General features: G+C 68.8%; 56 protein-coding genes and 1 pseudogene (2 of these 57 running past the window's edge). 12 read left to right on the forward strand and 45 right to left on the reverse strand.

What is annotated here, in order from left to right; translation table 11 throughout:
• Nucleotides 1-372 carry the 5' portion of an alpha/beta hydrolase gene (locus tag RQG77_RS17865; protein WP_311245940.1) on the reverse strand. Its footprint begins 360 nt before the window's first position, so only the first 372 of its 732 coding nucleotides appear in the window; the start codon lies at nt 370-372; the stop codon falls past the left edge of the window.
• Between the two features lie 71 nt (nt 373-443).
• On the opposite strand from RQG77_RS17865, the gene RQG77_RS17870 reads away from it, so the two are divergent.
• A complete protein-coding gene (locus tag RQG77_RS17870) occupies nt 444-1,067 on the forward strand; it encodes an HD domain-containing protein (RefSeq protein WP_311245941.1) in 624 nt (207 codons plus the stop codon).
• Nucleotides 1,068-1,095: 28 nt separating this feature from the next.
• Here the strand turns inward: RQG77_RS17870 and RQG77_RS17875 are convergent, their stop codons facing one another.
• A complete protein-coding gene (locus tag RQG77_RS17875; protein ID WP_311245942.1) occupies nt 1,096-1,926 on the reverse strand; it encodes a methyltransferase domain-containing protein in 831 nt (276 codons plus the stop codon).
• 81 nt (nt 1,927-2,007) lie between these two features.
• On the opposite strand from RQG77_RS17875, the gene RQG77_RS17880 reads away from it, so the two are divergent.
• Complete coding sequence (locus tag RQG77_RS17880) at nt 2,008-2,727, forward strand: helix-turn-helix domain-containing protein (RefSeq protein ID WP_311245943.1); 720 nt, start codon at nt 2,008-2,010, stop codon at nt 2,725-2,727.
• A 16-nt stretch (nt 2,728-2,743) separates the two neighbouring features.
• Here RQG77_RS17880 and RQG77_RS17885 read toward each other — a convergent pair whose 3' ends face one another.
• The 8 genes from RQG77_RS17885 to RQG77_RS17920 all read right to left on the reverse strand — a co-directional run bounded on the left by RQG77_RS17885 (nt 2,744) and on the right by RQG77_RS17920 (nt 6,507).
• Nucleotides 2,744-3,595, reverse strand: coding sequence for a hypothetical protein (locus RQG77_RS17885; RefSeq protein WP_311245944.1), 852 nt, complete (start codon nt 3,593-3,595; stop codon nt 2,744-2,746).
• A gap of 87 nt (nt 3,596-3,682) precedes the next feature.
• The gene (locus tag RQG77_RS17890) at nt 3,683-3,856 is read right to left on the reverse strand and encodes a CsbD family protein (protein ID WP_053098095.1); all 174 of its coding nucleotides are present in this window, start codon (nt 3,854-3,856) and stop codon (nt 3,683-3,685) included.
• Between the two features lie 100 nt (nt 3,857-3,956).
• Nucleotides 3,957-4,169, reverse strand: coding sequence for a hypothetical protein (locus tag RQG77_RS17895; RefSeq protein ID WP_311245945.1), 213 nt, complete (start codon nt 4,167-4,169; stop codon nt 3,957-3,959).
• A 44-nt stretch (nt 4,170-4,213) separates the two neighbouring features.
• Nucleotides 4,214-4,828, reverse strand: coding sequence for a hypothetical protein (locus RQG77_RS17900; RefSeq protein WP_311245946.1), 615 nt, complete (start codon nt 4,826-4,828; stop codon nt 4,214-4,216).
• Entirely contained in the window at nt 4,825-5,409 is a 585-nt protein-coding gene (locus tag RQG77_RS17905; protein WP_311245947.1) for a DUF6286 domain-containing protein, read from the reverse strand. The genes RQG77_RS17900 and RQG77_RS17905 overlap by 4 nt, the downstream gene beginning before the upstream one ends.
• Entirely contained in the window at nt 5,406-5,798 is a 393-nt protein-coding gene (locus RQG77_RS17910; RefSeq protein ID WP_311245948.1) for a hypothetical protein, read from the reverse strand. The genes RQG77_RS17905 and RQG77_RS17910 overlap by 4 nt, the downstream gene beginning before the upstream one ends.
• Entirely contained in the window at nt 5,798-5,986 is a 189-nt protein-coding gene (locus RQG77_RS17915) for a DUF2273 domain-containing protein (protein ID WP_056512003.1), read from the reverse strand. Before RQG77_RS17915 ends, RQG77_RS17910 begins: the two co-directional genes overlap by 1 nt.
• Nucleotides 5,983-6,507, reverse strand: a complete 525-nt coding sequence (locus RQG77_RS17920) for an Asp23/Gls24 family envelope stress response protein (RefSeq protein WP_311245949.1) — start codon at nt 6,505-6,507, stop codon at nt 5,983-5,985. Before RQG77_RS17920 ends, RQG77_RS17915 begins: the two co-directional genes overlap by 4 nt.
• Before the next feature lie 163 nt (nt 6,508-6,670).
• Here RQG77_RS17920 and RQG77_RS17925 point away from each other — a divergent pair, with 163 nt between their 5' ends.
• On the forward strand, nt 6,671-7,576 hold the full coding sequence (locus RQG77_RS17925) for an SDR family NAD(P)-dependent oxidoreductase (protein WP_311245950.1): 906 nt from the start codon (nt 6,671-6,673) through the stop codon (nt 7,574-7,576).
• A gap of 23 nt (nt 7,577-7,599) precedes the next feature.
• Here the strand turns inward: RQG77_RS17925 and RQG77_RS17930 are convergent, their stop codons facing one another.
• The 4 genes and pseudogenes from RQG77_RS17930 to RQG77_RS17945 all read right to left on the reverse strand — a co-directional run bounded on the left by RQG77_RS17930 (nt 7,600) and on the right by RQG77_RS17945 (nt 13,074).
• On the reverse strand, nt 7,600-8,415 hold the full coding sequence (locus tag RQG77_RS17930; protein WP_311245951.1) for a suppressor of fused domain protein: 816 nt from the start codon (nt 8,413-8,415) through the stop codon (nt 7,600-7,602).
• A gap of 108 nt (nt 8,416-8,523) precedes the next feature.
• Nucleotides 8,524-10,797 (reverse strand): beta-galactosidase, encoded by a 2,274-nt coding sequence (locus RQG77_RS17935; RefSeq protein ID WP_311245952.1) that lies wholly within the window; start codon nt 10,795-10,797, stop codon nt 8,524-8,526.
• A 1,181-nt stretch (nt 10,798-11,978) separates the two neighbouring features.
• A pseudogene (locus RQG77_RS19390) lies at nt 11,979-12,140 on the reverse strand (DapH/DapD/GlmU-related protein); the annotation flags it as partial.
• Between the two features lie 562 nt (nt 12,141-12,702).
• A complete protein-coding gene (locus RQG77_RS17945) occupies nt 12,703-13,074 on the reverse strand; it encodes a DUF4406 domain-containing protein (RefSeq protein ID WP_311245954.1) in 372 nt (123 codons plus the stop codon).
• A gap of 70 nt (nt 13,075-13,144) precedes the next feature.
• Between RQG77_RS17945 and RQG77_RS17950 the strand changes: the two genes are divergently transcribed.
• Entirely contained in the window at nt 13,145-13,894 is a 750-nt protein-coding gene (locus RQG77_RS17950; protein WP_311245955.1) for a DeoR/GlpR family DNA-binding transcription regulator, read from the forward strand.
• 125 nt (nt 13,895-14,019) lie between these two features.
• On the opposite strand, the gene RQG77_RS17955 is transcribed toward RQG77_RS17950, so the two are convergent.
• Both RQG77_RS17955 and RQG77_RS17960 read right to left on the reverse strand, forming a co-directional pair.
• Complete coding sequence (locus tag RQG77_RS17955) at nt 14,020-14,691, reverse strand: GPP34 family phosphoprotein (RefSeq protein ID WP_311245956.1); 672 nt, start codon at nt 14,689-14,691, stop codon at nt 14,020-14,022.
• Between the two features lie 303 nt (nt 14,692-14,994).
• A complete protein-coding gene (locus RQG77_RS17960; RefSeq protein WP_311245957.1) occupies nt 14,995-15,639 on the reverse strand; it encodes an aquaporin in 645 nt (214 codons plus the stop codon).
• Nucleotides 15,640-15,849: 210 nt separating this feature from the next.
• Between RQG77_RS17960 and RQG77_RS17965 the strand changes: the two genes are divergently transcribed.
• The gene (locus tag RQG77_RS17965) at nt 15,850-17,256 is read left to right on the forward strand and encodes an APC family permease (RefSeq protein ID WP_311245958.1); all 1,407 of its coding nucleotides are present in this window, start codon (nt 15,850-15,852) and stop codon (nt 17,254-17,256) included.
• Nucleotides 17,243-17,485 carry a multidrug transporter gene (locus RQG77_RS17970; protein WP_311245959.1) on the forward strand — a complete coding sequence of 81 codons (243 nt, stop codon included), beginning with the start codon at nt 17,243-17,245 and terminating at the stop codon, nt 17,483-17,485. Before RQG77_RS17965 ends, RQG77_RS17970 begins: the two co-directional genes overlap by 14 nt.
• Before the next feature lie 43 nt (nt 17,486-17,528).
• Here RQG77_RS17970 and corA read toward each other — a convergent pair whose 3' ends face one another.
• Both corA and RQG77_RS17980 read right to left on the reverse strand, forming a co-directional pair.
• The gene (gene corA / locus RQG77_RS17975; protein WP_311245960.1) at nt 17,529-18,545 is read right to left on the reverse strand and encodes a magnesium/cobalt transporter CorA; all 1,017 of its coding nucleotides are present in this window, start codon (nt 18,543-18,545) and stop codon (nt 17,529-17,531) included.
• 44 nt (nt 18,546-18,589) lie between these two features.
• On the reverse strand, nt 18,590-19,867 hold the full coding sequence (locus RQG77_RS17980) for a serine hydrolase domain-containing protein (protein ID WP_311245961.1): 1,278 nt from the start codon (nt 19,865-19,867) through the stop codon (nt 18,590-18,592).
• An 89-nt stretch (nt 19,868-19,956) separates the two neighbouring features.
• Here RQG77_RS17980 and RQG77_RS17985 point away from each other — a divergent pair, with 89 nt between their 5' ends.
• Together RQG77_RS17985 and RQG77_RS17990 are read left to right on the forward strand one after the other, a co-directional pair.
• Nucleotides 19,957-20,271 (forward strand): DUF2470 domain-containing protein, encoded by a 315-nt coding sequence (locus RQG77_RS17985; RefSeq protein ID WP_311245962.1) that lies wholly within the window; start codon nt 19,957-19,959, stop codon nt 20,269-20,271.
• Between the two features lie 54 nt (nt 20,272-20,325).
• Nucleotides 20,326-20,973 (forward strand): biliverdin-producing heme oxygenase, encoded by a 648-nt coding sequence (locus RQG77_RS17990; protein ID WP_311245963.1) that lies wholly within the window; start codon nt 20,326-20,328, stop codon nt 20,971-20,973.
• Nucleotides 20,974-20,987: 14 nt separating this feature from the next.
• On the opposite strand, the gene RQG77_RS17995 is transcribed toward RQG77_RS17990, so the two are convergent.
• The gene (locus RQG77_RS17995) at nt 20,988-22,382 is read right to left on the reverse strand and encodes an AAA family ATPase (RefSeq protein ID WP_311245964.1); all 1,395 of its coding nucleotides are present in this window, start codon (nt 22,380-22,382) and stop codon (nt 20,988-20,990) included.
• A 163-nt stretch (nt 22,383-22,545) separates the two neighbouring features.
• Here RQG77_RS17995 and RQG77_RS18000 point away from each other — a divergent pair, with 163 nt between their 5' ends.
• On the forward strand, nt 22,546-23,616 hold the full coding sequence (locus RQG77_RS18000) for a hypothetical protein (protein ID WP_311245965.1): 1,071 nt from the start codon (nt 22,546-22,548) through the stop codon (nt 23,614-23,616).
• 42 nt (nt 23,617-23,658) lie between these two features.
• Here RQG77_RS18000 and RQG77_RS18005 read toward each other — a convergent pair whose 3' ends face one another.
• From RQG77_RS18005 to RQG77_RS18020, 4 genes are all read right to left on the reverse strand, one after another.
• Nucleotides 23,659-25,668, reverse strand: coding sequence for a cytochrome c oxidase assembly protein (locus RQG77_RS18005; RefSeq protein ID WP_311245966.1), 2,010 nt, complete (start codon nt 25,666-25,668; stop codon nt 23,659-23,661).
• Nucleotides 25,669-25,753: 85 nt separating this feature from the next.
• Nucleotides 25,754-26,041 (reverse strand): HU family DNA-binding protein, encoded by a 288-nt coding sequence (locus RQG77_RS18010; RefSeq protein WP_042541574.1) that lies wholly within the window; start codon nt 26,039-26,041, stop codon nt 25,754-25,756.
• A 247-nt stretch (nt 26,042-26,288) separates the two neighbouring features.
• Nucleotides 26,289-26,840 (reverse strand): helix-turn-helix transcriptional regulator, encoded by a 552-nt coding sequence (locus tag RQG77_RS18015; RefSeq protein WP_311245967.1) that lies wholly within the window; start codon nt 26,838-26,840, stop codon nt 26,289-26,291.
• Between the two features lie 146 nt (nt 26,841-26,986).
• Nucleotides 26,987-27,607 carry a helix-turn-helix domain-containing protein gene (locus RQG77_RS18020; RefSeq protein WP_311245968.1) on the reverse strand — a complete coding sequence of 207 codons (621 nt, stop codon included), beginning with the start codon at nt 27,605-27,607 and terminating at the stop codon, nt 26,987-26,989.
• Nucleotides 27,608-27,711: 104 nt separating this feature from the next.
• Here RQG77_RS18020 and RQG77_RS18025 point away from each other — a divergent pair, with 104 nt between their 5' ends.
• Nucleotides 27,712-28,317 carry an alpha/beta fold hydrolase gene (locus tag RQG77_RS18025; protein ID WP_396653430.1) on the forward strand — a complete coding sequence of 202 codons (606 nt, stop codon included), beginning with the start codon at nt 27,712-27,714 and terminating at the stop codon, nt 28,315-28,317.
• 123 nt (nt 28,318-28,440) lie between these two features.
• On the opposite strand, the gene RQG77_RS18030 is transcribed toward RQG77_RS18025, so the two are convergent.
• The 10 genes from RQG77_RS18030 to RQG77_RS18075 form a co-directional block, all read right to left on the reverse strand.
• Entirely contained in the window at nt 28,441-29,265 is an 825-nt protein-coding gene (locus RQG77_RS18030; RefSeq protein WP_311245969.1) for a DUF559 domain-containing protein, read from the reverse strand.
• 402 nt (nt 29,266-29,667) lie between these two features.
• Nucleotides 29,668-31,281: an Ig-like domain-containing protein gene (locus RQG77_RS18035; protein WP_311245970.1), complete on the reverse strand. Its 1,614-nt coding sequence runs from the start codon at nt 31,279-31,281 to the stop codon at nt 29,668-29,670.
• Nucleotides 31,282-31,532: 251 nt separating this feature from the next.
• Nucleotides 31,533-31,838: a 30S ribosomal protein S14 gene (gene rpsN / locus RQG77_RS18040; protein ID WP_017829734.1), complete on the reverse strand. Its 306-nt coding sequence runs from the start codon at nt 31,836-31,838 to the stop codon at nt 31,533-31,535.
• Nucleotides 31,839-31,841: 3 nt separating this feature from the next.
• Nucleotides 31,842-32,012, reverse strand: a complete 171-nt coding sequence (rpmG, locus tag RQG77_RS18045) for a 50S ribosomal protein L33 (protein WP_017203558.1) — start codon at nt 32,010-32,012, stop codon at nt 31,842-31,844.
• On the reverse strand, nt 32,012-32,248 hold the full coding sequence (gene rpmB, locus RQG77_RS18050; protein ID WP_042540533.1) for a 50S ribosomal protein L28: 237 nt from the start codon (nt 32,246-32,248) through the stop codon (nt 32,012-32,014). Before rpmB ends, rpmG begins: the two co-directional genes overlap by 1 nt.
• A gap of 215 nt (nt 32,249-32,463) precedes the next feature.
• A complete protein-coding gene (locus RQG77_RS18055; protein WP_311245971.1) occupies nt 32,464-34,584 on the reverse strand; it encodes an alpha-galactosidase in 2,121 nt (706 codons plus the stop codon).
• Between the two features lie 61 nt (nt 34,585-34,645).
• Entirely contained in the window at nt 34,646-35,980 is a 1,335-nt protein-coding gene (locus RQG77_RS18060; protein ID WP_311245972.1) for an extracellular solute-binding protein, read from the reverse strand.
• A gap of 110 nt (nt 35,981-36,090) precedes the next feature.
• Nucleotides 36,091-36,996: a carbohydrate ABC transporter permease gene (locus tag RQG77_RS18065; RefSeq protein ID WP_396653429.1), complete on the reverse strand. Its 906-nt coding sequence runs from the start codon at nt 36,994-36,996 to the stop codon at nt 36,091-36,093.
• Nucleotides 36,993-37,922: a sugar ABC transporter permease gene (locus RQG77_RS18070; RefSeq protein WP_311245973.1), complete on the reverse strand. Its 930-nt coding sequence runs from the start codon at nt 37,920-37,922 to the stop codon at nt 36,993-36,995. Before RQG77_RS18070 ends, RQG77_RS18065 begins: the two co-directional genes overlap by 4 nt.
• Complete coding sequence (locus RQG77_RS18075) at nt 37,919-39,928, reverse strand: beta-galactosidase (RefSeq protein WP_311245974.1); 2,010 nt, start codon at nt 39,926-39,928, stop codon at nt 37,919-37,921. The genes RQG77_RS18070 and RQG77_RS18075 overlap by 4 nt, the downstream gene beginning before the upstream one ends.
• A gap of 140 nt (nt 39,929-40,068) precedes the next feature.
• Here RQG77_RS18075 and RQG77_RS18080 point away from each other — a divergent pair, with 140 nt between their 5' ends.
• Nucleotides 40,069-41,079 carry a LacI family DNA-binding transcriptional regulator gene (locus RQG77_RS18080; protein ID WP_311245975.1) on the forward strand — a complete coding sequence of 337 codons (1,011 nt, stop codon included), beginning with the start codon at nt 40,069-40,071 and terminating at the stop codon, nt 41,077-41,079.
• A gap of 7 nt (nt 41,080-41,086) precedes the next feature.
• On the opposite strand, the gene RQG77_RS18085 is transcribed toward RQG77_RS18080, so the two are convergent.
• The 12 genes from RQG77_RS18085 to RQG77_RS18140 all read right to left on the reverse strand — a co-directional run bounded on the left by RQG77_RS18085 (nt 41,087) and on the right by RQG77_RS18140 (nt 53,986).
• A complete protein-coding gene (locus RQG77_RS18085; RefSeq protein ID WP_311245976.1) occupies nt 41,087-41,782 on the reverse strand; it encodes a DNA-3-methyladenine glycosylase in 696 nt (231 codons plus the stop codon).
• 5 nt (nt 41,783-41,787) lie between these two features.
• The gene (locus RQG77_RS18090) at nt 41,788-43,725 is read right to left on the reverse strand and encodes a hypothetical protein (protein ID WP_311245977.1); all 1,938 of its coding nucleotides are present in this window, start codon (nt 43,723-43,725) and stop codon (nt 41,788-41,790) included.
• Nucleotides 43,715-44,518, reverse strand: a complete 804-nt coding sequence (locus tag RQG77_RS18095; RefSeq protein ID WP_311245978.1) for a TIGR03943 family putative permease subunit — start codon at nt 44,516-44,518, stop codon at nt 43,715-43,717. Before RQG77_RS18095 ends, RQG77_RS18090 begins: the two co-directional genes overlap by 11 nt.
• Nucleotides 44,511-45,518 (reverse strand): permease, encoded by a 1,008-nt coding sequence (locus RQG77_RS18100; RefSeq protein WP_311246000.1) that lies wholly within the window; start codon nt 45,516-45,518, stop codon nt 44,511-44,513. The genes RQG77_RS18095 and RQG77_RS18100 overlap by 8 nt, the downstream gene beginning before the upstream one ends.
• Nucleotides 45,519-45,541: 23 nt before the next feature.
• Nucleotides 45,542-45,958, reverse strand: a complete 417-nt coding sequence (locus RQG77_RS18105; RefSeq protein WP_042540517.1) for a Fur family transcriptional regulator — start codon at nt 45,956-45,958, stop codon at nt 45,542-45,544.
• A gap of 123 nt (nt 45,959-46,081) precedes the next feature.
• Nucleotides 46,082-46,951 (reverse strand): metal ABC transporter permease, encoded by an 870-nt coding sequence (locus tag RQG77_RS18110; protein WP_311246001.1) that lies wholly within the window; start codon nt 46,949-46,951, stop codon nt 46,082-46,084.
• A 5-nt stretch (nt 46,952-46,956) separates the two neighbouring features.
• Nucleotides 46,957-47,811: a metal ABC transporter ATP-binding protein gene (locus RQG77_RS18115; protein ID WP_311245979.1), complete on the reverse strand. Its 855-nt coding sequence runs from the start codon at nt 47,809-47,811 to the stop codon at nt 46,957-46,959.
• Nucleotides 47,808-48,809, reverse strand: a complete 1,002-nt coding sequence (locus tag RQG77_RS18120; protein ID WP_311245980.1) for a metal ABC transporter solute-binding protein, Zn/Mn family — start codon at nt 48,807-48,809, stop codon at nt 47,808-47,810. The genes RQG77_RS18115 and RQG77_RS18120 overlap by 4 nt, the downstream gene beginning before the upstream one ends.
• Before the next feature lie 137 nt (nt 48,810-48,946).
• Complete coding sequence (locus tag RQG77_RS18125; RefSeq protein ID WP_311245981.1) at nt 48,947-50,626, reverse strand: glycoside hydrolase family 13 protein; 1,680 nt, start codon at nt 50,624-50,626, stop codon at nt 48,947-48,949.
• Nucleotides 50,627-50,784: 158 nt separating this feature from the next.
• Nucleotides 50,785-51,663, reverse strand: coding sequence for a carbohydrate ABC transporter permease (locus RQG77_RS18130; RefSeq protein WP_056511920.1), 879 nt, complete (start codon nt 51,661-51,663; stop codon nt 50,785-50,787).
• Entirely contained in the window at nt 51,663-52,646 is a 984-nt protein-coding gene (locus tag RQG77_RS18135; RefSeq protein ID WP_311245982.1) for a sugar ABC transporter permease, read from the reverse strand. Before RQG77_RS18135 ends, RQG77_RS18130 begins: the two co-directional genes overlap by 1 nt.
• The gene (locus RQG77_RS18140) at nt 52,643-53,986 is read right to left on the reverse strand and encodes an ABC transporter substrate-binding protein (RefSeq protein WP_311245983.1); all 1,344 of its coding nucleotides are present in this window, start codon (nt 53,984-53,986) and stop codon (nt 52,643-52,645) included. The genes RQG77_RS18135 and RQG77_RS18140 overlap by 4 nt, the downstream gene beginning before the upstream one ends.
• A 101-nt stretch (nt 53,987-54,087) precedes the next feature.
• Between RQG77_RS18140 and RQG77_RS18145 the strand changes: the two genes are divergently transcribed.
• Nucleotides 54,088-55,264: the 5' portion of an ROK family protein gene (locus tag RQG77_RS18145; protein WP_311245984.1), read on the forward strand. Its footprint extends 44 nt past the window's final position; only the first 1,177 of its 1,221 coding nucleotides appear in the window; its start codon is at nt 54,088-54,090; its stop codon lies beyond the right edge, outside the window.

A 55,264-nucleotide genomic window follows, 5' to 3' on the forward strand; every position in this document is an offset into this window, starting at 1 on the left:
CCAGAAGGCGCGGCCGGCGAGGCCAGCGGTGGGAAGCGCGAGGCCGAACCCGGGGTCGAGGTAGATCGCACGCGCAGGGCGGAGCCGTTCGACCGCACGGACGAGCACCGCACCACCCAGCGAGTGTCCGACGACGCTGTGCAGCCCCTGCGGCAGCGACTCCACGACGTCGTCGGCGAATTCGCCCAGCGTGTACGACGACGCGCGGTCGCTGCGCCCGTGCCCCCGGAGATCGACCGTCGTCACGGTGTATCGCCCCGTGGCGAGCATCAGATCGATCAACGGCTGCCACGTCGTGCCGTCGGCGCCGAGCCCGTGGATCAGACCGACATGGTGCTCGCCTGAGCCGGAGGTCGCCGTGTGCAGCCGCATTCCGTCATTCTGTCATCCGAGTGTCATCCGCCGTTCTCGTCGTGAGCGGCCTCAGCGATACGCTGACCGGCATGAGTGAGAACGCGACGCCCGCCCACCTGACACTCGCCTCGTTCGCGCAGCCGGACACGGCCGCCGCCCGCGCCGCTCTGTCTCTCGCGACGCAGTATCACTCGCCGAGCATGCTGAATCACGTGCTGCGGTCGTGGCTGTGGGCCGAGGCGTTCGCGGTCGTCGAGGATCGGACGGACATCGACCACGAACTCCTGTACGTCGCCGCCGTGCTGCACGACATCGGCCTGGCGCCCGAGTTCGACAACGTCTTCCGCTCGTATGAGGAGTCCGGAGGGCACGTGGCTGTCGCGCTCACCCGCGGTGCGGGATGGGACCAGCGTCGGGGTCAGCGGGCGCTCGAGGTGATCGTGCGCCACAACTGGCCGGCCGTCGATCCCGACCTCGACATCGAGGGATACCTGCTCGAGATCGCGACCGGTCTCGACATCTCCGGCGCTCGACCCGACGCTCTTCCCGATGCCTTCATCCGCGAGGTGCTCGACGTGTACCCGCGTCTCGACCTCGCTCAGGAGTTCGGCACAGGCGTCGTCGACCAGGCCGCACGCAAGCCGCACACCGCGGCGCACCGGCTGGTCGAGGGCGGCGTCGTCCGCAAGCTGGCGGACAACCCGCTCGGCTGACGCACTCGGCGCGCCCCCCGTGCGGCGCTCACTTCACGGTCGCGGTCACCAGCAGGTACTCCCAGTCCATCGCGCCGCCGTCGAGGTGGCGGTCGCCGAGCGCGGCCAGAGCGTCATCCAACTCGCCGCGCCGTTCATCGTCGTCGCCGATCCCGCGGTAGGCCGCCGCCGTGGGTCCGTAGAAGTCCCGGAAGAAGTCCCGGAACGCAGCGCCGGACCCGAATCTGTCGACCGACAGCCGCCGACGCTCCATCGTCAGATCGGTCACGCGGTCTCCGAGCAGCTCGCGCACGTGGTCCTCGCTGCCCCAGAGCGGTGGCGGCTGCACTCCTGCGGGAGGTGCGGGGACGAACTGCTTCAGCGTGGCGAACAGCTGACCGACGAAACCCTCGGGGGTCCAGTTGATCAGTGCCAGACGGCCACCCGGGCGCACGACCCGGGTCAGTTCGCCGGCCGCGACCTCGTGGTGCGGTGCGAACATGACGCCGACGCACGAGAGCACCGCGTCGAACGAGTCGTCGGCGTAGGGCAGCGCCTCGGCATCCGCCTCTTCGAAGGTGAGCTCTACGCCCTGACGCGCGGCATCGGCGCGTCCGATCTCGAGCAGCTCGGGCGTGAGGTCGCTGGCGACCACGGATGCTCCCGTACGCGCGGCCGCGATCGACGCGTTGCCCGTGCCGGCGGCCACATCGAGCACCCGTTCACCGGGCCTGACGCCGCTTTCGGCGACGAGAACCCTGCCGAGTTCGGGGATCACCTCACGCGCGACGGCGGCATAGTCGCCGAGCGCCCAGACGATCCTATGCTTCGCCTTCAACGCGCGATCCGCATCGGTCTGAAGGTCTGTCGTGCTGTTCATGATGGGCTCCTCTGCCTTGTGCCCCTCACGCTACGAAGCCCCCGCAGACCGCTCTAGTATCGGATCTGTACCGGGTCTATCGTGAGCCTCGTGGGCGCCCCGTATTACCAGTTCTGCCCCGTCGCCAAGGCGATGGAGCTGCTGGACGAGCGGTGGACGATGCTCCTGCTGCGAGAGCTGCTGCTCGGCACCGAGCACTTCAACGACCTTCGCCGGGGCCTCCCCCGCATGTCACCCACGCTGCTGTCTCATCGGCTCGACCAGCTGCAGCGCGCGGGACTGATCGAGCGCATCGCCCAGGGCACCGACGTGCGATACGTGCTCACACCGGCGGGCGCCGAGCTGCGGCCCGTCGTCGAGCAGCTCTCGGCCTGGGGCGTTCGGTGGATCGGCGAACTCGGCGACGCCGATCTCGACCCCAAGCTGCTGCTCTGGGACATGCACCGCAACATCGACCACGAGTCCGTTCCCGATGCACGCACGGTGATCGCCCTGCACTTCACGGACGCGAGTCCGGCGCGGCGTCGGTGGTGGCTGGTCATCCACGACGGGGATGCCGACGTGTGCGACGCCGACCCCGGTTACGAAGTCGCGATCGAGGTGCGCTGCTCACTGCGCTCCCTGACCCGGTTCTGGCGCGGCGACATCGAGTGGACGACGCTGCTGCTCGCGGACGACGCCACGACGACGGGCCCGAGTCACCTGCGGCGAGCGCTGCCGTCGTGGTTCATCCGCCCTGGGTATGCCGGGGTGCCGCGCGTGGGTGCTGCGGTGGGGGCCGTGGTGGGGGCGCACCGCTGAGGCGCGGCCGACCCCGCTACCCCTCATCGCTGTCGAGGAAGACGCCGACACGGTCGCCGTCGAGCACGAACTGGAGCGCGACGCCCGAGGGATAGCGCTCGATCAGCTGTGCCGGCATCTCCGCGTCGATCAGCACCTCGACCTCAGCCGGGAACGCACCGATGCTGCATGCCGCGTACATCGGCCCGCTCGAGTACGACGATCCGTCGTTCGAGCCCTCGTCCGGCACATCGACCGTCCTGACGACCGAGATGCAGCGGTTCTCCGACGACCGGTCGCCCGATTCCGAGACCCACCCCGGGCTCTCGAAGACGGTCAGGCCGAAGAACTCGGCGGCGGCGACGTCGGTCTCCGCCCCGAACCACCCCGGGGGCACGGCTCCGGTGCGCGACAGTTCGAGGGTCTCGATCTGCGGCGCGTCTGCCGATGACGAGACCGACGGGATCGACGTCAGCGCGAACGTCACGGCGGCGGCCACGGCAGCGGCTGCCACGACCGATGCCACCCACAACGGCGTCCGCCAGCTCGCGAGACGTGACCGCCAGTCGGCGTCCTCTGACGGCTCATCGTGCGCGACGGGGTCGCCCCAGAGCGAATCGTCACCCAGTCGATCGAGCAGCTCGTCGCTCGCGCGGGACTCATCGGCAGCAGGGATCACGAGACGCAACTCGGCGGCGGCATCGGGGGCGTCGAGAGCGATCGCCCCTCCCTCTCTGAGTCGGGCGGGCGACGCAGCACGCGACGACTCGAGCTCCTGCAGCCGGCGGAGGGCAGCCGGGTCCGTCGCGATGTCGGCGTGAGGGCCGTACGCGCGAGCCCGAAGCTCCCGCAGTTCCTCCTCCGCAGCGGCATCCTTCCCGGCATCCATCCCGGCATCGTCTCACGCCGACTACCGCGCGCACAGCAACGGGCGGGTGGAGGTGTGAATCACCCTCCACCCGCCCGCGCCGGAGTGTTACTTCTTGAAAGCGTCCTTGACGTTCTCGCCGGCCTTCTTCGCGTCGGCCTTGACCTGGTCGGCCTTGCCTTCGGCGGCGAGCTTGTCGTTGTCGGTCGCGTTGCCGATCGCTTCCTTCGCCTTGCCGGCGATGTCCTGAGCGGCGTTCTTGATCTTGTCGTCGAGTCCCATGAGGAGCTCCTTTCGTGAGGGTGATCGTTGACTTCGGGAGGATTCCCGACGTCTTATCGCCGTTGCTCTTCGCGACCGACGATAAGTGTGTGGACGGGTGTCAGCGGCGCACCCGATCGAGCGCCTTCTCCGCAGCCTTGGCCGCCTTCTTGGCGGTCTTGGCGCGTTCCTTCTTCGCCTTGGGGTCGTTCCACATCCGTACGAGCTGATGCCGGACCGACTCGCCCTTGTTCACCTGCACGGTCGCCGACCGGCTGCCCAGGATGTAGGCGACGAAAGCCACGGCGCCGATGAAGAGGATCTTGTTTCGCATGATGCTGGTTCCTGCTTCCTGAGAGTGAGGGCGACGGCCGGTGTTCACGACAGTCGACGCTGGTCGTGGGCGAGACGCGCACGGAGTCCGGTGTGGATCGAGACGTAGGTCTCGGTGTCACGGCCGGTCAGCGTGGCGAGGTTGGTGAGCAGCCGGTCGACGTGATCGACGAGCTCGCGCGGGTCGGTGTTCTGCCGCGGCGTGACCGCCACGTGCAGCACGGGAGTGTTTCGGATGTCGTTCGCCGTGACCTGCGCCGAGAGGATCTCGTCCCGCGTCGCGAGCGAGTTCTTCACGGCATCCGACACGAAGGACTCGGTGACGGTGACCCGACCGAGCGGGTTCTGCGCACCCGTCGAGCGGAACGCCGTCTTCGAACGACGCCCGGCGATGCTGGTGAGCGCGAGGATCAGAAGCACGACGACCACGAGGATCGCCGCGACGGCGCCGATTCCGATCCATGAGAGGCCGCCGCCCGCGATGGCGGTGGCGGCGATCGCCTGGTCGAGCCACGAGCGGGCGTTCTCACCGGCCGACGTCCAGATGTCCGTCGCGGTGGGCCAGCTCATGATCGCGATGCCGACTGCGCCGAGGCCCAGGAACAGCAGTCCGATGATCAGCAGCAGTGTGCGGTTCAGTGCACGGTTGGTGTTGTTCACAGCTCGTCCTCCTGCTCGGTGGGGCGCTCGATGCGCACCCGGGTGCGGACGCTTCTGGTGAGTCGGTACGTCTGCAGCTCGGCTTCGGCGGCGGACTGCACCGCATTCTTGTCGAGCGGGATCCCGGCGCCCGGGCGCACGGTGACGTCGACTCCGCGGTGGCCGACACCCACGGTGATGTTGTCGCGGGCGAGGCCCGTCTCCTCCGAGAGGTGCTGGGCGAGAGCGCTGGCGATCACGCCGTTGTCGACGACGACGGCCCGGTCACCCGCTTCGAGGGTGTGCTTCGACAGGCGCCCAGGCGTCAGGGCGAGTACGAGGAAGACGATCCCGATCAGGGCGAGCACGACGCTGCCGGCGATCACGAGTCCGGCCGGCTGCGCGGTGGGCAGACCCACGATCCATCCGCCGGCCGCGGCGGGACCGAGCAGGAGCGCGGGCTGGGCCGCGAGGCTCAGCACGATCTCGAGCCCGATGTAGGCCAGGGCGAGGATGAGGAGGATGACCGCCACGAACATCGCGACGGTACGCGGTGAATGCGTCTCGCGTCGGACGACGCGACGAAGAACAGGGGTGCTCATCGCACTCGTCTCCTCTCGGGGATGGTCGCACCGGTGATGGTGAGGGTGATGCGGGTGACGTCGCGTCCGAGGACGTCGGTCAGGTTCCGCTGCAGCTGCTCCTGCAGCTGGCGGGCCCGATCGAGCACGGGGACGCTCTGGGAGATCGCGACGTTGTCGTCGAGATCGGGAACGGGAAGCGGTGTGGCGATGCGCACCGCGATCCCGCCGGGGTGTTCGGTCACGTCGACCTTCACGTCACCGCGCGGGACACCGATCAGGGTTGCGGACGCCTGTTCGGTGACCGTGCGGTAGACGCGCTCTTTCACGTCGACGCGACCAGGGACGGTGGCCTCGGTGGCGGCCCCGACGGGGCCGCCACCGGCGGCGAAGTGCTGGTCGGCGCGCATCAGGAGGTGCGCCGCCCGGTGAAGGCGTCCGCGAGACCGCGGACGTCGAGCTTGCCGGACGCGATCCGACCGATGAGCGCCCCGATGCCGGCGAACAGAGCCATGAGCAGGAAGCCCCAGAATCCGAACATCAGCGCCGCGAGGGCGAGGAGGGCGCCGATCAGGGCACCCGTGGTGGTGGGGGTCATGAGACGCGCGACTCCTCGTTCTCGTTGCTGTCGTCGCCGGGCACGTGCACGTCGTTGACCTCGACGTTGACCTCGACGACCTCGAGGCCGACCAGGCGGCTGATCGCTCCGGCGACGGCGGCGCGGACGTTGTTCGCGACCTCTTGGATGGGCGCGGGGTACTCGACGACGATGGTCAGGTCTGCGGCGGCCTGCGTCTCGCCGACCTCGACCTTGACGCCCTGCGAGAGGTCGGTGGCGTTGATCACGTCGCGGATAGCGCCGAAGGCGCGTGCTCCACCGCCACCGAGCGCGTACACGCCGGCGACCTCACGGGCGGCGATGCCGGCGACCTTGGCCACGACGCCGTCGGCGATGGTGGTCTTGCCCGCGGCATCCGAGTCGGCGGGGATCCGCGACGTCGAGAAGCTGGAGGAGCGGTCCACGCGCGAGGTGGACGCTGCCGGCTTCGGTGCGGCGGAAGTCTGGGCCAGTTCCTTCTCGGCGGGGCTGGCGGAGGTGTTCTGATCCTGAGTTGCCATGACGGTTCCTTCGTCTCACGGGGTTCCGGTTGCGAGACCTGATGGCCTCACCGGGAGCGTGTGTTGGTCGCTCATGGATAGGACGTGCGGCGGCACGGATTCGTCACAGATCCGTCGGAGAATTCTGTCGAGGCCCCCTTTAACGCCACATAGGTTGGAGGACATGACCTCCTCCGCGACGGGAATCCCCGACCCCCACGGCCGCACGATCCTCGTCACCGGGGCGAACGCCGGCATCGGCTACTGGTGCGCCGAGATCCTCGCCGCGCACGGTGCACGGGTGCTGCTCGGATGCCGGTCGACCGAGCGCGCAGAGGTCGCCGCCTCATCGATCCGCGCTCATGCGCCGGGCGCGGACCTCGGCGTCCTCTCGGTCGATCTCGGCTCTCTCACGAGCATCCGAGCAGCAGCCGCCTCGCTCGTTGAGCGCGTCGACGCGGTGATCTGCAACGCGGGGGTCAAGGCGGCGGATCGCGACGCGCGCACCACCGACGGACTGGATCTGATGGTGGGCACGAACTTCGTCGGGCACTTCGCCCTGCTCGCACAGCTCGGGCACGTGCTCGCCGACGATGCCCGGGTCGTGGCGGTCGGCTCGCTCGCTCACCGCTTCGCGGAGATCGATCCCGCGACGCTCTCACAGCCGTGGACCGGAGCCTCCCTGCGTCAGTACGGCCGCTCGAAAGCAGCGCTCATGGCCTTCGCCTTCGAGCTCAACCGCCGCTGGCGGGGCACGGCGCGCTCGGCGCTGTGCGCGCACCCCGGCTACGCCGTGGACCCGCTCACTCCGCATCGCGACGGACTCGCCGACGTCTCCGGTGCGACGCGGGCGTTCGCCTCGCTGAGTCGCGCGCTCGTGCAGGGAAAGGATGCCGGAGCCGCACCGATCGTGCATGCGGCCGTCGCGGCAGACGCCACCGGCGGCGACTACTGGGGCCCCGGAGGTCTGCTCGAGTTCCGCGGAGCGCCCAAGCGGGTCACCGCGAGCGAGCAGGTGCGCTCGGTCGACGTGGGGGCCGAGCTGTGGTCCGCCGCAGAGCACATGGCCGGCGTCCGCTTCTCGATCTGACCGCGTGACGCGCGGAGACGCGGCTAGTCGTCTTCGAGGACGTATGCCCCGGAGGCGTCGGTGAACAGCCCGGTCTGGCCGGACTTCGCCTCGCGCACGAAGGTCGCGACCCACGGGAAGCGGGCGACGAGCGAGTCGACCGACCATATCTCGTGATTCGCGGAGTCGTTCATGTACTCCTCGGACTCGAGCCCCGTGACCGACTGCAGGTCGCTGCCCGTGAACGTGATCCAGCGGGGCGGATGCTCGGCATGCAGCTTCGACAGGAAGACGGGGGCATTGCCCGCGATCCCCGGAGACGAGGCGGCGTCGTCGCGCGTGACGTCCAGCAGAGCATCCACCGACCCCGCCTCCGCGACCAGGGCGTCCCACCCCTTCGCCGAGGCGAAGCCGGCCTCGGCATCCGTGAGCATCCGGAGCGTGCGGACATGCCCGACCACCGTTCCGTCATCGGCGCGGACCTCGTCGAACGACGCGCCCCAGCGCGAGGGCGTCACCATGATCGCCGAGATCCGAGTGCCGGTGAGGAACGGCTCGCTGTTGCGCCACGGGGCACCGACCGGGGGCACCCGCCGGTTCGTCGCCATGTCGTCGCACACGATCCCGAGCGCCACGCGCGCGGCACCCTGCTGGCCGTCGAGCACCTCGACCGCCAGCTCGACGCGCTCGCCCGAGTCGGTGGGCATCAGCGAGGCGCCCGAGGTCATGATCGTGATCGGGCCCCCGGCCGGCCGCTTCTCGACCACCCGGATCGCACCGCCGATGCGGTCTTCCCACGCGATGGGATCCGCGCCGAGCGCATCGAAGACATGGCGGGGGAACTCGAGTCCGTCGGTCATCGCCCCAGTCTCACAGGGAGTCGCAGGGCGTGGCAACGGGCCCGGCCCTCCCCGGCCCGCGCGGCACTGCGCCTTCTCGGCTGGGCGCATGACCCTGTCGTCGTGGAGTCAGCGCTCTGACGTCCAGCGCGACGACACGACTCGATCGATGCGGACGACAGCCCCGAGGCGCCCCGCCGCATCGACGCGCTCGCGCACGGATGCGTCGAGATCGATGACGCTGTGGGCCGCGATCGGCGCGATGTGCAGGGTGAGATCCGCACCGGGAGCGAGTTCGGTGACGTCGATGCGCCAGGTCAGGCCGTCCCAGAAGCGATCCCCGATCACGACGCCGTCCGCACGAAGCTGCGCGACATCGCCCTCCCAGTCGACGACGAGCTCGACGAGATCTCCCGCCGACCGGTCGTGCGGCGCGGGCGGCACGATCCGCCAGACACCGGCGACGTCGTCGAACTGCGCGCTGTCGGGCGCTGCCGACCTGCCCATCGATTCGCCGTAGCGCGCCGGGGCATCGCCCACGGGGCGCAGCTCCTCGACCATCACTCGGGTCGATCCCGGCCGCGCGTGGGTGCGCAGGACCAGCGGGGTGAACTCCTCGCCACTCCAGATGAGGGCCGTCGGCTCGCGGTCCGCACGCACCACGAGGTCACCGGCTTGTCGCCAGACGGCATCCGTCGAGTCGATCAGGTCGGCGCCGAGGTACCAGAGCCGCTCGGCTCGCTCCTCGTCGACCACGAGGATGCGCAGGGCACCGTCGATCACCAGGACATCACCCGGGTCGAGATCGAGCGGCGCCGCTGCATCCACCTCGACCCCCTGAAGGCGGGCGCGGGTTCCCGCCGCCAGCTGCATCCTGGCGGGGAGGCCGTCGTGCGCACGGAGTACCAGCGTCGGCACCTCGCCGTCGACCATTCCGGCGACGGATGCCGTCGCCCACTCGACGCGGACACCCGCGACGTCGATCCGCAGCGGCCAGCGACCGATCACCCCGCTCGGGACGTCGATCGGGCGGTCGGGGACCACCAGGTCGCCATCGGCGAAGGGGATGCGGAACTGCACACCGGTCGAGCCCGACAGCGGCTCGTGCGGCTGGTGGGTGTTGACGAACAGGAAACCGCTCGCTCCATCGCCGCGCACCGCCCACCGCAGCGAGTCGAGGTCGTGCACGTCGACGGGGGCATCGTCGGGAAGAGAGCTGAACGTGTCAGCGAGGTACGGGCCGAAGGCCGAGAGGAACGCGTTGTGATCGCGCAGCACGCCCAGGCTCGGGCCGGGACGACCCGTGGCGCCGAGCGCCGCCTGGAAGTCGTAGTCGAAGCGCGGCAGGTCGTTCGGGTACCCCGTGGCCAGGCTCTCCTGCAGCCCGTCCCCGGGGTTCACGCCTCCCGCGTACATGTAGAAGCCCTGCCACGCCGACCCGTTGCCGATCTTCACATTGGCGAGGGCGGCGATGTCCCGCCCTCGCGCGATCGGCCGCCGGTGATACGCGGTCGCCATGCCTCCACCGAGCTCGCACGTCGCCGGAGGGAACTCGGGATCGATCGGACGCACGACGATCTCGGCACCCTCCTCGCGGAAGTCGCCACCCACACCCGGGTCGTCCCAGACGTGCGTGAACCGGAAGTGATCGCGGAAGCTGTCGTCCCAGGTCGAGCCCTGACCCGCCCAGAAGCCGTCGGCATACCCGCTGTAGAGCGGAAAGACGTCGTGGGGCGGCAGCATCGCACCGCCCCACCCCGTCGCCGTCCACAACGGGGCCGAGAGACCGACCTGCTGCGCGACGACCTTCAGAGCGGCGATGTGATCGGGCTGGTCGTGGAGCTCGTTCTCGAGCTGGATGCCGACCACCGGCCGATCCGGGCCGCAGAACGGCCGCACCTGTTCGGCGATGCGTTCGTACCAGTCGCGCACCAGCGCGAGGTATTCGGGATCGTTCGTCCGTGCGCGACCGCCGAGGGCTGAGACCACCCAGTCCGGATGACCGCCGTTTCGGACCTCTCCGTGGCACCACGGGCCGATGCGAAGGATCACGTCGATGCCCACCCGCTCCGCCGTCTCGACGAAGGCCGCGACGTCGAGGTCGCCGTCGAACCGCACCTGACCGCGTTCGCGCTCATGGTGGATCCAGAACACGTATGTCGAGACCGAGGTGAGTCCGGAGGCGACGAGAAGCCGCAGCTGCTCCTCCCACCGCCGGCGCGGGATCCGACTGAAGTGCATCTCGCCGGTCACCGGCACCGTCGGTGACCCATCGACCTCGATCCACCGACTCGTCAGACGCAGCCGCTCGTGCGGGTCCTCGGTGTTGCTCATGGCCGGCTCGATGAGCGGGGGCCGGTCATCGAGGAGCCGGATGGTCCGAAGCGACGATGTCACGGTCATGGTCTTCCTTCGAGGGGCGTCTCTTGTGCCGGGAATGCCGCCTCATCGAGAGGGATCCCCCGCGCCGGCTCCGGGCGATGGATGCCGCGCGGCCGGTACTCGAGGGCATCGGACTCGCCGAGCAGGTCGGCGAGAATCCAGACGATCGAGAGCCACATCTCGGTGCCCTGAAGCCCCGGTGCCGAGGGGCCGGTGAGTCCGCTCGTCGACGACGGGGCCTGGAAGCCGAATCCCTCACCGTCGACCCAGTTGCCGAGCGCTGCGTCGAGAAGGTTCGAGGCGAGCGTGCGGATCTCGTCGGATCGATAGGTGCCGGTCTGCGGGCGCAGCAGCCAGAGCGGATGCGCGACATCGAGGACGTTGCAGGCGTTGAGGCTCTCCGGCTCGAAGAACCGCGCGTCCCGTGTGTGCGCGAGCACGGTGTCGACAGCACGCTCGGCGCAGGGCAGCGGAACCCCGAACTGGGCGAAGCTGCCCCGTGTCAGCCGGTAGTAGCCGTTCACGATCTGCAGCAGACCGTCCTCCACCCGAGGGTGACCCCACATTCCGGTCGCCGGATCGACGTGGGTGAACAGCCAGCCGAAGTACGCCTCGAACGCGCCCCGCTCGCCGTGGTCGAGGTTCCATAGCAGCGCGGTCCCGAGCGCATCCACGTCGTGACCCGCGCCCCACGCCCGGGTGCGCCATGAGCGGCTCCCGAGGAAGTCGACCACGTCGTCGCCCGACATCTCGGCGACGGAGCGGATGGCGTGCGGGAATCGTGCGCCGAGGAGGTCGAGCGCATATCCGACGCACTCGACGTGATACGCCGCCTCGCCGTCGTTCAGGTCGATCCCCGGAGCGGGCGTCTCGATCACGCCGTCCACACCGAGGCTCGGGACGAGACCGGTCTCAGGATCCTGATACGACTGCAGCCGGGCGATCTGTGCCTCGACAGGGAGCTGATCCGGCGCTCGTCCGAGCAGCAACGCACTGATCTCGATCGCGTCGCACTGCGCGCGGACGGTCGGTGCGGCATCCGGCCTGTCGACGAAGAGCCCGTCGGCGACCTGCGGGTTCCAGGAGCGGGCGAGGATGGCGGGGGCCTGCACTCTGGCGGTGCTTGCGAAGCGCGCGAGGCGGCCGGGGAGGGATTCGGGCTTCGTCTGCACCGGTTGCGGCGTCTGCTGTGCTGTCGGCGCGAAGCGCGAGCGGATGACCCGCGCCGGATTCCCGCCGACGATCGCCCCGGGCGGCACGTCCTTCGTGACGACCGCACCCGCGGCGAGGATCGACTTCTCGCCGACGGTGATCCCGTCGAGCACGGTCACGTGCGAGCCGATCCACACGTCGTCTCCGATCACGATGCCCTTGGTGGTGAGCGGCTGCCGGAAGATCTCGATCTCGGTGTCTGCGAAACCGTGGTTGAAGCCGATGATCGACGCGAAGGCACCGATGCGCACGGCGTCGCCCATGCGGATGTCTCCCCTGACGATCGCCGACGGGTTGATCGTGCAGTCCCTGCCGGTGCGCACCTTTCCGGTGACGTATGCGTTCGCGGCGATGTACGTGCGATCTCCGAGCTCGAGGCTGTCGGTCTGCACCGCCGCGAACGCCGAGACGAAGGTTCGCTCGCCGAGGACGTGATCCGGTCTGGCGCCGACGAGGGCGTGCTGCAGCGCGAGCTGGCCCTTCTTCTGCTCGTCGGACGCATCGGTCCAGAACGACCACGGCGAGTAGTCGAAATGAGTGCGATCGAACGGGAGGCCGGCCTCGGATCCGGTGGTCATGTCTGCCTCTCGGGTCGTGATCCGGCTTCACCCACATCGGGAAAGCGTTTACTGGGCAATCTACGCCACCTGCGGGAAGCGGGCAATGCGCGAGCGGAGGCGGGCACTCCCCACCTCCGCTCCGACGTGGTTCACGCTACGCAGCCACGTCCTCCCGCATCGGGATCTCGTCGATCGAGTGATACACCGGCAGCCCGCGCTCGAGGGCGATCTTGACGTCCTTGTCGGCGCCGGCGGATTCGCCGGGCAGCCGCAGCACGGCGTCGCAGTGCTGCAGCAGTCGGTGGGCGGTCTCGTACATGACGTCGCCGTCGGCGGCATCCGTCTCGTCCATCCCGCGGAGGATCGGCAGGGCGACCCATTCGCCGATCATCGGCACGTGGCCCCGGCGGTGGATGGGGGCCGCAGCCTCTTCGAGGCGCTCGAGGTTGCGGGCGATCAGAGTGGGGTCCCCGCCGGTTCCCGAACGGTAGGGGCCGGCGATGAGAATCAGGAGTGGAGTTGTCATGGAGAAGACTGTAACGTTAACCGTGCAAGAACGTGCAACTTCGTGAATGAGCGAGTAGAGAGGGAGTCGGATGCTGGGCGCACAGCGCAAGGACCATCTGCGGGAGATCCTCCGCAGAGACGGCCGCGTGGTCGCGAAGGACGTCGCCCTCGACCTCGGCGTCTCGGAGGACTCGATCCGACGTGACCTGCGAGAACTCGCCGACGCCGGCGAGATGGTGCGCGTCTACGGCGGAGCCCTGCCGGTGCCGCCCGCTGACCGACCCGTCGATCAGCGCGCCTCGCTCGCGACGGAGAGCAAGGAGCGGGTCGCCCGTCGCGCGGTCGACCTGGTCGCCCCGGGCTCGACGATCGTCCTGGATGCCGGCACGACGACCCTGGCGATGGCCCGGGGGCTCCCTCGCGGCGCCGACCTCACGGTCATCACGCCGAGCCCCGCGATCGCCCTGGCCGTGGCCGAGCACTCCGACGCCCGCATCGTGATGATCGGCGGCGAAATCGCGCGCTTCTCGATGGTCGCGAGCGGCCCGCTCGCGATGGAAGCCGTGCAGTACCTCGCCGCCGACCTGTTCTTCCTGGGCGTGACGGGCATCGACCCGGCGCGCGGCCTGACCACCGGCCACCTCGACGACGCGGTCACCAAGCGGGCGATCGCCGCACGCTGCGCGCAGACGTTCGTGCTCGGCAGCGAGGAGAAGATCGGTGCGACCTCGCAGTATCCGGTCCTCGACCTCGACGCCGTCGCGGGCGTCGTCGTCGACCCCCGCGATGCGAATCCCGTTATCGAGGAGCTCGCGGGGCGGGTGTCGGTGCTGCGCTGACGGGCTCCTCAGCGCAGGGCGCATCCGGGCACGGATTCGGACGGATGCCGCCGACACGCCGTCGCGAGCCTCCTCGCCTCGGCGCGGTGTCGGCGAGCTCCGAAGCTGTGCCCGCCCCGAGCGGGTCAGGTGATCGTCGCCGCCACGATCGTCGGGGTCATGATGGCCACCATCGCGGCGGTGATCGCATCATTGACGGCCTTCGCGACGGCATCCCCTGCGGCCGAGCCTGCCGTGAGGTCCTCGATCCTCCGCTTGAGGTCGCGCGCGGACATCCCTTCGCACTGGTCGCGAAGAATCGCGTGGGCGGAGTTCAGATTCTGCAGGATCGAGAGCAGCGCCAGATCGGCCTGGGTCGGCGCACCCGTGCCGGCGATCACGGCGGCGAGCCTCGCACGCAGCACCTGCTCTGGCGTGGAGTCGGATTCAGGCGTGCGGGCGGAACCCCAGCCGAAGAAGCCGCGTTCTCCGCGGATGAGCACCCCCTGCACGACCAGCGACTCCACGACGACCTCGAGCGGATCGAGCTTCGGACGCGTCACGAGCGACTGCAGGCGCTTGCCGTTCAGCGGCACGAGACGCGCGAGAGTCGCATCGAGGATCGGATTGCCCGTCGGCTCGGTCGACACGATCTCGACGGTCGGGTTCTTGCCCTCCGAGACGACGACGCGTCCGTGCAGGGCGAGGTCGACGATGACCGCGGCGATCTCGCCATAGAGGCGGTTCACGCTCACGGCACTCTCGACGCGACCATCAGGCCGGAGAAGCAGCATGTGGAGTTCTTCGACGATCAGCATGCATCCACGCTATGACGGCGCTTCGCGACTCGGCATCCCCCGGACGGATGACTTCGGATGCCGCCGCCGGCCCCTCCCGTCGCAGTTCGCGCCGCCCCTCGGCGCTCCCGTCGCAGTTCGTGCCGCCCACGCGCCAGTTGCGCGGCACGAAGTGCGACCGGAACAGCACGGCATGGCACGAAGTGCGACCGGAACAGCACACGAACGCACGAACGCACAAACGCACGAACGCACGAACGCACGAACGCACGAACGCACGAACGCCGCGCCCTCCGGGGAGGACGCGGCGTTCGATGAAGAGGGTTACGCGCCGATCTTCTTCGCGTCGTCCGTGTTGAGCAGACGGAAGAGCAGGGCCGCGATGACTGCACCGACGACGGGAGCCGCGATGTAGAGCCACAGCGAAGCCCAGTCGAAGTAGCCGCCGACCGAGAGTCCCAGCGCCACGGCCGGGTTGAAGCCGCCGCCCGAGATCGAGCCGACTGTGGCCGCACCGATGAACACGGTGGCACCGATCGCGAGGCCGTAGAACGAGTTGCCTTCGGTGTCCTTCGAGGTCGCGGTGTTGAGCACGACCCAGACGAGGATCAGCGTGAAGAGCGCCTCGACGAAGAACGCCGGGCCGACCTCGACGACCATGGCCTCACCGCCGCTGGGCCACACGGCGAGGCTGGCCAGGGCGGCGAGTGCGCCACCGACGAACTGCGCCACGAGGTAGGCGATGAGGTCGACGACGCTCAGGCCGCCGCGCAGGAAGACACCGACCGAGACGGCAGGGTTCAGGTGGGCGCCTGAGATGTGACCCGTCGAGTAGACGAGCACCATCAGGGTGAAGCCGATCGCGAGCGGCGTCAGCGGGCTCTCGCTGTTCACCGCGGCGATGATGCTGAGGACGAAGAGGAAGGTCGCGAGCGCTTCGGCGAGCGCCTTGCGAGGAGTACCGGTCATGTGTGTGCCCTTTTCTGAGAGTTGGCGAAAGGCGACCCCCGCCCGCCACCGCACTCCAGCCGACGCACCTTCCGGTTTCGCGACCGAATCTAGCGACGGCGCACACCCCGCAGACGCGCGCCGCGCGGACTTTCTGTGAAATTCCTGTACACGCTCTGCGCGGCTGTCAACCCCGTCGCCACCGAGTCAGGGCCTTTCTAGAGTTCGGGGATGACCTCCGACACCGCTCAGACGCACGAGGAGCCGACCCGGCTGCGTCGCGCCATCACCGGCCCGCTGCTGTTCGCGTTCATCCTGGGCGACGTCCTCGGGGCGGGAATCTACGCGCTGATGGGGGTGCTGTCCGAGAAGGTCGGCGGGATGCTGTGGGCCCCGCTGCTGCTCGCGCTTCTCCTCGCCCTGCTCACCGCCGGCTCGTATGCGGAACTCGTCACGAAGTACCCCCGTGCAGGCGGGGCGTCGGTGTTCGCCGAGCGCGCGTTCCACAGCCCTGTCGTATCGTTCCTCGTCGGATTCAGCATGCTGGCCGCCGGCGTCACGAGCGCGGCCGGTCTCGCGATCGCCTTCGCCGGCGACTACCTCGGCACGTTCTTCGACCTGCCGACGATCCCGGTCGCCATCGCGTTCCTCGCCGTCGTCGCCGCACTCAACGCCCGCGGCATCCGCGAGTCGCTCGGTGCGAACCTCGTGATGACGGCGATCGAGCTCAGCGGTCTGGTGATCGTGATCGTGGTGGTCGGCATCTTCGTGGCCGGAGGCGGCGGTGACGCCTCGCGACTGACCCAGACGCCCGAGGGCACACCGGTCGCCCTGGCAGTCCTCGGCGGAGCGGTGATCGCATACTACTCGTTCGTCGGCTTCGAGACCTCCGCCAACATGATCGAAGAGGTCAAGGATCCGCGACGCACCTACCCCCGAGCACTCTTCGGTGCACTGTTCACAGCCGGCGCGGTCTACGTGCTGGTGGGCGTCGCGAGCTCGATCGCCCTGCCGGCATCGGAGCTTCAGGAGTCGAGCGGTCCGCTGCTCTCGGTCGTCGAGGCGGCGGGCGCGAGCATCCCCTCCTGGCTGTTCAGCCTGATCGCGCTCCTGGCCGTCGCGAACGGAGCGCTGCTGACGATGATCATGGTGAGCCGTCTGACCTACGGCATGGCGGAGCAGAACCTGCTGCCGTCGGTGCTCGGTCGAGTGCTCCCGAACCGCAAGACGCCGTGGGTCGCGATCCTCACCACCACCCTCGTCGCGATGGGGCTGACCCTGGTCGGCGATCTCGCGACGCTCGCCGAGACGGTCGTGCTGCTGCTCCTGTTCGTGTTCCTCAGCGTCAACGTGTCGGTGCTCGTGCTGCGGCGCGACAGGGTCGAGCACGATCACTTCCGCATCTGGACCGTCATCCCCGTGCTCGGCATCGGCTCATGCCTCCTGCTCCTGACGCAGCAGCGCCCCGTGGTCTGGCTGTTCGGCGCCATCCTGCTCGCGGTCGGCGGAGTCCTCTACCTGCTCGCCCGCTGGGGCCGCAAACGCTCCGCGTCACGCGACCACTCGTCCGCCACCACCGAAATCCCCGAAGCCACTCACACCCCTGACACCCCCGAGGAGAACCATGAGCACGCCTGACCAGACCCCCGACGAGGCCATGACGAGCGAAGAGAAGCGTCATGACCAGCTGACCGCGGCACCGGATGCCACCGAAGCCGACGCCGCACCTCGCATCGAGGTGTCGGAGCACGACGGCAACACGCGCATCGACATCGCTCCGGATGCCGCGGTGCGCCCGGGCCCCGGCCCCGGCGTCGAGACCGAAGACGAGCCGGAAAACGAGACCGAGACCGAGCCTCGGGACTAGATCCTCAACCCTGGCGACGTTCGGCGCGCCCGGAATCGAGTGGTTACAGCCAGCCCTTGCGCTTGAAGACCCAGTACAGGCCGAAGCCCATCCCCACCATCAGCGCGATCGCCATGGGGTATCCGAACGCCCAGTGCAGCTCGGGCATGTGGTCGAAGTTCATGCCGTAGACGGTGCCGACGAGGGTCGGTGCGAACAGGATCGCCGCCCAGCCCGAGATCTTCTTGACCTCGTCGTTCTGACGGATGCTCAGCTCCGTCATCCGGGTCATCTCCTCGTTCTGACGCCGTGCCACGATCGTGGACTCGACGGTCAGCGCGTTGTCGAGCACGGTGCGGAACGTGTTCGCTCGCTCGGAGACGCGCAGGGTGTGGTCGAGCACGTCGCGCAGGTAGCGCTGCAGCTCCTCGTCGACCTGGTATTTCGCAGAGCCGCGCAGCAGCGCATCGAGCATGCCCGCCAACGGCTGCACCGCCCGCTGGAAGTCGATGACCTCTCGCCCCAGCTCGTAGATGCGCTGCGTCGCGTCGACGCCGTCTTCGAAGAGCTGGCTCTCGATCTCGTCGATGTCGTTCTCGAGGCCTGCGAGCACCGGCGCGTACTCGTCGACGACCTCGTCGAGGATCGCGTAGAGCACGGCCTCGGGGCCGAGTTTCAGCAGGGCGGGGTCACCCTCCAGGCGACGACGGACGCGTCCGAGGTCGGGGGACTCCGCATGCCGGATGGTGACGACGAAGTCTTTGCCGACGAGCACATGGATCTCGCCGAACTCGACCTCTTCTGAGGCATCGAGATAGCGAGCCGAGCGGAGCACCATGAACAGCACGTCGCCATAGCGCTCGAGCTTCGACCGCTGATGACCCGACAGGGCGTCCTCGACGACCAGAGCGTGGATGCCGAACTCGTCGGCGACCTCGCGGATCTCGGCCTCACTCGGACGGTACAGCCCGATCCAGCTCAGTCCGCCGCGCTCCCGCATCGCCTCGAAGGTCTCGCTGAGGCTCCGCGGGTTGTCGGTGCGGACACCGTCGACGTAGATCGCGTTGTCGATGATCGCCATCGGCTTCCCTTCCGTCCGGTCGGGCCGCGGCTCGACGCCCGGTCTCAGCCCTCAGCGGGTGCGACGCAGGGGATCGCCGATGCGGTGATCGCTTCGTGGTACTGCTCGGCGGTGAACGGCAGCCCGAACTCAGGTGCGGTCTGGCCCTCGGCCGCCGGCGCCTTGGAGGCGATGGCCGCGAGCTCCCACGCGAGGTACGCGGCGGTCGTGCCACCGGTGGTCGAGTCGTTCAGTGACACCGCGACCGTGAATCCGGTCGCAGGATCGGAGTAGGCGGCGGTCTGGTACCCGGGGGTCCAGCCGTACTGACCGACCATCGAGCCGACGAGGACCGCTCCGCCGGTGGCCTGCAGCCACGACGGCGCGTCTGCAGCGACCGGGAGCGGGCTCGCGAAGCGGTCAGGCGTCTGCTCGGTGCGTAGCGTCGCTTCTGCCTGTGCGTAGCGGCCGAGGTCCTCGATCGTCGATACCACTCCGGAGTCGGTGAATCCGGTGCTCGACGAGAGCGTCGTGATGTCGACGGGCGCAGCGCAGTTGTAGCCGCCCTCGACCGGCGAGAGGTAGTGCCCGTTCATGACGGGCCCTGTGGAGGGGGCCGCTGCCGCGGCGGCCGGCAGTGACGTGTTCGCGAGACCGAGCGGTTCGGCGACGTACTCGGCGATCAGCTCGGAGGCCGACATGCCGGAGGCGCGCTCGAGAGCAAGACCGAGCAGCAAGTAGGCGGTGTCGGAGTTCGAGTACGTGGTGTGGGCGGCACCTCGCGCGGCACCGAGGCCATATGAGGCGAGCTCGAGCGGAGCCCACACACGCTCGGGGGTGTTCATCCACGCCGACCTGGCGGTGGCCTCGGACGAGCCCAGTCCGGACGTGCCGTTGCACAGGTCGAGCAGGGTGAGATCCTGCAGGTTCGGAACGCCCGAGACGTAGTCCGGCACGGGGTCGTCGAGGTCGACGACCCCGTCATCGACCAGGCCGTAGAGCACGTCGCACGTCATGAGGCGCGTCACGTCGGCGACGCGGAAGGCCATGTCCGTGCTGATCTCGTCACCCTCACCCGGTTTCTGCGTGCCGACTCCTGTGACCCAGCTGCCGCTCCACGGAACCCAGACGCCGACGACGGCGCCGGAGGCACCCGAGGCGGTCAGCGCGTTGGCGACGGCCGCGTCCATGGCGGCGACGGTGTCGTCGGGCAGGGCGCCGTCGACCTGAGCCGGCGGCTCATAGCTGAATTCCGGATCGGATGTGCATCCGGTGAGGAAGAGCCCGAGCACGGCTGCGCCGGCCGCTGCTGCGCGGAACCTGCGCGACGAGAGAAGCTGCATGAAAGGGGACCCCCGGAAGACGTGTCTCCCGAGTCTAGAACGCCGTTCCTGAAAGATCGCATCGTCGGGGCCCGTTTAGGGTGATCATCATGCCCCACACCTTCGATGCCGACGTCGTCTCCGCGATCCTGCGCCACATGAACGGCGACCACACCGACGACAACATGCTGATCGCGCGCGCCTTCGCGCCTGCCGACGGCGGCGAGATCACGGATGCCGTGATGACGGGGCTCAACGGCGACGGCGGTGTCTGGGAGGTCACCCGCACCGGGGTCTCCTCGGAGCTGCGCGTCGCGTGGCCCTCCGCCCCCATCAGCGATCGGCCCGCCGTGCGCCGAGAGGTCGTCGCCCTCTACGAGCTCGCCTGCGAGAAGCTCGGCGTGGAGCCGCGCCCGCACGCGTGACGCTCTGAGATCTCGGGGTTTCGCCAGAGGTAAGGCAACCCTTACACTGGGCACATGTCCGAGATCCTGTCCTTCTCCGCCGCCCTTCGCGAGCGCTCCTCCGGCTCGCACTCGCGCAGCGAGGGCGCAGGCTTCATGTCCGACCTGCTCAAGGGCGAGGGCTCGCGCGAGGACTACATCGCGCTCGTCGCACAGCACTACTTCATCTACGAGGCTCTCGAGTCGGCGGGTGACCGCATGCGTCAGGATGCGGTGGCATCCGTCTTCATCAGCGACAAGCTGACCCGCCTGCCGGCGCTCGAGGCCGACCTCGAGTTCCTGCTCGGCGCCGACTGGCGCGACGAGATCACAGCCCTCCCGACCACGCAGCGCTATGTCGAGCGCATCCGCCAGGTCGGCGCGACCTGGGCCGGCGGCTTCGTCGCGCACCACTACACGCGCTACCTCGGCGACCTCTCGGGCGGCATCTTCATCGGACGCGTGATGGCACGCCGCTTCGGCTTCGAGACCAACGGCATCGGGTTCTACCTGTTCGACGACATCGCCGACCCGTCCGCGTTCAAGGACGTCTACCGCGAGCAGCTCGACGCCGCTCCGTGGGACGACGCTGAGCGCGAGCGCGTGATCGACGAGGTCCTCCTCGCCTACCGCTTCAACACCGAGCTGTTCGAAGACCTCGACCGCGCCCGCGTCGCGGCCTGAGAGAGGTTCCTGCCTCAGCCCTTGCCGACCTCGGGGGTGGATGCCGCGAGCCACGCGTCGCGCATGAAGCGGCGCACGTCCTCGTCGACCCGGATGTCGCTCGGTCGCAGCGCCCTCGACAGGTAGAGCCCGTCGAGGGAGGTGAGACGGGAGAGCGCGACGTACGTCTGCCCCGGCGCGAAAGCACCCGAGCCCAGATCGATGATCGCGCGGTCGTAGGTCTTGCCCTGCGACTTGTGGATCGTGACCGCCCACGCAAGACGCAGCGGGAACTGCGTGAACTCCGCGACGACATCACGGGTCAGCTTCTTGGTGCTCGGCTCGTACGAATAGCGGAACCGCTCCCAGACCGCGGGGTCGACGTCGACCTCCTCGCCGTCGATCTCGACGCGCACCGTCTCTCCGAGGATGCGGACGACAGTGCCGATCGTGCCGTTCACCCATCGGGGCGGCTCACCCGACATCGAGGTGTCGTTGCGCAGGAACATCACCTGCGCGCCGATCTTGAGCTTCAGCTCCGACTCGGCGGGCAACGAGGCCTCACCCTTTCCGAACTCGCCGCTGACCTCGGCCCGCGCCGTCTGCTCCTTGCCGGGGAGGGCTGCCAGGTGGCGGCTGTTGATCGTGTTCACGATGTCGTTGCGGGTGGCGAGGGTGATCATCGGCACCTCGCCCGGCTCGGGGTCGGGAGGCGTGCGAGCACCCTGCGTGTTGAGCACGCCGGCGATCTCGGCGGTGACCCTGCCGTAACGCACGGCGTTCAGCATCGCCTTGAAGCCGTCATCCGACTGGCGATGGATCTGCACGAGCTCCCGCACGTGCAGCTCGGCACGCGTGTCGACCGCGAAGAGGCCGCCGTCGTCGTCCGGGGCCTCGCCGCCGGCGGCTCCTGCCCAGACCTTGGCGTCGAAGAACCAGAACGAGCGGTAGTGGTCCTTCACGTAGCGCAGCTCGTCGCCCCGCGGAGGAACGGGGGCGAGTTGATACGGGTCACCGAACATGACGATCTGCACCCCGCCGAACGGGATGCCGCGCTTGCCCCGCGCCTGGCGCAGGGAGCGGTCCATCGCGTCCATGAGGTCGGCGTTGACCATCGAGATCTCGTCGATCACGAGCGTCTCGATCGCGTTCAGGATGCGGCGGGTGTTGTCGTTCTGATCGATGTCCGAGTCACCGATCAGACCGATCGGCAGTCGGAACAGCGAGTGGATCGTCTGCCCCTCGACGTTCAGTGCGGCGACCCCGGTGGGAGCGCAGATCGCGATCTGCTTCTTCGTGTTCCACGAGAAGTACTGCAGCAGCGTCGACTTGCCGGTGCCCGCGCGCCCGGTGATGAAGACGTGCTCACCGGTGTCCTCGATCAGCCGGAACAGCTCTTGCTGCTCTTCGGACAGGGCGGGAAGCGACACGGATCTCTCACACGGGACGACGGCGGAAAGCGCACGCGGAACACGCGCTCCCCCATGCTACGTGGCGCTGCGGCCCGGCATCCGACGGACACAGCCCAACGGCCCTGTCACAGAGCGACGCCATGCTCGGCTCCGTCCCAGGCCGCCCTCCTAGACTGACGCCATGCAGCAGGTCGAGACGAAGGCGCCCCGGCGTTCGCGCCTCGTCGCCGACCTCGCACTGCTCTCCGTCATCGGTCTGCTGCTCGTCGCCGCTCTCGGTGCCGGCGGGGCCACTCTGTACCGGCAGTTCTACGGCCCCTCCGCGTTCGTGGTGCGCTACCTCGACCTCCTCTCGGAGGGTCGCGCGGCCGACGCCCTGCGCATCCCCGGCGTCGCGGTCGACCGCGAGACGCTCGAGGCGGCGGGCATCGGGGCCACGGCATCCGAGGCCCTGCTCCGGCACGCCGCGCTCGCCCCTCTCACCGACGTCGAAGTCGTGTCCGAGAAGCACGACGGTGACAGGACAGCAGTGACCGTCTCGTACAAGGCGGCCGAGCACTCGGGCATCACGACCTTCACGGTCGAGCAGGACGGCTGGGCCGGGGTCACGCCGAACTGGCGCTTCACCGACAGTCCCCTCGCGGTGGTCGAGCTGACCCTGCGCGGCGCGGACCAGTTCGCCGTGAACGGCTTCGAGGTCGATCGACGGCAGGTGTCGTTCGCCGGCGCCGATGCGGCCCCGCTCGATCCGCTTCCGCTGCTCGTCTTCACGCCGGGGCTGTACTCGGTGACCGTCGACACCGTGATCTCCGACTCCGAGGGTGTCGGCGTCCTCGCCGACACACCGCTCGCCACGACGCCGGTCGACGTGCAGACCACCCCCACGGCCGACTTCGTCTCGGTCGTGCAGCAGCGGGTCGAGGAATTCCTCACCGCGTGCACGTCGCAGCAGGTGCTGCAGCCGACCGCCTGCCCGTTCGGACTGCAGGTCTCCAACCGCATCGCGTCGCTGCCGGAGTGGTCGATCGCGAACCAGCCGCAGGTCACGGTCGTCCCCGACGGTGGGCATTGGAAGATCCCCCCGACGGATGCGGTGGCGCACGTCGATGTCGAGATCCGTTCGCTGTTCGACGGCTCCGTGCAGGAGGTGTCCGAGGACGTCGCGTTCCAGGTCAACGGATCGATCACGATCCTCCCCGACGGGTCGGCCTCGATCCGCGTCGGATCGCCCGACGAGGAATCGACCGACTGAGTCGCCTCGGCCGGCGCCCCGCCCGCGCCGCTCAGCGCAGTGTCAGCGTGCCTGACGTTCGGCCTCGCGCTGGTCGCGCTCGGCCAGAGCCGCGAGCTTCGCGTTGTATTCCTCGAGCTCGGCCTCACCCGTGCGATCCGCATGCCGGTCGCGGCGCTTCTGCAGCTTGGTGTCGTTGCGGCTCCACTGGATGGCCACCGTGATCGCCAGGATCAGGGTCGGGATCTCACCGATCGACCAGGCGATGCCGCCGCCGATGTACTGATCGTCCATCGGTGTCGGGCCCCACGTGCGTCCCATCGAGCCGAACCAGTCGGCGACCATCAGCCCCTCCTGCATCATGATCGCGATGCCGAAGAAGGCGTGCATGGCCATGATCGCGATCAGGGTGATGAGACGGCCGGGGTACGGCAGGCGATACGGCACCGGGTCGGCGCCGATCAGGCTCATCACGAACAGGTAGCCCGAGATCAGGAAGTGCGCGACCATCCATTCGTGGCCCAGGTGCTCGAACATCGACCAGCGCACGAGGTCGGTGAAGTAGAAGGCCCACAGCGACAGGATGAAGATGCCGGCCGCGACGAACGGATGCGTGACCACCCGCGAGAACGGCGAGTGCACCGCCCACATGATCCACTCACGGCCGCCACGTGTGCCGTCGTCGCGCTTGTGGATCGCGCGCAGCGCCAGGGTGATCGGCGCACCCGAGACCAGCAGCAGCGGGATCGCCATCGACAGCATCATGTGCCCGAGCATGTGCACGCTGAACAGGTACTCCTGGTAGGCGTTGATCGGCCCACCCGTGACCCAGACGAGCAACAGCATGCCCAGCACCCAGAAGATCGTGCGGTGGATCGGCCAGCGGTCGCCCCTCAACCGCAGGCGACGGACGCCGGCGAGATAGAAGAACAGTCCGAGGCCCGCGGCGACCAGCCAGAGCACGTCGATGTCCCACGCCGTGAACCAGCGGTCGATCGTGAACTCCGGCGGCAGCGGCGAGCGAGTGAGGTTCTCGGCGGGCGTCTGCACGAAGGCCGCCTCCTCGCCCGTGGGCGGAGGGGTCCGCGCGAGCGCGGCGGCGGCACCGGAGGCGAGGCCCATGAGCGCGACCTCGCACAGCACCAGCATCCAGAACCAGCGCGAGGCGTTCGCGCCCTCGAGACGAGGGATCAGGCGGATGCGGTACCAGGCGCCGAGCAGGCCCATGGCGCCCAGCAGCACCACCTTCGCGAGCAGGATCATGCCGTACGGCGTCCACAGCTGCGAGATGTCGCCGAGGGCGACGAACGAACGGGTGAGTCCCGAGATCGCGACGACGGCGAAGGCCGCGATGGCGAGGCTCGAATAGCGGCCGACGAGCTGCGCGGTGCCGATGCCCGAGCGGCCCCGCAGGATCACGACGAGCAGCAGACCTCCGAGCCAGACAGCCGCCCCGATCGTGTGCAGCAGGATCGAGTTGACCGCGATGTTGTGACCCGACAGCTCACCCGAGTGCCCCTGCGTCGCGAGAGGCAGGAACGATGCGGCGGCCAGGAGCGCCGTGATGAGGGTGGGAGTCCAGGTGCGCCACGCGAACGCGAGGACCGTGATGACCGAGCCCATGATCGTGGTGATCAGCCAGGACTGTCCGAGCGGCAGCTCCAGCAGGAAGCGTCCGAGCTGCTGGCCGAACTCGCGCTCGGCGCTCAGCTGCGGGTTGAACGCCGCCATGAAGGTGAAGAAGCCGCCGATGCCGGCCGTGACCGTGAAGACGGCGGCACCTATGGATGCCGTGTTGAGGGCGAGGTCGAACGACTTCTCCTCGCTGCGCAGCGAGAAGAGAGCGAGCACGAGTGAGCCGAGCATCGCCGCCGAGGCGATGTTCATGACGAGTTTGGCGATCGGGGTGGCCCACCGCACGAACGGACCGGGGTCCTGCAGCAGCAGCGGCGCCGCTCCCCCGCCGAACGCGAGGGCGATGAGCACGCCGATCAGTGCGGCCGCGAGGAGGATCCCGATTCCGCCCGCGCGATACGCGGAGCTGGTCGGGGTCTGCACGGCGCGGGCACTCACACCACAAGCCTAAGCCGCCGCATCGGGGAGAACGCACGAAGGCCGCCCCCGACTGATCGGGAGCGGCCTTCGAAGAGGTGCGGTCTTACTTGACGGCAGCCTTGAGCTTGGAACCAGCGGTCACCTTGACACGGTGGCCGGCCGGGATCTTGATCTCGGCGCCGGTCTGGGGGTTGCGGCCCGTGCGAGCTGCGGTCGCGACCTGCTCGAACGAGATCCAGCCCGGGATCGAGACCTTGCTGCCCTTGGCAACAGCGTCGGAGACCGAGGAGAACAGCGCGTCGAGGACACCGGAGACGGTGGCCTGGCTCTGGCCGGTGGCGGAAGCGATGCTCGCGACGAGCTCGGTCTTGGTGATGGACTTGTCAGCCATGTCATCCTCCAGCGACGAGGTTCCCGTCGCATCGTTGGTGTTCGGGGGGCTGATGCCCTCCGTTGGTCGAGTGACCGCCTTGAATGTACCAACCACCACCCACATTTCCGCGTCATTTCGCGGGTTTTGGGCTTTTCGGCGGCGTGTCGTGGGGCAGGAGTGACGAATGTGACTCGTGTGGCGGCTTCTCAGGCGCCTGCTTCAGGTGCCGATGCGGCTGCGATCCTGGCCGCTCCCGCACCCGCGATCACTGCACGGGTGACGCACTGGGCACCTGATCGCTGCCGGAATCCGACGCCGCTGCGACTGCGGACGCCGCTGCTCGACGCTTCGCCCGGCGAGTCCGCGTCTCCTTGGAGAGCGGGAAACGGGTATCGAGCTGCGGCTCGAGGACGATCCGCCGCAGTGCACTGAGGATCACGTATCCGCCGACCCAGTACGACAGGAAGAGGACGAGTCCGTAGGGGAACGTGAAGCTGAGCAGCGTACAGACGATGCCGATCCCCACGTAGAGCCATCGCCAGGCCTTCGTGATCCGGTCGCGCGATGCCTGCTGATCGTCGGTCCGCTGCTGCAGCGAATCCACTCGACTGCTGAGCGCGTCGTCCTCTATCGCGGCGAAGAGGTCCCGCACCGGAACCTGCAGCGCATCGGCGACGAGCGAGAGAGTCTCGAGACTCGCATCCTGCCCGGCCTCGAGCCGCTGCACGGTTCGGAGCCCGACTCCGCTCTCGTTCGCCAGCCGTTCCTGTGTCCACCCCTGCGCCTGGCGCAGCTCGGTGATTCGTGTCGTGTTCATGTGCTCCATGCTCTCGATCGGCTACCATCCACCGCCACGCCATCGGAGCGCCAGTCAGCCGCCAGTCGGCCGCCACCGATCCGCCACACATCCGTCGGCGTTCGTCCAGTGCCCGCTGTCGTCCGCCGCATCATCGAATACGCCCGTCAGCGCGGGCGATGCGCGTCGACCACGGAGCGGGCGGTGCGCGCGAAGGCCGGGGCCACGCGGTCCTCTCCGTCGAGGTAGCCGCCGACGAGGGCCGCATCGCGCAGCAGCACGAGCGAGGCCGCGAGTTCGGCAGGGCTGTCGAGACCGGCCAGCTCGGCGACCCCCTGCAGGGTGGAGCGGAACCACTCCCGGTGCTCCTCGATCTGCTGGCGCACGGCGCCCTCGGCATCCGGGTACTCCGCCGCCGCGTTGATGAACGGGCATCCGCGCGTGTGCCTGAGGCGGATGTCGGCGGCGATGCCCTCGATCACCGCATCGACCATCTCGGCGGGGTCGGCGACCTCGGCGCCGGCCTCGGCGAACATCGCCCGGAGCATCTCGTCTTCATTGCGCAGGTAGGCGAGGACAAGATTCTCCTTGCCGCCGAACTGCTTGTAGAGGGTGGCTCTGGTGACGGCGGCCTCTTCGATGATCCGATCGACGCCGACCGCGTGGATCCCCTCCTCGTAGAAGAGCCTCGTCGCGCTGTCGATCAGCCGGGCGCGGGCTGCGCTGGGCCGCTTCGGAGCGTCGGCGTTCGGAGCATCGGTCGTCGTCGTGCGAGTGGTGGTGTCCATGGTGATCCCTCTCATCGTGTCATCCGAACCCCGGGTTTCGAACCGCGACTTGTGAATATCTGGGAATAGGTTGCGGTAGATAGAACGCCGACAACTACGAGCGCATCATCCGCGCACTCCCCGTGAAGCCGATCATCATGGGCCACTCCTTCGGCGGGGTGCTCACCCAGATGCTCGCCGACCGCGGACTCGGCGCCGCCTACGTGGGCGTCGCCCCCGGACAGACCGCCGGCGTCACCGCGCTCCCCCTCTCGACCCTCTGGACCGGAACGCCGATCTTGTCGAATCCGTTCGGTCGCAACGGCGCCAAGCCGCTGTCGAAGCGCCACTTCCACTTCACGTTCGGCAACGACCTGTCGCGTGCGGCATCCGACGCCCTCTGGGAGGAGTGCGCCGTGAACTCCTACAACCGTGTGTTCTTCGAGGGTGTGACCTCGGTGCTCGACGAGAAGGGTGGCGTCACCCACGTCGACTACTCCCGCGCCGACCGCGCCCCACTGCTCGTCATCACCGGCGAGATCGACCACGTCGTGCCGCCGGCCATCGGTCGGGCGATCGTGAAGAAGTACCTCTCCTCCGGCAGCCCCGCCACCGTCGAGTACAAGGAGTACGCAGGCCGCACCCACCGACTCGTCAGCCAGGACGGCTGGGAGGAGATCGCCGACTACGCGCTCACCTGGGCGGTGGCGCACGCGACAGCATCCGTCTGATGGTGGGGCGCGGCCCCTGTGGGGCGCCCGCCGCCCTCGGGAGGAGGACTGCCTCTCGGGAGGAGAGATCTGCGGATTTCCTCCTACCGAGGCGCAGTTCTCCTCCCGAGGGGTCGGTCACCTTCAGGCCGCAAGATGAAGTCGCTGCCCGATGGCGGCCAGAATGATCTGCTGCACCTGCGCCCACTGTCCCATCAGCTGGTCGTAGCCGATGCGGATCACGTGATAGCCGTGCAGCGTCAGCAGGGCGTCATGGGCGATGTCGCTCGTGCGCTGCTGCCCGACATGATGTCCGCCGTCGATCTGGACGACGAGACGTTCGCCGATGACGAAGTCGACCCGATGGCCGAGTAACCAGACCTGCGGCACGACCAGGATTCCCAACCACCGCAATCGCGTCTGGAAGATGCTCTCCGTACCGGAATCGGCGAACGGCCTGGCATCGGCGAGTAGCCGTCGGGCCTTCGGCGGAAGCGGAGCTCGCTCGAGCATCCCCGGGTCCACGAGAGACTGCCGCATGGCCGACTCCCATGTCGCCAGCGCGCTCTCGTAAGGCTGGCAGCCTGCGACCACGATCAGCGCATTCTCGAGTGAATCCTCCCGTGAGTCGGGGTTCCGCGGAAACACCGGCTCGTTCCAGTGGATCGTTCCGCGCGAGACCGTCACATGACCCGACCTCGCCGGTGCGGCGACATGCGGTTCGGAGGCGTCGAGCACCCACAGCCCCCTCCGCGCCGCGAGAGTGACGCAGCTCAGGACCACCCCGCGGCGCGCAGCAGCCAGAAGCATCGGGTCGGCGCCAGGCAGCGCGACCCACCCCCGGCGCACGGAGATGACCTCACCGCGTTGCACTGCGGACCGAATGGAGTGCCGGCTGACGCCGAGCCGACTCAGCGTCTCGGTGCGCGCCACGCCATCGTGCTGAGCCAGGGCCTGTGTCGGGGTCACTCATCGAGGATCGCTGATGACGGCATCCGAGTTTGGCGCGATTCCCACGAATCGTGCATCGCGCAGATCGTTCGCTGCCGCGTGCAGAAGAGGTGGCACTGCAGCGTGCAGAAGACGTGACACTGCCGCGTGGCCAAGGGGTGGCGCCGCGTGGCCAACAGGTGGTGCCGCAGCGCGGCGATGCCTTCCCATCCCGTCGTGCTTCTCTGCACTATCTTCATGCGCCTCGGGAGGAAGACTGCGCCTCAGGGGGACGGATTCCCGGATTCTCTCCTCCCCATGCGCAGTTCTCCTCCCCAGGGACGGGCCGGCTGAGGCGTACGGCGGCACGGCGGCACACCCACAGGAATACGAAAGGGGCGAGGATCCGAAGATCCTCGCCCCTCCCGGCTGTCTGGCGGCCTACTGCACTCTGCGACGGGGAATCGCGAGAGACAGGATGCCGGCGACGAGCAGGAGTCCACCGGCACCCAGAAGGATGCCGTCGATCTCACCGCCCGTGGCAGCCAATTCCGCCGCCCGCGCCGGCGCCGTCAAGGGCGCAGACGCATCCGATGGGGAGATCGGATCGGCAGCGGCTCCGGACGCGGGCTGGGGGCCCACCTCCGGCGTGGATCCGTCACCGGGCTGGGGGCCCGGAGCGGAAGTCTTGTGGATGCTGACGGCGACCGGCGTGCTGACATTGCCGACGCGGTCGGTCTGCGTGACCGAGAGCTCCTGGTCACGGTCCTCGAGAGCGGGGATGACGCAGGTCCAGGTGCCGTCGACCTCGACGGTCGTGGAGCACACGACGGTGCCGGCCTCGTCGCGCACCACGATCGTCGCCCCGGGCTCACCCGTGCCGACGAGCTCGACGGGCTCACTGAGATCCTGCTCACCCTCGGGGCCGGCCACGGTCGGAGGGTCCACCTGTGCGTCGACGTTGAACACGACACCGCTCTGGATCGAATCGGCATCCACCGAGTGCTGATACGCCGAGACCATGTTCACCCCGTCGACGAAGGGGATCGACGGGATGATGCTCCAGCGACCGTCTTCGCCGACGACGGCGGTTCCGAGCGCCGCCCCGTTGTACTGGGAGAGGTAGACCGTGGCTCCGGGAACGCCGGTGCCGACGATCGTCGCGTTCGGGCCGACGGGCTGAGGAGAGGTCTCGATCACGGGAGCCGGCACGGCCACGCGGTAGTACCAGGTGGCGGACGTCAGGCGGTTGGTGTTCTCGTAGACCGCGGAGTCGAAGTCGAACGAGTAGTGCAGCGCGTACGTCGTGCCCGGGATCGCATCCGCGGGGATCCGGACGCTGGTGTAGAAGTTCGAGTAGGAGTTGCCCGTCGTCGAGGCGCCGATCGGGTTCCAGTTCGACTGGGTGACGCACTCAAGCGTCGCGCCCCCTTCGCCAGGAGTACAGGCGCGGGTGCGGGTGCCGTTGACGCCGACGTTGCGCAGATTCGAGCTGGCGATGATCAGACCGTTGTCGGCGCGGAAATGCAGTCGGGCGGCGTTCGCCGGGACGCCCACCGGCCCCATGTTGCGGATGGTGTTGCCCTGCTCGAAGGTCTGCCCCGGGGTCACGATCGTGACGGTGCCGCCTGAGTAGCTCTGCATGTTGACCGCGGTCGCGAGGATCGCCGACTCGGAAGGGGAGATCGGAGCGGACGGCTCGGCCTCGGGAACGGATGCCTCCGCAGCCGCGACCTCAGCCGCAGGCACCTCAGCCACAGGCCCCTCAGCCACAGGCCCCTCGACGACAGGCACCTCGACGACAGGCCCCTCGACGACGGGCACCTCGAACGCAGGAGCCTCGACGGCCGGGGTCTCGACGTGCGCATCCGACGGACCCGCCCCCGCAGTGCTCGCCTGTGCGGAGATGTCTTCTTCGGCGGAAAGGACGGAGGCGGATGCCGGGGCCGCCCCGACACCGACCGATGCCGCCACGAGGGCGACGCTCGCAATGAGAGCGGGGAGGGCTGTGCGCGAGCGTGCGGCGCGGCGCGCGGAAGAGTTCGCGGTGATCATGGGGTTCCTTCGGTGGGTCTTCGCGACGATGTCGCGTGCGCCGGCTCCAGAACTCTCGGTCCGACGGATCAGCGGGTGGCTGATACCCCAAGAATACATTAATATTTCAATAACGCCAAGTATTAATATTTCTTGACGCCGAGAAGCGCTCACGAGGGCGAAGCACACGCCCCCGGACACACTGCGCCCAGGCACAGCGAAAGGGGCGAGGATCCGAAGATCCTCGCCCCTTTCGGCTTGTCTGCTGAGACTTACCAGCTCGACTTGGTGACACCGGGCAGCTCGCCACGGTGTGCCATGTCACGGAAGCGGACACGCGAGATGCCGAACTTCGTGAGGACACCGCGGGGGCGGCCGTCGATGACGTCGCGCGAACGCACGCGAGCCGGCGACGCGTTGCGCGGCAGCTTCTGCAGGCCGACGCGTGCGGCCTCGCGGGCCTCGTCGGTGGCGTTCGGGTCGACCAGGGTCTTCTTCAGCTCGGCGCGACGCTCTGCGTAACGCTCGACGATGACCTTGCGCTGCTCGTTGCGAGCGATCTTGCTCTTCTTAGCCATTGATCAACGCTCCTCTCGGAATTCGACGTGCTGACGGATGACCGGGTCGTACTTCTTGAGCACGAGGCGGTCGGGGGTGTTGCGGCGGTTCTTCTTCGTCACGTACGTGTAACCCGTACCTGCCGTCGAGCGCAGCTTGATGATCGGACGTACGTCCTGAGCCTTCTTGGCCATTAGAGCTTCACACCCTTCGCCTGGAGGTCCTTGACCACGTTCTCGATGCCGCGGACGTCGATCACCTTGATGCCCTTGGCGGACACGTTGAGCGTGATCTTACGACCGAGCGAAGCGACGAAATAGGTCTTCTTCTGCACGTTCGGGTCGAAGCGACGCTTCGTCCGGCGGTGCGAGTGCGAGACGTTGTGACCGAAGCCGGGAACAGCTCCTGTCACCTGGCACACTGCTGCCATGATGTGACTCCTTCTATACCGTGAGGCCGGACGGCCTCACCCAAGATCCCTTGTCTGCGCGCCACCCCGCATCGCCGATTTCTCGGTGGAAGAAGGGGAAGCACGCGAACTACGCACAGGAGTGTGCGCAGACAAAGAGTCAGTTTAGCATGGCCCCCAGCCAGACCCGAACGGCCCGTCAGACCCGAACGGCCCGTCAGACCCGAACGCCCCGTTCAGACTCGGACGGCCTCGAGCAGCAGCGCCGCTCCCGGCGCGAGCAGCGGCAGGGGCACTCCGACGGACTCGAAGAACGCGCCGGTCGCCTCGACGCCGACATCCAGCCAGGCGGGGTCTGACACCTGGTGACGCGACACCGCGCCGAGCTCCTCGCGCACGCGCAGTCGGTACCGCTCCCCCGCCTGAAGCCCGGGGATGCGGGTGCGGGGCGTGAAGCCGTCGACCGAGGCGCCCAGACGCACCCACGCGAAGACACCCCGCGAGCCGTCGATCGCGACCACGCCGTGCAGCAGGGTCTCGTCGTCGACCTCGTCACTGCGCACGGTGGCGCCCGCGTGCAGCAGCGGCCTCAGCTCGCGGTACAGCGCGGTCCAGCGCGTCAGCGCCGCGCGCTCGTCGCCGGTGCATCCGGTGATGTCCCACTCGATGCCGGCGTGGCCGAACAGGGCGGTCGTCATGCGGAACGGCAGGGATGCCGCGCGGTGCGTCGTCTCGGCGACCGGCGGGCCGACGTGCGAGCCGACGACTTCCGGCGGCACGAGCGTGCCGGTCCAGCGCTGGATGCGCTGACGCTCGACCGGGTCGTTCGAGTCCGAGGCCCACACGCGCTGTGTGCGCTGCAGCACGCCGAGGTCGACGCGGGCGCCGCCGCTCGCGCACGATTCGATCTCGAGGGCGGGATGCCGCTCACGCAGCGCATCGAGCAGTGCGTAGAACGCGGTGGTCTGCGCGTGCACCGACGCACGGCCCGTGTGCGGCGACACCGCCGCGTGCAGGTCGCGGTTGTGGTCCCACTTGATGAAGTCGATCCTGACCTCCGAGACCAGGGCGTCGAGGCGTTCGAGCAGGTAGGCCGCGGCATCCGGGTTCGCGAGGTCGAGCACCTTCTGGTGCCGCCAGGTGGGCGAATCGGGCGACGCCTGCAGCACCCAGTCCGGATGCTGTGCGGCGAGGTCGGACACCGGATTCACCATCTCGGGTTCGAACCACAGCCCGAACTGCATGCCGAGAGAGTGCACGTGCTCGGCGAGCGGGCGCAGGCCATCCGGCCACTTCGCGTGATCGATGTACCAGTCGCCGAGCCCTGATCGGTCGTCGGGTCGTCCGCGGAACCATCCGTCGTCGAGCACGAACCGCTCGACGCCGACGGATGCCGCGGCCTCGGCGAGCTCGATGATCTTCGCCGGGTCGTGATCGAAGTACACGGCCTCCCACGTGTTGAGCACGAGGGGGCGCGGTGTCGTGGGGTGCGCCGAGAACGCGCGCACGGTCTGATGCAGACGGGCAGACACCGAGTCGAGGCCGCTCGCACCATAGGTGAGGAGAACCTGCGGCGAGACGTAGGTCTCACCCACCGCGAGCCGGATCTCGCCGGGAAGCAGCAGCTCTCCCCCGCCGAGAACGGCCCCGTGCACACCGGCACCTTCGGGCAGCCGCTCGACGCCGACCTCGAGGTCGCCGCTCCACGCGACGTGCGCGGTCCACAGCTCGCCGCGACGGAAGCCGAACCCGTCGGTGCCGACGGCGGTCAGGTACGGGGCGTCGTGACCCCCGCGACCGCGGCGCACCTGACGCAGGTGCGCTCCGTGGCGCAGGGCGCCCCGCTGCGGGTGACGCTCGCCGGTCCAGCGCCCCGTGTGATCGAGAACCTCGGTGGCATGAGCGGGGATCGGCAGCAGGATGCGCGCAGCCAGCAGGTCGAGCGGCTCGGCGGCATCCGCGGTGCTCGTCACCGACACCTGGGCGATCAGCACGCCGACGGCATCCAGCGAGAGGTCGAGCACCACCGAGGCACCGGCCTCGGCATCCGCGAACTCCGCCCGCAGCGACGTCGCCGTCGCCTCCCACCCGACCGAGCGCAGCAGCGGGGCGCTGTGCAGACCACCCCGGTGCCAGGCCAGAGCCGGTGCGCCCGACCACCCGTCGGCCTCGACGGCCAGCAGCGGGAAGGTGCGCGGCGCGTCGAACGAGCTGAAGGTCACCGAGCCGGTCGACGAGCCCGCGAGCGCATCGAGGTCGGCGCCGTCGAGCGCCGCGCCCCAGTGCAGCAGGCGCGCACTCGTCGTGTCGATGACGACGCTCACGCCGGCCGAGGTCAGGTGGACGAGTTCGCTCATTGCCGCTCCAGACGAAAAGGGAGGCCCGCCCGTGAGCATACGGGCGGGCCTCCGAGGGGTGTTACTCCTTGACGGGGATCGACGCGGCCTTGAGCGCGTCGACGGTGGCCGTCTGACCCTTCTCGATCGCGTCGAGCAGCGTGCCGCTGCCCGAGACCGCGGCCTTGAAACCGTCGGACACGTCCGAGTAGGTCTGGGTCATGGTCGGGCCCCATGCGAAGTCGGGCGAGACCTGGGTGGCGGCGTCGGCGAAGACGTCGTAGATCTTCTGTCCGCCGTAGAACTCGACGCCCTCGGCGTAGACCGGAAGGTCGAGCCCCGCCGTAGTGGCCGGGTAGAGGTTGGCGGCCTCGGCGAGCGCGGTCAGCGCCTCATCCGACGTGTTGAGCCACAGCGCGAACTTCGTCGCCTCGTAGAGGTGCTCGCTGCCCTTGAGGACGGCGGTCGACGAGCCACCCCAGTTGCCGGCGGCGGATCCACCCTCCTCCCACTGCGGGAGCGGTGCGACGGCCCAGTTGCCCGCCGTGTCGGGCGCGCCGCTCGAGATCGAGTTGGCACCCCAGACGGCGGAGTTCCAGGTCCAGACCTGACCGGAGTTGTAGGCGTTGTTCCACTCGTCGGTCCACGCGGGAACCGTCGCGACCAGGTCGTCGTCGAGCATGCTCTGCCAGAAGTCCGCGACCGTGGCGGTGGCGTCATCCGCCATCGAGACCGTCCAGCCCTCGTCGTCGCTCGAGAACCACTGAGCGCCGTCCTGCCAGGCGAAGCCGGCGAACTGGTTGATGTCCGACTGCGAGAAGTTGGTGATGTATCCGCCGAGGTCGCGGATCTTCACGGCGGCGTCGCGGTACTCGTCCCACGTGGTGGGGATCTCGATGCCGTTCTCCTCGAACAGGTCGGCGCGGTAGAACAGCGCCATGGGGCCGGTGTCCTGCGGCACGCCGTAGACGCCCTCGGTGCCGAGCGTCACCTGACCCCAGGCCCAGTCGACGAACTGGTCTTCAGCGGCGACGACGTCTTCGCAGGCGCTGAGGTCTTCGAGGCCGTCCTGCACGAGGAAGTTCGGCAGGGCGTCGTACTCGATCTGGCCGAGGTCGGGGGCGTCGCCCGCCTTGATCTGGTTGAAGAAGTTCTGGTACGTGCCGCCGTTGCCGTTCGGGCCGGTCTGCACGTCGACCTGGATCTCGGGGTTGGCCTCGTTCCAGATCTCGACGACGTCTTCGATGCCGGGGATCCAGGAGGTGAACTCGAGCGTGACGTCGCCGTCCGCCGGGGTGCACGAGGCTGCGGCGTCGCCGCCGGTGCCTGAGCTGTCTCCGCCGGATGCCGAGCAACCGGCGAGCGCGAACGCCGAGATGGCGATGACAGCGGCTGCCTTCATCTTCGAATGCTGCATTTCGATCCTTTCGTGGATGCGATGGGGGTGGTGCGGGTGAGGGGTGGTGCGGGTGGTGCGGGTTGTGCGGGTGGTGCGGAGCCGTCCGGTCGGTCCGGTCGGCTGCCTGCTCACTTCAGGGCGCCGGCGCCCAGTCCGTTGCGCCAGAAGCGCTGGAGCAGGAGGAAGGTGACGATCAGCGGGATGACCGACAGCAGAGCGCCGATCAGCACGAGACCGCGGAGTTCCGGCAGCTGGTTCAGCTGGTTGTTCCAGTTGTAGAGACCGAAGACGACCGGGAAGAGGTCTTCGGATCGGAGCATGATCATCGGCAGGAAGAAGTTGTTCCAGATGGCAACGAACTGGAAGAGGAACATCGTCACCAGCGCCGGGGTCATCAGGCGGATGCTGACGGTGAAGAACGTGCGGATCTCGCCCGCGCCGTCGAGTCGACTCGCTTCGAGCAGTTCGTCGGGCACCGACGAGGCCGCGAAGATCCGCGCCAGGTACACACCGAACGGACTCACGATCGAGGGCAGGAACACCGACCAGAACGTGTTGGTCAGCTGCGCCTGGCTGAAGATCAGGAACAGCGGCAGCGCGAGCGCGGTGGCGGGCACGAGCACCCCGCCGAGCACGATGTCGAACATCAGGTCGCGTCCAGGGAACCGGTACTTCGCCAGCGCGTAGCCGGCCATGGCGGCGAGGAGCGTCGCGATGGCCCCGCCGAGTGCCGCATAGAGCACCGAGTTCATCAGCCAGCGCAGGTACACGCCGTCGCGGTAGGCGAACAGCTCGGCGATGTTGTCGAGCAGATGGAAGTCGGCGAACCACAGCGGGGCGGTGGTCAGGATGTCGCCCGTGTCCTTGCTCGAGGCCACGAGCAGCCACCAGAGCGGCAGCAGGAAGTAGACCGTGAACACGGCCATGATCAGCATGGCGCCCGTTCGGGAGATGCCCGACTCGCGAGCGGCCTTTCCGCGCGGGGCCTTGCCGCGCGAGCCCCGACCGGGGGCGACGATCGACATGGTGCTCATGCGTTCTGCTCCTTGCGCTGCATGTACTTCATGAATCCGAACGACAGCACGAAGGTCGTCACGGCGAGCACGACCGAGAAGGCGGCCGCCAGGTTGGTGTTCGGGATGGATGCTGTGGCGTACACGGTCATGTTCGGGGTGAAGGTGCTCGTGACCGCCGAGCTGAACGAGCGGAACACCTGGGGTTCGGCGAGCAGCTGCAGCGTGCCGATGATCGAGAAGATCGCGGTCATCACGATCGCCGGGCGCACCAGCGGGATCTTGATCGACCAGGCGATGCGCCACTGGCCCGCGCCGTCGAGGATCGCCGCCTCGTAGAGCTCCTGCGGGATCGACAGCAGCGCCGAGTAGATGATCAGCATGTTGTAGCCGACGTAGACCCAGGTGACGACGTTCGCGATCGACCACAGCACGAGGTCGGCTCCGAGGAAGTCGATGTTCTTGGTGATGGCGGTGAACGGCGACAGGTTGGGCGAGAACAGCGAACCCCACATGATCGCGGCGATGACACCGGGCACCGCGTAGGGCACGAAGAACGCGAGGCGGAAGAAGCGCTTGCCCCGCACGAGCGGCGAATCGAGCAGCAGGGCGAACAGCAGGGCGAGGCCGAGCATGACCGGCACCTGCACGACACCGAACGTCAGCATCCGCCCCATCGAGGCCCAGAACGCCTCGTTCTGAAAGACGAGCACGTACTGGGCGAAGCCGCCGAACACCTGCTCGGCCTTGCCGAACGTGCCGTCACGCTCGACGACGAGCAGCGACTGCCAGAACGCGTAGGCGATCGGCACGACGTAGAAGAGGAGGAACAGGATGCCGAACGGCACGATCAGGAAGGCGATGGCGCCCTTGTGCGGAATGCGTCGGCGCCGTCCCTGCGCCTTCGGCGCCGAGGCGACCGCCGGAGCGGTGAGCGTGGTGGTCATACATCCTCCTTGATGATGCGGACTCCGCCTGCCGGGACGGAGCCGGTGGCGGGGGCGTCGGAGACGAGGTCGTGCCCCGTGACGCCGATCTCGGCGGCGGAGTCGCCGTGGTTGATGACGAACAGGAACGAGCCGGCGTCGCCGGTGCGACGCACGACCTCGACGTCGCGGTCGGCACCGGGGATCGGCGCGATGCCCGCATCCGAGGCGAGGCGGGCGATCAGATCGCGGTATGCGATGCGGTCGGGCTGCGTGGCGACGAACCAGGCCGTGCCCTCCCCCGCCTCGCGACGGGTGAGCGCGGGGCCGCCTGCGGCGGGACCGTCGGCGAACGACGCCACGGTCTCGGCATCCGTCGTCTTGAGTCGCTCGGACCATACCGATCCGCTCGTGCCGTCGGTGAGGAACACCGTCTCTCCGGGGAGCAGCGGTGCGAACTCCTCCGAGCGGATGCCGAGCAGGTCGCGGAACGCGCCGGGGTAGCCGCCGGTGCGCACGCGATCTTCCTCATCGACGATGCCGCTGTAGAAGGTGATGAGAGCCGTGGCGCCGTTCTCGACCGCGTGGGCGATGGCCGCGGCATCCGCATCGCTGATGAGGTGCAGAGCCGGAACGATCAGCAGGCGGTAGCCGTCGAGGTCTGCGCCCGGACGGACGACGTCGGTGGTGACACCGGCATCCGACAGCGCCGCGTGAGCCGCGTGCACCTGGCCGAGGTAGGTGAGCGCCTCGCTCGCGCGGCCCTCGTTCTCGGTTGCCCACCAGCTCTCCCAGGAGAAGAACAGAGCGGCGTCGGCGGCGACACGGGTGCCGGCGACCTCGCCGAGGCGATCGAGCAGACCGCCGAGCTCGACGACCTCGCGCCACTGGTGGGAGTCCTCACCCGCGTGCGGCACGAGAGCCGTGTGGTACTTCTCGGCACCCTGCGTCGACGCGCGCCACTGGAAGAAGCAGATGCCGTCGGCACCACGGGCGACGTGCGTGGCGATGTTGCGCTGCATCTCGCCCGGGGCCTTGGCGAGGTTGTACGGCTGCCAGTTCACGGCGCCGGTCGAGGTCTCCATGAGCAGCCAGGGCGCACCCTGGGCGAGGCCGCGGGTGAGGTCGGCGGCGAACGAGAGCTCTCCCCGCGCGTCGTCGAGGCGGCGGTCGAGGTAGTGGTCGTTGGCGATCAGGTCCATGTCCCCCGCCCACGTCCAGTAGTCGAGGTTGCGGATGTGCGCGGTGACCATGAAGTTGGTCGTCACCGGCACGTCGCTGCGCTCGCGAAGGATCGCAGCCTCGGCACGGTAGAGCGCGAGCTGCTCGTCGGAGCTGAACCTCTGGAAGTCGAGGATCTGACCGGGGTTGCGCAGCGACAGGGCCTGGGCGGGCACGCGCACGTCGTCGAAGTCGCTGTAGCGCTGGCTCCAGAACGTCGTGCCCCACGCGCGGTTCAGCGCGTCGATGTCGTCGTAGCGGTCGCGCAACCAGCCGCGGAACGCCTCGGCGCTCGTGTCGCAGTAGCAGAGCGCGTTGTGGCAGCCCAGCTCGTTCGACACGTGCCAGAGCGACACGGCGGGGTGGTCGCCGTAGCGCTCGACGACGCGGGTGACGACCTCGGCGGCGTAGGCACGGAACAACGGCGAGCTCGGGCAGTAGCCCTGGCGGCCGCCCTGCTGGAAGACGGTGCCGTCTTCGCCGACCGGCAGGATCTCGGGATGCTGCGCGGTGAGCCACGGTGCGGGAGACGCGGTGCCGGTGCCGAGGTTGATGCGGATGCCGCCCTCGTGCAGCAGCCCGACGATCTCGTCGAGCGCAGTGAAGTCCCACACTCCCCTGGCCGGGTTGATCGACGACCAGCCGAAGATGTTGATCGCCACGAGCCCGACGCCGGCCTGCCGCATGAGACGCACGTCTTCGGGCCAGACGCTGCGGTCCCACTGCTCGGGGTTGTAGTCGCATCCGAAGACGAGGCCGCGCCCTGCGGAGAGGGTGGCGATGCGGTCGGACACAGCGGCGGCCATCGGTGACGCTCCTTTGCGATTCTTGTGTGCACGTGCACAGCTCGCGGCATGAAAGCAACGATCGGGATTTCTGTGAACGTGCACACATCGTCGCACGACGTGGCGAATCTCGTCAAGTCGCGGTCGCTAGGCTGTCGATCATGAGTACTTCCGCCCGCCGTCGCAGCACCGTGCACGACGTGGCGCGCGTGGCCGGCGTCTCGAGAGGAACCGTCAGCCGCGTGATCAACGGCGGGTACGTGTCGGATTCCGCGCGGACCGCGATCGAAGACGCGATCCGCGAGGTCGGCTACGTGCCGAACACGGCGGCGCAGAACCTCGTGCGCCAGCGCACGCAGGCCATCGCGTTCATCGTCCACGAGCCGCACGCGCTGTTCCTCGAAGACCCGAACATCGGCGCGATCATGCTCGGCACGAACGAGACGCTGTCGGAGGCGGACTACCAGATGGTGTGCCTCGTGGTGGATTCCGAGCGAGACACCGAGCGCGTCGCGCGGTATCTGAACGGCGGGTTCGTCGACGGAGCCGTCATCGTCTCGGCCCGTGCACAGGACCCGATCACCAAGGCCGTCATGCGGCTCGACCTGCCCGTCGCCTACGTCGGACACCCGCCGGACGTGGATGCCGCCTGGGTCGGCGTCGACAACCGCGGGGCAGCGCACGCCGTGACCTCACGCCTTCTGGCGACCGGGCGCACACGGGTCGGCATGATCGCCGCCGCCCTCGACCGCGACTCGGGCACCGATCGCCTCGCGGGCTTCACCGAGGCCCTGGGCTCAGCCTTCGATCCGGACCTCGTCGAAGAGGTGCCGCTGTACTCCTACGCCGATGGGGCAGCGGCCATGACCCGGCTGCTCGAGCGCGCTCCCGACATCGACGGCGTGTTCGCCGCCTCCGATGCGGTCGCGGCGGGGGCGATGTGGGCCCTTCGCGAAGCCGGGCGCCGCGTGCCGGAAGATGTGGGCGTGGTCGGCTTCGACAACAGCACCTGGGCGACGCGCACCACCCCGCTGCTCTCCACCGTCGACCAGCCGGCCGAAGGGCTCGGGGCCGCGGCCGCAGCATCCGTGCTCGCGCAGCTGCGCGACGATCAGCGCCCCCGCGAGGGCATCATGCTGCCGACGCCCGTCGTGTGGAGAGACTCGGCCTGACCCGGGCTCACGCGTGGTCGAGGGACTCGGCCTGAGCCCCTCTCCCCCAGCGGAACGGCGAGACCGTCGGGTCGCCCGCGATCCAGAACCGCCAGGGGAACGCCGCGGTGCCGGCGATGCCCGCCACCCCGACACGCGGCCCGGTCGCGACCTCGGCCACCGGCTCGTCGCGCAGCCACAGCTCGGCGCGGGCGCCCTCGAACTCCTCGCCGGTGATCGCGTCGATGCCGTCGTGGATCGGATGCCGCAGCCCCACCGCCTGCCCGAAACGACCGGGCCCGCGGGCGAGGTCACGCAGCGCGGTCTTCGTGAGAGGCGTCTTCGCGCCGCGGCGCACCGCGACGGCATCCACTCCTGAGACGACCTCGCCCGCGCGCATCAGGATTCCACCCGCCTGACCCTCCGGCCCGCACACGACGTTGACGCACGAATGGATGCCGTGACTGAGGTAGACGTACAGATGCCCCGGCTCGCCCCACATCGTCGCGTTGCGCGCGGTTCGACCCATGCGCGCGTGCGATCCCGGGTCGGCCTGGGGTCCGGTGCCATGCCCGTGATACGCCTCGACCTCGGTGAGCCGGAGGCGCACCTCGGAGCCCCCGACGACCGTGCGCAGCTCGGCCCCGAGCAGCAGCGGGGCGACATCGACCGCCAGCCCGCTCAGCTCGGCGCGGGTGGCGCGGTGCAGCGGATCCGACGACATGGTGTCTAGAACTGCGGAGCCGTCTGGCACCACGAGGCGTCGAAGCCGGTGAGGGCCACGATCTCGTCGCCGGTGCGCAGGTCGAGCAGGTGCGTCTCGAGCTTCTGCGGCAAGGGCAGCAGCATCTGGTCATAGGGGTTGTCTGCGAGGTCGGGAGCGATCACGACCGCGGCGTACTGCCCGCTGGGTGAGGCGCATGCCTGCAGGATCGAGTCCGTCGAATCGACCTCGACCAGCGGGGTCGCCTTTCCGTCGTCGTCGACCCGCACGACCGCCTGACCTGTCGGCATGCCATCGGCGGCCCGCGCGACGACGTGACGCAGCGTGCCTCCGGGGAACGGCGTGATCGTCGTCGCCGTGCCGTAATCGGGATCCGATGCCTCGAGCGGCACCTCCGTGCCGTCGGTGAGGTTCAGCTCGACGACCGTGCCGTCGAGTCGCTCCACGATGGCCGTGTACGTGCCGCGGGAGACGCCCTGGATCGTCGTGGCGAGCCCGAGCGACTGCACACCGGCATCCGTCGAGCGATCGACCAGCGACAGTGCACCGTCGAAGTCGATGAAGAGCACGGCGGCGGTGTCGGGCACGAACTGCCAGACGAAGATGTTCGCTTCTTTGTCGCCGACCTCGGTGACGACGGGCTCGTCGTCACCGCTGAGCGACTGGGTGACGAGCACGCTCGCACGACCCTCGGTGTCGCTGAGCTCCTTGTCGGAGTAGCTGTAGCCGACGAGTCCGCCGCGGTCCGAGACCTGGATCGCGCCGACGTAGCCGACGCCGGGCAGCGTCAGCTCGCGCTGGTTCCCGCCCTCGCGGTCCATCACGAGCAGCTTCGAGCCTTCGTCCTCCTCCAGCGAGACGACGAGCTGCGTCGACGTCGCTCGGAAGTCGTTGATGCTGTCGGCGGTGAACACCGGCACTGCCTCCTCGCCGGAGAGGTCGGTGCGGAAGATCGTGTCCTTGCCCTCGACGTCGCGGCGCAGCAGGAAGATGCTCGACTCGGGAGTCGAGAAGCTCGTCGTGAGGGTCGCTGTCGGTCCACCTCCGGCGCCCACCGCGTCGGCGATGCTCACGGTGTATTCGGTGTCGTCATCGAGCGGCACGGTGAAGCGGATGCCGATGCCGCGGCCGGCCGCGTCCAGCGTGAAAGGAACTGCGGGTTCGACCGTCACCTGAGACTCGTCGATCGCAGCGAGCGACTGGTTCGCTGTGAGGATGACACGACTGCCCGAGGTCTCGATCGCCTCGGTCGGGTTCACCTGCACCTCGGTGATGCGCGGCCCCTGGGTCAGACTGACGGCGCCGAGTCCGGCGCCGACCAGCACGAGGATGCCGAGCACGGCCCCGAGAGCCAGGAGGAATCGGCGATCGCGAGGGGAAGCGGGCTTCTCGGGCTTCGGCTCCTTCGCGGGCTTGGGCTCCCTGGCCGGCTTCGGTTCCTTCGCCGGCTGCGGCGCCTTGGCGGGCTTCGGCGCCTTCGCCGGCTTCGGCGCCTTCGCCGGCTTCGGCGCCTTGGCGGGCTTCCGCCTCTCTGGCACCGGGGATGACTCGTCGGTCGCAGAGGGAGCGGGGGCCACGTAGTCGGTCGAGGAGTGAGCCGCGAACGTGGTCGTCGAGTCGGCATCCGGCGGGACAAAGGTCGAACGCGTCGGCCGCTCGCCACCCTTCCGGTGCGCCGCAGCGCCCCCACCACCGGTCGTTGAGCGAGCCGCAGCGCCCCCACCACCGGTCGTTGAGCGAGCCGCAGGCGAGTCGACACGCGGCTCCGCAGCGGAAGACGCCTCGTCGCGGTCGGCTCCGCCGTCCTCCTCCGACGCGGGAGCCGCCGCCGTCTCATCCGATGCGGGAGCCGCCGCGGCCGCCTCGGCCTCGCGGGCTGCGCGCATCTCGGCGCGCGTGCGAGGCGCCGCCGGCACCTCGGGGCGCTCGTCGTCAGTACTCATACGGGTCCTGCGGCTCGTCGATCGGCGTGACCGAGTTCGGCTCGACGTGCAGCGATCCGTCGGCATCCGCCTTGATCGTGCCCTCGACCTCGACCCACTGGCCGGTGTCGAACTCGCCCGCATCGATCGTCACGGGCAGGGTCGCGGGCTGCGCGTCGATGACGCAGTGCGTGATGACCAGGCGCGTGAGGTTGACCTCATCGGCGTCCGTGGGGGTGACGAATCCGGTCAGCGTGACCGTCTTGCCGTCGTAGGCGGCGGTGTTGGTCGCGGTCGCGAACACGCTCGCCCAGTCGCCCACGCCGAAGGTCGAGGTGTCGGCGACTCCGAGGGTCACGTCGTCGGCGCCCGCGAACAGCGCGGTCTGCTCGCCGACCCGTGACATCGCGAGCTCGACCGACAGCGATGCGGGCGGCAGCACGAGAGCGGCGACGACGACGCCCGAGGCGATCACCCCGCCCGTCACCGTGCCGACGACGGCGAGGCTGCGGCGCGGTGCGACCGGTGCATCCGCGTCGTGGGCGTGTCCGTGGTCGTGACCGTGATCGTCCTCTTCGCCGAGCGGCAGCGTGCACGACCAGATGGCGCCCGCGAGGGTCACGACGGCCGCGGCGCACGCGAACCACACCGACTCCGGGCTGATGTAGAGGTTGAGCCGGCCGGTGAGACCGAGTCCGAGAGTGACGACCGAGATGACGGTGGCGAGGCCGATACCCAGCCAGCGCGAGCCGAGGGCGCGGGCGCGGGAGGGCTCGTGATCGGTGTGCGTGCCGGTGTGGGCGTGATCAGACAAAGACGTTCACCCCGATCCCGATCGCGAAGGCGGCGAACAGCACGACGCCCACGATGCCGACGAGCGTGCGGGTCGTGAAGGTCGTGCGCATGAGGGCGAGCATCTTGACGTCGACCAGCGGACCCACGAGCAGGAACGCCACGAGGGCGCCCGACGAGAACGTCGAGGCGAACGACAGCGCGAAGAACGCGTCGACGTTCGAGCAGATCGCCACCGTCATCGCCAGCGCCATCATCGCGAGGATCGACAGCACCGGGTTCGATCCGATCGCCAGCAGCACGTCGCGAGGGATGAGCACCTGCACGGCCCCGGCGAGCGCCGAGCCGATCACGAGCGCCGGCATCACGGCGCGCAGCTCGACGAGGAACTGGGTCAGGCTGCGACGCACCGGGGTGCCCGGTTCATGGGTGACGCGGTCGCAGGTGTCGATGAACCGCTGGGTGAGCAGCGAGTCGGGCGAGGGGTGACGGCTGTAGATCCAGCCGATCAGGTTCGCGATCAGGTAGCCGCCGATCAGACGGGCGACCAGGATGCCGTCGTCGAAGCCGAACGCCGCATGCGTGGTGAGAATGACGATCGGGTTGACGATCGGGGCGGCGATCAAGAAGGTGAGCGCCTCGGCCGGGGCGAGGCCCCGCATCATCAGGCCGCGGGCGAAGGGCACGTTGCCGCACTCGCACACCGGGATCAGCATGCCGAGCAGCGACAGCACGGCGCGGCGCGCCCAGGCGCGCTTCGGCAGCCAGCGGTGGATGACGTCGGCGGGCAGCCACACCTGCACGACGATCGACAGCAGCACCCCGAGGATCACGAACGGCAGTGCCTCGATCAGCACGCTCAGCGCGAGCGTCAGGCCGTCCTGCGCCCTGGCGGGGAGGCTGGCTGTGAACAGGGTCGGCAGGAACCGATCGACCAGGAACAGGGCCGCCACGATCGCGGCGCCGAGGCCGACCCCGATCCACGGCGAGCGCGGGGATCGTGAGGGCCGGTGCGAGTGCACCGTCCGTGGAGTGGCCTGGGTGGTCACGCGTTCGCTGCCTCTTCGGCGTCGCGCTTGTTGGTGCAGGAGGCGCACAGCCCGAAGATGTCGACGACGTGCGCGGCATCCGTGAATCCGTGCAGAGCCGCGGTGCGGTGCGCCCACTGCTCGACGTCGGTGGCCTCGATCTCGACCGTGAGTCCGCAGTTGCGGCAGATCAGATGGTGGTGGTGGCCCTGGGTCGTGCAGGCGCGGTAGAGCGCCTCGCCCTCGGGGCTCTGCAGCGAATCGGCATCCCCGGCTGCGGCGAGCCCGGCCAGCGCTCGGTAGACCGTGGCGAGACCGATGCCGGTGTTGTCGTCGCGCAGCGAGGCGTGCAGATTCTGCGCGCTGACGAACCCTCGCGCGTCGGCGAGGGCTTCGCGCACGCGATCGCGCTGCCAGGTGTTCCGCTGAGCCATACCGACGATTCTAGGCGCGCCGCCCTTGCCGGGCCCTGGGAGCGTCAGTCGGCCTTTCGAATCGCGCAAATGACCGCATCCGGAGCAGATTCAGGGTCAGTTGCGCGATTCGAACGCCGAGTATCACGCCCGCACGCGGCGCACACCGCCGCGGGCGCGCTGGACGATCCAGCACACGACGTAGATCGTGAACGACAGGGTGGTGATGTACGGACTCACCGGCAGGGTGCCGGCGAGCGCGAGCAGGATGCCGCCGACGGCCGACACGAAGCCGAAGAGCGCCGCGAGCAGCGGCACGGCCACCGGACCCGCGGTGACGCGCATCGCAGCGGCGGCGGGTGTCACGAGCAGCGCCATCACGAGCAGCGCGCCGATGATGTGCACGCTGACCGCGACGATCAGGCCGAGCAGCACCATGAAGAGCAGGCTCACCGCACGTGTGGGCACCCCGCGGGCGGCGGCCGACTCGGGGTCGAGCGAGTCGAAGCGCAGCGGGTTCCACATGAGCAGCAGCCCGAGCAGCACGACGATGCTGATGCCGAGCAGCCAGCCGAGGTCGGGGCTCGAGACCGAGACGATCTGGCCGGTCAGCAGGCTGAAGCGGTTGGCGCTGCGCCCGTCGTAGAGCGACAGGAACAGGATGCCGAGGCCGAGGCCGAACGGCATCAGCACGCCGACGATCGAATTGCGGTCGCGGGCCTTGGCCCCGAGGACCCCGATCAGGATCGCGGCGACCAGCGCACCGCCGAGAGAGCCGACCACCACGCTGCCGCCGAACAGCAGCGCCGCCGCGGCACCGGCGAACGACAGCTCGCTGACTCCGTGCACCGCGAACGCGAGGTCGCGCTGCATCACGAAGACGCCGATGAGTCCGCCGACGATGCCGAGCACCGCTCCGGCGATGATCGAGTTGGCGAGCAGGGCGACGAGCTCGCCGTAATCCTGGAACGAGAAGACGTCGCTCCAGTCGACGGCCTGGACGATGCCGGTCATGACGGTCATGCGGCACCTCCGTGGTCGTGATCGTGGTCATGCAGGTGGTGGGGCTCGGCATCCGGCACCCCGACGACGACCAGCCGGTCGCCGGCTCGCAGCACGAAGACCGGCGTTCCGTAGAGCTCGGTCAGGACCCGCGTCTGCAACACCTCTTCGGGGGTGCCGAGCACGAAGCGGCCGCCGGCGATGTAGAGGATGCGGTCGACGCGACCGAGGATCGGATTGATGTCGTGGGTCACGAACAGCACGGCCGCCCCACGATCACGGCGCTGACGGTCGATGATGTCGGTGACGGCGACCTGGTTCGCGAGGTCGAGGTTCGACAGCGGCTCGTCGCACAGCAGCAGGCTGGGCTCGTCGGCCAGGGCCTGGCCCACACGCAGCCGCTGCTGCTCACCACCCGAGAGAAGCCCGACCCGGCGGTCGGCATAGTGCGAGGCCCCGACCGAGGCGAGCAGCTGGTCGACCTTGGCCTTGTCGCCGCGGTGCGGGATCGGGAAGCCGAAGCGGCTGCCCTGCACCCCGAGCGCCACGAGATCGCGGGCCCGCATGCTCGTGTCAGGGGCGAGCGATCGCTGCTGCGGGATGTACCCGATGCGCGGGTTGCCCTTGCGCACAGGCCCGCCCGCGACGGTGATCTCGCCCGCCGACAGCGGCTGCAGGCCCAGGATGCTGCGCAGCAGCGTGGTCTTGCCCGACCCCGACGGCCCGAGCACGGCGATGAACTCACCGGGCTCGACCGCGAGGTCGAGGCCCGACCACAGCTCCCGGTCACCGCGCTGGAGGGCGGCTCCCCGCACCTCGAGCACCGGGTTCGACTTCTCGGCTCCTGCCCGCGCGTCGGCGGCGGCGCTCACGACTGGAGCGCGTCGGCGAGGCTCTGGATCGCGTCACTCATCCACTCAGAGTACGACGATCCTTCGGGGAGCAGCTCCGTGAAGGCGACGACGGGGATGCCGGCATCCGTTGCGGCGTCCTCGACGCGCTGCGTCTCGGCACCACCGGTCTGCGCGTTCGTGAGCACGGCCGCCACATCTCCGCTCTCGACGACGTTGAGAGTCTCGAGCAGCGTCGCGGGTGCGACGTCGCTGCCCTCTTCGACCGACTCGGCGAAGCCCTCAGGCGTGACGTCGGTGAGACCGGCGGCTGCGGCGAGGTAGCCGGGCAGAGGCTCGGTCATGAGCACGTTCGCCGCGGCGGCATCCGTCTTGAGCGTCTCGAGATCGGCCTCGAATCCCTCGAGGTCGGCGACGATCTCCTCTGCGTTGGCGGTGAAGTCCGCCGCGCCGTCGGGGTCGAGCTCGGTGAGCTCCTCGGCGATCGTCTCGACCACGTGGATCATCGTGTGCGGGTCGAACCAGACGTGCTCGTTGAACCCCTCGATATGGTCGTGACCCTCGTGGCCCTCCTCGCCTTCGGCGTGGTCTTCGCCTTCGGCGTGGTCGTGCTCCTCCTCGGCCGCACCCTCGTCGGAGTGCCCCTCGTTGCCCGGGTAGTCGTGCGAGAACTCGACCGCCGTGATCACGTGCGGGTCCTGGGCATCCTGCAGCAGAGTGTCGATGAAGGCGTCGTAGCCGCCGCCGTTCTCGATCACGAGGTCGGCCTTCTGCACGGTCAGCCGGTCGCGGGCCGAGGCCTCGTACGAGTGCGGGTCCTGCGTGGCAGAGGTGATGATCGAGGTCACGTCGACGCGATCGCCGCCGATCTGCTCGGCGAGCGAGCCGTAGACGTTGGTGCTCGCGACGACGGCGACCGTGCCACTGTCGCCCTCCCCCGCCGCGGGGGTGGTGGAGCATCCCGCCAGCGAGAGTGCGGCGACGGATGCCAGGGCGAGGGCGACGAGCGGCTTCTTCATGTTCCCACTCTAAACGCTAATGAGAACCATTATCAAATCGGCTCGGAGGTGGTGATCGTTTCGTCTCGCTGCGCTCGCTCAACGACTAGGAGCCCCCTGGTCGTTGAGCGAGGAGCGCAGCGACGAGACGAAACGCGTCAGCCGATCAGACCGGGCGCGATCCACACGGTCGAGTCCGCCGGCACTGCACCACCTGAGACCGAACCGAGCACGACGTCCGCCGCATCCGCCCCGAGGTCGAACGGCTCGGTGCCGAAGTTCGTCACGATCTGCCAGCCGTTCGGGCGGGCGAATCGCAGCACATCGGGGCGGCCGGTCTCTATCCACTCGAGGCGCTCGTCGGTCTGCAGCTCGCGACGCAGCCGCAATGCCTCGCGGTACAGCGACAGCGTCGACGACGGATCTGCCTCCTCGACATCCACCGCGTACTCGGCGAACCACTCGGGCTGCGGCAGGTGCGCATCGCCGGCGCCGAAGCCGAAGGACTCACCGGATGCCGTCCACGGCAGCGGCACACGGCATCCGTCCCGCCCGAGTCCGTCGAACTCCGCTCCGCGGAAGAACGCGGGATCCTGGCGCTGGTCGGGGCCGATCTCGGCGACCTCCTGCAGGCCGAGCTCCTCGCCCTGGTAGAGGTAGGTGCTGCCCGGCAGTCCGAGCAGCAGCAGCGTCGCGGCGTGCGCCCGACGCAGCCCCGCCTCACGGTCGAGCTGTTCGGCGGGACCGCCGGCGGCGACCCACTCGACACCCTGCTTGACGCCTGTGCGACCGGCCATCGGGGCGAGACCGTAGCGGGTCGCGTGGCGGGTGACATCGTGGTTCGACAGCACCCACGTGGTCGACGACCCGGTCGCATCCGACTGCGCCAGGTTGTCGGTGATGATCGTGCGGAACTGCGTCGCGTCGAAGTCGGCGACGAGCAGGTCGAAGTTGAACGCCTGCCCGAGGCCCTCGGCCGACGCGTACCGGGCGCGACGTTCGGGGGTGCTCACCCACGCCTCGGCCACAGCCGTGCGGGGCGGGTCGTACTCGTTGAAGACCCGCCGCCACTCGGCGTAGACCTCGTGCACGTCGTCACGGTCGTGCAGGGGGTGGTTGCCGTCGTGGGGCAGGAGCTCCAGCTCTGCCGTGCTCGGCAGCGGCTCGGTCAGATCCTTGGTGAGCATGTGCGCCACGTCGATGCGGAAGCCGTCGACTCCGCGGTCCGACCAGAAACGCAGTGTCTTCAGGAAGTCCTCGCGCACCTCGGGGTGGTCCCAGTTGAGGTCGGGCTGCTCGGGCGCGAAGCTGTGCAGGAACCACTGCCCGTCTTCCACCCGCTCCCACGCCGAACCGCCGAACGCGGCGGTCCAGTCGGTCGGGGGCTCCGAGCCATCCGGGCCCGCACCCTCGCGGAAGATGTACCGCTCGCGGGCAGCCGAGCCGCGGCCCGCGGCGAGCGCCTCCTGGAACCACTCGTGCAGATCCGACGAGTGGTTCGGCACGATGTCGACGACCACGCGGATGCCGCGCTCGTGCAGGGCCGCGACCATGTCGTCGAAGTCGTCGAGCGTGCCCAGGCGCGGGTCGACGTTGCGGTAGTCGGCCACGTCGTATCCACCGTCGGCGAGCGCCGACGGGTAGAACGGGCTCAGCCACACGGCATCGATGCCGAGGTCACGCAGGTAGTCGGCCCGCGAGACGATGCCCGGGATGTCACCGAGTCCGTCGCCGTTCGCGTCCGCGAAGCTGCGGGGGTAGATCTGGTAGACGGCGGCCTGTCGCCACCATGCGGCCGTCGTGTCGTCGCGGGTCTCGGTGAGAAGCGCATCGGTCATGAGGGGTACTGCTCCTTCGTGTTGCGGTCTGCGGTCGGGTGTGGGGGCGTTTCGTCTCGTCGCTTCGCTCCTCGCTCAACGAGCGGCACGGGGCGCTCGACGAGCGACATCCGGTCGTTGAGCGAGGACGCGACAGCGACCGAGACGAAACGCACGCGTCAGCCCTTGACGGCGCCCTGCGTCACGCCCTCCATGACGAAGCGCTGCGTGAACAGGTACGCCAGGATCGCCGGGGCCATCGCCATCAGGTACGAGGCGAACGACACGTTGTAGTTGTTGCTGAACTGGGTCTGGAAGAGGTTCTGCCGCACAGGGAGCGTCTGCAGCGCGGGATCGGAGATGATCAGCGACGGCATCATGAAGTCGTTCCACGCGTAGAGGAAGGCGAAGATGCCGACCGTCGCGCTCATCGGCGCGAGCAGCGGGAAGATCAGCTGCCAGAACGTCTGCCACGTGGTGGCGCCGTCGATGCGCGCGCTCTCTTCGAGCTCGATCGGGATCGACCGCAGGAACGCCGTGAACAGCAGCACGCTGAAGCTCAGCTGGAACATCGTCGCGAGGATGATCACGCCGAACGGGTTGTCGAGCCCCACCCAGCCGGTCAGCTGGATCTGCGGCAGTGCGACGACCGGGAACGGGATGAACATCGCGGCCAGCAGGTAGAAGAACGAGTAGCGGAACAGGCGGTGGTCCCAGTTGCGGACGATCGCGTACGAGGCGAACGCGGCGAGCACGATCGTCGCGATGACCGTTCCGGCCGTCACCAGCAGCGAGATGCCCGCGCCGACGGGGAACTTGGTGAGGTTCCATGCCTCGACGAAGCCGTCGATGCTGAACGGCGCCGGCAGCGAGAACGCGTTGCCGTCGACCGCTTGACCGGTCGTCTTGAAGGCCATCGAGATCGTCACGTAGAGCGGCAGAAGAACCGTGACGGCGCACAGGATCAGGATGATCGTGCCCGACCAGTTGACGCGCTCCATGCGGACACGCGGCTTCTTGCCCGTGGTGGGGATGGTGGTGAGTGTCTGCGTCGACATCAGAGTGCGTTCCTTCCGCGGGTCAGCGAGAGCTGCAGCAGGGAGATGAGCACGGCGACGATGAAGAAGATCGTCGCGTTGGCCATCTGGTAGGCGTAGTCGCCGCCGTTGAAGCCCGCGATGATCGTCATCGCGACGCTGCGGGTGGAGGTGCCGGGTCCGCCGTTGGTGAGTCCGACGATGATGTCGTAGGCGTTCAGGAAGCCCTTGAAGCCGAGGATCACGTTGATCACCACGTACCCCGCCACGAGCGGCAGCGTGATGCGGAACAGCTGCTGCCTCTTGTTCGCACCGTCGATGCTCGCCGCCTCGTAGACCTCGCCGGGCACCGAGAGCAGCCCCGCGATGTAGATCAGCAGTGTGCCGGGCACGGCCTGCCATGCGGTCACGATCACGATCGCGACCCAGGCCAGATCGGGGTTCGCGAGAAGGCTGGTCGACAGCCACGGGATGCCGGTGGCCGCACCCGCCGCAGGGAGGGAGTTGGAGAACAGGAAGTTGAAGACGTAGGCGATGATGATGCCCGAGATCACCATCGGGATCACGAAGATCGTGCGCAGCCCGGTCTTGAAGCGGATGCGGGAGGTCAGCCCGACCGCCAGCAGGAACGCGACCACGTTGACGACGATCACGGTCGCGATCGAGAACCCGAACGTGAACAGGTAGCTCTGCAGGATGGCCGGGTCGCTGAACATCGCGATGTAGTTCGTCAGCCCGTTGAAGCTCCACTCGCCGATGCCGATGGAGTCGGTGAAGCTGAAGAAGATGCCCATGACGCCCGGCACCGTGATCGCGAGCGTGAAGATCACGAGCGTCGGCAGCAGGAACAGGTAGTAGATCGGCTCGACCTTGCGGGTGCGGCGACCGAGCTTGCGGGTGCCGCCCGTGACGATCGCCGTGGTGTCGGTCGTCGGAGTGTTCGGCTTCGTGATGTTCGATGCGGCGGGGGTCGCCGCGGGGCCGGGCAGAGCGGTGTTCGTCATGGCGTGGACTCCTCTGTCTCGCCGGATGCTGGGTCCTCACCGGAGGCGTTGTCCTGGGTCGACGGGATGGGCGCGCGGAACGCGATCCTGGCCCAGTCGGCATCCATGGTGCGCAACGTGGAGGTCGTGGACGCGCCGAGCACCATCGCCTGCGCGTAGTTGAAGACCGGAAGGGTGCGGGGCACGAGCACCGAGGGGCCCTGGTAGATCTGCCCGTTGTCGTAGTACTCGACCATGCCCTCGACCCGCGGGTCGTCGGGAGCCGGAGCATCCTTCGTGGGGGTGAAGCCGAGCTGTGAGGCGTTGTACTCCTCGATGTGCTCGGGCAGGAACAGGTACTCCAGGAAGTCGCGGGCGGCCTCCTGGTGGCGCGATCCCTCGGGGATCATCGCGGCGAGGTCCATGTTGACGCGCACGCCGAGGTCGGCGGGATCGTCGGTCATCGGCAGCGGGAACGTGCCGAGGTCGAGGTCGGGAGCGGTCTTCTCGATCTCGCTGAAGGCCCACGGCCCCTGCAGGTACATCGCGGCCTCGCCCTTGCCGAAGGCGAGGTTGCCGTCTCCGTAGCCTCGGCTCGCGGCATCCGCGTTCGTGTAGTTCTCCACCAGGGTCATCATGCGGTCCATGGGCTCTGCGAAGTCGTTCTCGAACGAGACCTCCGAGTCGGGGCCCACGTCGGTGCCCTCTGTCGCGAGGGTGTCGAAGAAGTCGATCACGTCGACCGAACCGCCCGCGGTGTAGTCATACCAACCCTGCGCGACCGTCCAGTCGTCCTTGAAGGTGGCGTAGAACGGGTCGATGCCCGCCTCCTTCAGCTGGTCGCACACCGCGAGCAGCTCGTCCCACGTCTGCGGGACCTCGAGGCCCTGCTCGTCGAAGATCTGCTTGTTGTAGATGACCGACGCGCCCATCACCGAGTACGGCAGCGCACTCGTGCGCCCCTCGCACGAGCCGTACTGCTCCATGAGCGGCTGCAGGTCGTCACGGATGGTCGAGGCGGCCTCGGTGTCGGAGAGATCGGTGAGCGCGCAGCGCTGCACGAACCGGGCGATCTCGTAGTTGTAGTTGGCGAGCATGATGTCGGGCGGGTTGCCCCGCACGAAGCTGGCCGACACGACGTCGACACCCGACGTGTCGATCTCGACGCGCACCTTGTCCTGCGAGGCGTTGTACTGCGCGACGAGCTCGGTCATGAACTCGATCGCCTCACGTTTGCTGAACGTGAAGCGGATGGTCTCGGCTCCGCCGGCCGTCGAGCAGCCGGTGAGGGCGGCCCCGACCAGGGCGAGAGCGGCCGCACCGGCGACGATCCGTGCCGGGCGTGGAGGTTTCACAGACACCGTTGTCCTTTCGTCCTGTAGATCCGCAGACTAAATCTAGTGAGCGAATTTACTTCGATGAACGGTACTCTCTCATCTGAATGAGAGTGAGGTCAAGACCCATGACCGAAGTATCCGCAGGTCTGGGCACCGGACGAGCCAGCGTCGGCGCCATCCTCGACTTCGCCTGGGCCGCCGGCGAGTTCACCGCGACCGAGGCGATGGCGACCACGACGCTGACCCGTTCGACCGCGATCGACGCGATCGACACCCTCGTCAGCGCCGCGGTGCTGCAGGAGCTGCCCAACGCCCGGGTGGCCGGAAGCTACCGCGCGGGGCGCCCTGCGAGGCGCTTCGTGCTGGCATCCGATCTCGGCGTCGTCGTCGGGGTGGATGCCGGAGACACCCATCTCGCGGTCACGATCTCAGACCCGCTCGAGCGCACCCTCGTGCACCACCGCACCGACCTCGACTCGGGCCAGTCGGCGCACGCGCGACGTGCGACGATCCTCGGACAGATGCAGCTCGCACTCGACGAGGCAGGCGTCGAGCGCACCGAGATCCTCGCGATCTGCGTGGGAGTGGCCGCTCCCGTCAACAGGGCCGGCATCTCACCGCCGCACCCCGACGGCTTCTGGGAGCGGACCAACCCGGGGCTCGCCGAGGCGCTGGCCGATTGGGCACCCGTCGTCGAGATCAAGAACGACGCGCAACTGGCCGCGATCGCCGAGGGCTCGGCAGGGGCGGCCGTCGGATGCCGTGACTACGTCGCCCTGCTCGCGAGCGAACGCTTCGGCGGCGGGGTCGTCGTCGACGGCCATGTGCTGCACGGCGCGCACGGCGGCGTCGGCGAGGGTGTCGTGTTCGACCACATCGTCGGAGTCGGCTCGGCATTCGGGCTGCGCTACGCACTGCAGGACCAGGTACGCGCAGGCCTCGAGAGCGGCGAGATCTCGTCGGAATCCGCGATCGGACGGCTCGCAGGTGAGGATCGCATCGATCCGCGGATCGTGTTGACCGCGGCATCCGCCGGTGATGCCGACGCGCTGCTCGCGACCGCACGCGTCGGCGCAACGCTCGCTCGTGTCGTCGGCGTGCTGGGCAGCATGTACGACCCGGCGCGCGTGATCGTCTGCGGCGGGGTCGCCGAGAGCATCGCCCCCGTGCTCACGGCCGCACGCGAGGTGCTGCCGACTCAGCTGCACCTGCCGGCACCCGAGATCCTCGCCTCGACGCTCGGCGCTGAGGTCGTGTCGATCGGCGCCGTCGCGACGGCTCGCCGTGCCGCCCGCGAGGTGG

Source organism: Microbacterium sp. WCS2018Hpa-23 (genome assembly GCF_031843845.1).
Classification (GTDB): domain Bacteria; phylum Actinomycetota; class Actinomycetes; order Actinomycetales; family Microbacteriaceae; genus Microbacterium.

Coding starts and splice junctions, on each gene's coding strand:
- RQG77_RS17870 (WP_311245941.1), top strand. CDS start 444: ATGAGTGAGAACGCGACGCCCGCCCACCTGACACTCGCCTCGTTCGCG.
- RQG77_RS17875 (WP_311245942.1), bottom strand. CDS start 1,926: ATGAACAGCACGACAGACCTTCAGACCGATGCGGATCGCGCGTTGAAG.
- RQG77_RS17885 (WP_311245944.1), bottom strand. CDS start 3,595: ATGGATGCCGGGAAGGATGCCGCTGCGGAGGAGGAACTGCGGGAGCTT.
- RQG77_RS17890 (WP_053098095.1), bottom strand. CDS start 3,856: ATGGGACTCGACGACAAGATCAAGAACGCCGCTCAGGACATCGCCGGC.
- RQG77_RS17895 (WP_311245945.1), bottom strand. CDS start 4,169: ATGCGAAACAAGATCCTCTTCATCGGCGCCGTGGCTTTCGTCGCCTAC.
- RQG77_RS17905 (WP_311245947.1), bottom strand. CDS start 5,409: ATGAGCACCCCTGTTCTTCGTCGCGTCGTCCGACGCGAGACGCATTCA.
- RQG77_RS17910 (WP_311245948.1), bottom strand. CDS start 5,798: ATGCGCGCCGACCAGCACTTCGCCGCCGGTGGCGGCCCCGTCGGGGCC.
- RQG77_RS17915 (WP_056512003.1), bottom strand. CDS start 5,986: ATGACCCCCACCACCACGGGTGCCCTGATCGGCGCCCTCCTCGCCCTC.
- RQG77_RS17920 (WP_311245949.1), bottom strand. CDS start 6,507: ATGGCAACTCAGGATCAGAACACCTCCGCCAGCCCCGCCGAGAAGGAA.
- RQG77_RS17925 (WP_311245950.1), top strand. CDS start 6,671: ATGACCTCCTCCGCGACGGGAATCCCCGACCCCCACGGCCGCACGATC.
- RQG77_RS17930 (WP_311245951.1), bottom strand. CDS start 8,415: ATGACCGACGGACTCGAGTTCCCCCGCCATGTCTTCGATGCGCTCGGC.
- RQG77_RS17935 (WP_311245952.1), bottom strand. CDS start 10,797: ATGACCGTGACATCGTCGCTTCGGACCATCCGGCTCCTCGATGACCGG.
- RQG77_RS17945 (WP_311245954.1), bottom strand. CDS start 13,074: ATGACAACTCCACTCCTGATTCTCATCGCCGGCCCCTACCGTTCGGGA.
- RQG77_RS17950 (WP_311245955.1), top strand. CDS start 13,145: ATGCTGGGCGCACAGCGCAAGGACCATCTGCGGGAGATCCTCCGCAGA.
- RQG77_RS17955 (WP_311245956.1), bottom strand. CDS start 14,691: ATGCTGATCGTCGAAGAACTCCACATGCTGCTTCTCCGGCCTGATGGT.
- RQG77_RS17960 (WP_311245957.1), bottom strand. CDS start 15,639: ATGACCGGTACTCCTCGCAAGGCGCTCGCCGAAGCGCTCGCGACCTTC.
- RQG77_RS17965 (WP_311245958.1), top strand. CDS start 15,850: ATGACCTCCGACACCGCTCAGACGCACGAGGAGCCGACCCGGCTGCGT.
- RQG77_RS17970 (WP_311245959.1), top strand. CDS start 17,243: ATGAGCACGCCTGACCAGACCCCCGACGAGGCCATGACGAGCGAAGAG.
- corA (WP_311245960.1), bottom strand. CDS start 18,545: ATGGCGATCATCGACAACGCGATCTACGTCGACGGTGTCCGCACCGAC.
- RQG77_RS17980 (WP_311245961.1), bottom strand. CDS start 19,867: ATGCAGCTTCTCTCGTCGCGCAGGTTCCGCGCAGCAGCGGCCGGCGCA.
- RQG77_RS17985 (WP_311245962.1), top strand. CDS start 19,957: ATGCCCCACACCTTCGATGCCGACGTCGTCTCCGCGATCCTGCGCCAC.
- RQG77_RS17990 (WP_311245963.1), top strand. CDS start 20,326: ATGTCCGAGATCCTGTCCTTCTCCGCCGCCCTTCGCGAGCGCTCCTCC.
- RQG77_RS18000 (WP_311245965.1), top strand. CDS start 22,546: ATGCAGCAGGTCGAGACGAAGGCGCCCCGGCGTTCGCGCCTCGTCGCC.
- RQG77_RS18010 (WP_042541574.1), bottom strand. CDS start 26,041: ATGGCTGACAAGTCCATCACCAAGACCGAGCTCGTCGCGAGCATCGCT.
- RQG77_RS18015 (WP_311245967.1), bottom strand. CDS start 26,840: ATGAACACGACACGAATCACCGAGCTGCGCCAGGCGCAGGGGTGGACA.
- RQG77_RS18020 (WP_311245968.1), bottom strand. CDS start 27,607: ATGGACACCACCACTCGCACGACGACGACCGATGCTCCGAACGCCGAC.
- RQG77_RS18035 (WP_311245970.1), bottom strand. CDS start 31,281: ATGATCACCGCGAACTCTTCCGCGCGCCGCGCCGCACGCTCGCGCACA.
- rpsN (WP_017829734.1), bottom strand. CDS start 31,838: ATGGCTAAGAAGAGCAAGATCGCTCGCAACGAGCAGCGCAAGGTCATC.
- rpmG (WP_017203558.1), bottom strand. CDS start 32,012: ATGGCCAAGAAGGCTCAGGACGTACGTCCGATCATCAAGCTGCGCTCG.
- rpmB (WP_042540533.1), bottom strand. CDS start 32,248: ATGGCAGCAGTGTGCCAGGTGACAGGAGCTGTTCCCGGCTTCGGTCAC.
- RQG77_RS18055 (WP_311245971.1), bottom strand. CDS start 34,584: ATGAGCGAACTCGTCCACCTGACCTCGGCCGGCGTGAGCGTCGTCATC.
- RQG77_RS18060 (WP_311245972.1), bottom strand. CDS start 35,980: ATGCAGCATTCGAAGATGAAGGCAGCCGCTGTCATCGCCATCTCGGCG.
- RQG77_RS18065 (WP_396653429.1), bottom strand. CDS start 36,996: ATGAGCACCATGTCGATCGTCGCCCCCGGTCGGGGCTCGCGCGGCAAG.
- RQG77_RS18070 (WP_311245973.1), bottom strand. CDS start 37,922: ATGACCACCACGCTCACCGCTCCGGCGGTCGCCTCGGCGCCGAAGGCG.
- RQG77_RS18075 (WP_311245974.1), bottom strand. CDS start 39,928: ATGGCCGCCGCTGTGTCCGACCGCATCGCCACCCTCTCCGCAGGGCGC.
- RQG77_RS18080 (WP_311245975.1), top strand. CDS start 40,069: ATGAGTACTTCCGCCCGCCGTCGCAGCACCGTGCACGACGTGGCGCGC.
- RQG77_RS18085 (WP_311245976.1), bottom strand. CDS start 41,782: ATGTCGTCGGATCCGCTGCACCGCGCCACCCGCGCCGAGCTGAGCGGG.
- RQG77_RS18090 (WP_311245977.1), bottom strand. CDS start 43,725: ATGAGTACTGACGACGAGCGCCCCGAGGTGCCGGCGGCGCCTCGCACG.
- RQG77_RS18105 (WP_042540517.1), bottom strand. CDS start 45,958: ATGGCTCAGCGGAACACCTGGCAGCGCGATCGCGTGCGCGAAGCCCTC.
- RQG77_RS18110 (WP_311246001.1), bottom strand. CDS start 46,951: ATGACCGGCATCGTCCAGGCCGTCGACTGGAGCGACGTCTTCTCGTTC.
- RQG77_RS18120 (WP_311245980.1), bottom strand. CDS start 48,809: ATGAAGAAGCCGCTCGTCGCCCTCGCCCTGGCATCCGTCGCCGCACTC.
- RQG77_RS18125 (WP_311245981.1), bottom strand. CDS start 50,626: ATGACCGATGCGCTTCTCACCGAGACCCGCGACGACACGACGGCCGCA.
- RQG77_RS18130 (WP_056511920.1), bottom strand. CDS start 51,663: ATGTCGACGCAGACACTCACCACCATCCCCACCACGGGCAAGAAGCCG.
- RQG77_RS18135 (WP_311245982.1), bottom strand. CDS start 52,646: ATGACGAACACCGCTCTGCCCGGCCCCGCGGCGACCCCCGCCGCATCG.